At 47.1% G+C, this 52909-nt stretch carries 73 protein-coding genes, 3 tRNA genes and 10 pseudogenes (1 of these 86 cut by a window edge); 37 read left to right on the top strand and 49 right to left on the bottom strand.

Translation table 11 applies throughout. The features are described from left to right. On the bottom strand, positions 1–188 hold the 5' portion of the coding sequence (locus JCM14467_RS18590) for a hypothetical protein (RefSeq protein WP_252901596.1). Its footprint begins 61 nt before the window's first position; only the first 188 of its 249 coding nucleotides appear in the window; its start codon is at positions 186–188; its stop codon lies off the left edge, out of view. A gap of 272 nt (positions 189–460) precedes the next feature. Between JCM14467_RS18590 and JCM14467_RS12460 the strand changes: the two genes are divergently transcribed. After that, a tRNA-His gene (locus tag JCM14467_RS12460) sits at positions 461–538 on the top strand. A gap of 44 nt (positions 539–582) precedes the next feature. Here the strand turns inward: JCM14467_RS12460 and JCM14467_RS12455 are convergent. The 9 genes from JCM14467_RS12455 to JCM14467_RS12430 all read right to left on the bottom strand — a co-directional run bounded on the left by JCM14467_RS12455 (position 583) and on the right by JCM14467_RS12430 (position 3777). Next, positions 583–852, bottom strand: a complete 270-nt coding sequence (locus tag JCM14467_RS12455) for a hypothetical protein (RefSeq protein WP_252901595.1) — start codon at positions 850–852, stop codon at positions 583–585. Further along, the gene (locus tag JCM14467_RS12450) at positions 837–1229 is read right to left on the bottom strand and encodes a hypothetical protein (protein ID WP_054850371.1); all 393 of its coding nucleotides are present in this window, start codon (positions 1227–1229) and stop codon (positions 837–839) included. The genes JCM14467_RS12455 and JCM14467_RS12450 overlap by 16 nt, the downstream gene beginning before the upstream one ends. A 173-nt stretch (positions 1230–1402) precedes the next feature. After that, positions 1403–1780: a zinc ribbon domain-containing protein gene (locus JCM14467_RS12445; protein WP_054850370.1), complete on the bottom strand. Its 378-nt coding sequence runs from the start codon at positions 1778–1780 to the stop codon at positions 1403–1405. Next, the gene (locus tag JCM14467_RS12440) at positions 1750–2175 is read right to left on the bottom strand and encodes a hypothetical protein (RefSeq protein WP_252901594.1); all 426 of its coding nucleotides are present in this window, start codon (positions 2173–2175) and stop codon (positions 1750–1752) included. Before JCM14467_RS12440 ends, JCM14467_RS12445 begins: the two co-directional genes overlap by 31 nt. Positions 2176–2207: 32 nt before the next feature. After that, positions 2208–2378 (bottom strand): hypothetical protein, encoded by a 171-nt coding sequence (locus tag JCM14467_RS18585; protein ID WP_252901593.1) that lies wholly within the window; start codon positions 2376–2378, stop codon positions 2208–2210. A gap of 13 nt (positions 2379–2391) precedes the next feature. Beyond that, positions 2392–2526, bottom strand: coding sequence for a hypothetical protein (locus JCM14467_RS19555; protein ID WP_256359258.1), 135 nt, complete (start codon positions 2524–2526; stop codon positions 2392–2394). Then, on the bottom strand, positions 2507–2656 hold the full coding sequence (locus tag JCM14467_RS18580) for a hypothetical protein (protein ID WP_252901592.1): 150 nt from the start codon (positions 2654–2656) through the stop codon (positions 2507–2509). The genes JCM14467_RS19555 and JCM14467_RS18580 overlap by 20 nt, the downstream gene beginning before the upstream one ends. Positions 2657–2842: 186 nt before the next feature. Beyond that, positions 2843–3178 (bottom strand): hypothetical protein, encoded by a 336-nt coding sequence (locus JCM14467_RS12435; protein WP_054850368.1) that lies wholly within the window; start codon positions 3176–3178, stop codon positions 2843–2845. Continuing rightward, positions 3175–3777 (bottom strand): hypothetical protein, encoded by a 603-nt coding sequence (locus JCM14467_RS12430; protein ID WP_054850367.1) that lies wholly within the window; start codon positions 3775–3777, stop codon positions 3175–3177. The genes JCM14467_RS12435 and JCM14467_RS12430 overlap by 4 nt, the downstream gene beginning before the upstream one ends. Positions 3778–4050: 273 nt before the next feature. Here JCM14467_RS12430 and JCM14467_RS12425 point away from each other — a divergent pair, with 273 nt between their 5' ends. Next, complete coding sequence (locus JCM14467_RS12425; protein WP_054850366.1) at positions 4051–4284, top strand: LSm family protein; 234 nt, start codon at positions 4051–4053, stop codon at positions 4282–4284. Here JCM14467_RS12425 and JCM14467_RS20245 read toward each other — a convergent pair. From JCM14467_RS20245 to JCM14467_RS18525, 13 genes and pseudogenes are all read right to left on the bottom strand, one after another. After that, positions 4273–4491, bottom strand: coding sequence for a glycosyl hydrolase-related protein (locus JCM14467_RS20245; protein WP_342765554.1), 219 nt, complete (start codon positions 4489–4491; stop codon positions 4273–4275). The genes JCM14467_RS12425 and JCM14467_RS20245 overlap by 12 nt on opposite strands. 231 nt (positions 4492–4722) lie before the next feature. After that, positions 4723–5267 (bottom strand): annotated as a pseudogene (locus JCM14467_RS18570) (glycoside hydrolase family 38 C-terminal domain-containing protein); the annotation flags it as partial. 7 nt (positions 5268–5274) lie between these two features. Further along, positions 5275–5808, bottom strand: a complete 534-nt coding sequence (locus JCM14467_RS18565) for a hypothetical protein (RefSeq protein ID WP_252901611.1) — start codon at positions 5806–5808, stop codon at positions 5275–5277. Then, positions 5809–6896, bottom strand: a pseudogene (locus JCM14467_RS18560) (alpha-mannosidase); the annotation flags it as partial. Positions 6897–6978: 82 nt separating this feature from the next. Then, positions 6979–7197, bottom strand: a complete 219-nt coding sequence (locus tag JCM14467_RS18555; protein WP_252901589.1) for a hypothetical protein — start codon at positions 7195–7197, stop codon at positions 6979–6981. A gap of 316 nt (positions 7198–7513) precedes the next feature. Further along, a complete protein-coding gene (locus tag JCM14467_RS12415; protein WP_054850365.1) occupies positions 7514–7753 on the bottom strand; it encodes a PaaI family thioesterase in 240 nt (79 codons plus the stop codon). A gap of 112 nt (positions 7754–7865) precedes the next feature. Further along, positions 7866–8510 (bottom strand): ATP-binding protein, encoded by a 645-nt coding sequence (locus tag JCM14467_RS18550; protein WP_252901588.1) that lies wholly within the window; start codon positions 8508–8510, stop codon positions 7866–7868. Next, on the bottom strand, positions 8429–9133 hold the full coding sequence (locus JCM14467_RS18545; RefSeq protein ID WP_252901587.1) for an ATP-binding protein: 705 nt from the start codon (positions 9131–9133) through the stop codon (positions 8429–8431). The genes JCM14467_RS18550 and JCM14467_RS18545 overlap by 82 nt, the downstream gene beginning before the upstream one ends. Positions 9134–9423: 290 nt before the next feature. Continuing rightward, a complete protein-coding gene (locus tag JCM14467_RS12405) occupies positions 9424–9924 on the bottom strand; it encodes a hypothetical protein (protein ID WP_054850364.1) in 501 nt (166 codons plus the stop codon). 54 nt (positions 9925–9978) lie between these two features. Continuing rightward, a complete protein-coding gene (locus JCM14467_RS18540) occupies positions 9979–10629 on the bottom strand; it encodes an AMP-binding enzyme (protein WP_252901586.1) in 651 nt (216 codons plus the stop codon). Between the two features lie 114 nt (positions 10630–10743). Continuing rightward, positions 10744–11166 carry an AMP-binding protein gene (locus JCM14467_RS18535; RefSeq protein ID WP_252901585.1) on the bottom strand — a complete coding sequence of 141 codons (423 nt, stop codon included), beginning with the start codon at positions 11164–11166 and terminating at the stop codon, positions 10744–10746. Positions 11167–11384: 218 nt separating this feature from the next. Continuing rightward, positions 11385–11561: pseudogene (locus JCM14467_RS18530) on the bottom strand (AMP-binding protein); the annotation flags it as partial. A gap of 32 nt (positions 11562–11593) precedes the next feature. Then, positions 11594–11980 carry an acetyl-coenzyme A synthetase N-terminal domain-containing protein gene (locus JCM14467_RS18525; RefSeq protein WP_252901584.1) on the bottom strand — a complete coding sequence of 129 codons (387 nt, stop codon included), beginning with the start codon at positions 11978–11980 and terminating at the stop codon, positions 11594–11596. A 134-nt stretch (positions 11981–12114) separates the two neighbouring features. Here JCM14467_RS18525 and JCM14467_RS18520 point away from each other — a divergent pair, with 134 nt between their 5' ends. The 7 genes and pseudogenes from JCM14467_RS18520 (at position 12115) to JCM14467_RS20240 (ending at position 16006) form a co-directional block, all read left to right on the top strand. After that, positions 12115–12294: a hypothetical protein gene (locus tag JCM14467_RS18520; RefSeq protein WP_252901583.1), complete on the top strand. Its 180-nt coding sequence runs from the start codon at positions 12115–12117 to the stop codon at positions 12292–12294. 11 nt (positions 12295–12305) lie between these two features. Then, a complete protein-coding gene (locus JCM14467_RS12395; RefSeq protein ID WP_252901610.1) occupies positions 12306–12722 on the top strand; it encodes a 30S ribosomal protein S19 in 417 nt (138 codons plus the stop codon). A 59-nt stretch (positions 12723–12781) separates the two neighbouring features. Continuing rightward, the gene (rpl7ae, locus tag JCM14467_RS12390) at positions 12782–13303 is read left to right on the top strand and encodes a 50S ribosomal protein L7Ae (RefSeq protein WP_054850363.1); all 522 of its coding nucleotides are present in this window, start codon (positions 12782–12784) and stop codon (positions 13301–13303) included. Beyond that, positions 13300–13542 carry a 30S ribosomal protein S28e gene (locus JCM14467_RS12385; RefSeq protein WP_054850362.1) on the top strand — a complete coding sequence of 81 codons (243 nt, stop codon included), beginning with the start codon at positions 13300–13302 and terminating at the stop codon, positions 13540–13542. The genes rpl7ae and JCM14467_RS12385 overlap by 4 nt, the downstream gene beginning before the upstream one ends. Positions 13543–13637: 95 nt before the next feature. Beyond that, positions 13638–14048 carry a hypothetical protein gene (locus tag JCM14467_RS12380; protein WP_054850361.1) on the top strand — a complete coding sequence of 137 codons (411 nt, stop codon included), beginning with the start codon at positions 13638–13640 and terminating at the stop codon, positions 14046–14048. A gap of 43 nt (positions 14049–14091) precedes the next feature. Continuing rightward, positions 14092–14388: a hypothetical protein gene (locus JCM14467_RS18515; RefSeq protein WP_252901582.1), complete on the top strand. Its 297-nt coding sequence runs from the start codon at positions 14092–14094 to the stop codon at positions 14386–14388. A gap of 4 nt (positions 14389–14392) precedes the next feature. Beyond that, positions 14393–16006, top strand: a pseudogene (locus JCM14467_RS20240) (prolyl oligopeptidase family serine peptidase). 1 nt (position 16007) lies between these two features. On the opposite strand, the gene JCM14467_RS12370 reads toward JCM14467_RS20240, so the two are convergent. Together JCM14467_RS12370 and JCM14467_RS12365 are read right to left on the bottom strand one after the other, a co-directional pair. Then, positions 16008–16616 (bottom strand): 50S ribosomal protein L32e, encoded by a 609-nt coding sequence (locus tag JCM14467_RS12370; RefSeq protein WP_342765553.1) that lies wholly within the window; start codon positions 16614–16616, stop codon positions 16008–16010. 41 nt (positions 16617–16657) lie between these two features. After that, on the bottom strand, positions 16658–17050 hold the full coding sequence (locus JCM14467_RS12365; protein ID WP_054850360.1) for a 30S ribosomal protein S8: 393 nt from the start codon (positions 17048–17050) through the stop codon (positions 16658–16660). 364 nt (positions 17051–17414) lie between these two features. Here JCM14467_RS12365 and JCM14467_RS12360 point away from each other — a divergent pair, with 364 nt between their 5' ends. Then, entirely contained in the window at positions 17415–17660 is a 246-nt protein-coding gene (locus JCM14467_RS12360) for a TA0938 family protein (RefSeq protein ID WP_252901581.1), read from the top strand. A gap of 107 nt (positions 17661–17767) precedes the next feature. Here the strand turns inward: JCM14467_RS12360 and JCM14467_RS12355 are convergent. The 4 genes from JCM14467_RS12355 to JCM14467_RS18500 all read right to left on the bottom strand — a co-directional run bounded on the left by JCM14467_RS12355 (position 17768) and on the right by JCM14467_RS18500 (position 19592). After that, a tRNA-Pro gene (locus JCM14467_RS12355) sits at positions 17768–17863 on the bottom strand. Between the two features lie 80 nt (positions 17864–17943). After that, complete coding sequence (locus tag JCM14467_RS12350; protein ID WP_054850358.1) at positions 17944–18186, bottom strand: hypothetical protein; 243 nt, start codon at positions 18184–18186, stop codon at positions 17944–17946. Between the two features lie 72 nt (positions 18187–18258). Continuing rightward, entirely contained in the window at positions 18259–18807 is a 549-nt protein-coding gene (locus JCM14467_RS18505; protein WP_252901580.1) for a (Fe-S)-binding protein, read from the bottom strand. A 29-nt stretch (positions 18808–18836) separates the two neighbouring features. After that, positions 18837–19592: a (Fe-S)-binding protein gene (locus JCM14467_RS18500; protein WP_252901579.1), complete on the bottom strand. Its 756-nt coding sequence runs from the start codon at positions 19590–19592 to the stop codon at positions 18837–18839. Between the two features lie 167 nt (positions 19593–19759). On the opposite strand from JCM14467_RS18500, the gene JCM14467_RS12340 reads away from it, so the two are divergent. Both JCM14467_RS12340 and JCM14467_RS12335 read left to right on the top strand, forming a co-directional pair. Then, complete coding sequence (locus JCM14467_RS12340) at positions 19760–20161, top strand: 30S ribosomal protein S8e (protein WP_054850357.1); 402 nt, start codon at positions 19760–19762, stop codon at positions 20159–20161. A gap of 40 nt (positions 20162–20201) precedes the next feature. After that, positions 20202–20537: a signal recognition particle subunit SRP19/SEC65 family protein gene (locus JCM14467_RS12335; protein ID WP_054850356.1), complete on the top strand. Its 336-nt coding sequence runs from the start codon at positions 20202–20204 to the stop codon at positions 20535–20537. Here the strand turns inward: JCM14467_RS12335 and JCM14467_RS12330 are convergent. Further along, on the bottom strand, positions 20534–20830 hold the full coding sequence (locus JCM14467_RS12330; RefSeq protein WP_054850355.1) for a hypothetical protein: 297 nt from the start codon (positions 20828–20830) through the stop codon (positions 20534–20536). The two genes, JCM14467_RS12335 and JCM14467_RS12330, sit on opposite strands and share 4 nt — an antisense overlap. Positions 20831–20936: 106 nt before the next feature. Then, positions 20937–21263, bottom strand: a complete 327-nt coding sequence (locus JCM14467_RS12325; protein ID WP_252901578.1) for a hypothetical protein — start codon at positions 21261–21263, stop codon at positions 20937–20939. Positions 21264–21363: 100 nt separating this feature from the next. Between JCM14467_RS12325 and JCM14467_RS12320 the strand changes: the two are divergent. Next, positions 21364–22748 (top strand): annotated as a pseudogene (locus tag JCM14467_RS12320) (bifunctional hydroxymethylpyrimidine kinase/phosphomethylpyrimidine kinase). A gap of 86 nt (positions 22749–22834) precedes the next feature. On the opposite strand, the gene JCM14467_RS12315 reads toward JCM14467_RS12320, so the two are convergent. From JCM14467_RS12315 to JCM14467_RS12305, 3 genes are all read right to left on the bottom strand, one after another. After that, the gene (locus tag JCM14467_RS12315; RefSeq protein WP_252901577.1) at positions 22835–23083 is read right to left on the bottom strand and encodes a hypothetical protein; all 249 of its coding nucleotides are present in this window, start codon (positions 23081–23083) and stop codon (positions 22835–22837) included. A 113-nt stretch (positions 23084–23196) separates the two neighbouring features. Next, positions 23197–23352, bottom strand: a complete 156-nt coding sequence (locus tag JCM14467_RS12310) for a 50S ribosomal protein L40e (RefSeq protein ID WP_054850354.1) — start codon at positions 23350–23352, stop codon at positions 23197–23199. Between the two features lie 53 nt (positions 23353–23405). After that, on the bottom strand, positions 23406–23726 hold the full coding sequence (locus JCM14467_RS12305) for an AbrB/MazE/SpoVT family DNA-binding domain-containing protein (protein WP_054850353.1): 321 nt from the start codon (positions 23724–23726) through the stop codon (positions 23406–23408). 127 nt (positions 23727–23853) lie between these two features. Between JCM14467_RS12305 and JCM14467_RS18495 the strand changes: the two genes are divergently transcribed. Together JCM14467_RS18495 and JCM14467_RS18490 are read left to right on the top strand one after the other, a co-directional pair. Continuing rightward, positions 23854–24156: a MarC family protein gene (locus JCM14467_RS18495; protein ID WP_252901576.1), complete on the top strand. Its 303-nt coding sequence runs from the start codon at positions 23854–23856 to the stop codon at positions 24154–24156. Between the two features lie 38 nt (positions 24157–24194). Next, entirely contained in the window at positions 24195–24443 is a 249-nt protein-coding gene (locus tag JCM14467_RS18490) for a MarC family protein (protein WP_252901575.1), read from the top strand. A 54-nt stretch (positions 24444–24497) separates the two neighbouring features. On the opposite strand, the gene JCM14467_RS18485 is transcribed toward JCM14467_RS18490, so the two are convergent. After that, on the bottom strand, positions 24498–25211 hold the full coding sequence (locus tag JCM14467_RS18485; RefSeq protein WP_252901574.1) for a hypothetical protein: 714 nt from the start codon (positions 25209–25211) through the stop codon (positions 24498–24500). 8 nt (positions 25212–25219) lie between these two features. Then, positions 25220–26443, bottom strand: a complete 1224-nt coding sequence (locus JCM14467_RS18480) for a hypothetical protein (protein WP_252901573.1) — start codon at positions 26441–26443, stop codon at positions 25220–25222. Positions 26444–26594: 151 nt separating this feature from the next. Here JCM14467_RS18480 and JCM14467_RS18475 point away from each other — a divergent pair, with 151 nt between their 5' ends. From JCM14467_RS18475 to JCM14467_RS12270, 7 genes and pseudogenes are all read left to right on the top strand, one after another. Next, a complete protein-coding gene (locus JCM14467_RS18475; RefSeq protein ID WP_252901572.1) occupies positions 26595–27077 on the top strand; it encodes an MFS transporter in 483 nt (160 codons plus the stop codon). Between the two features lie 13 nt (positions 27078–27090). After that, positions 27091–27792 carry an MFS transporter gene (locus JCM14467_RS18470; RefSeq protein WP_252901571.1) on the top strand — a complete coding sequence of 234 codons (702 nt, stop codon included), beginning with the start codon at positions 27091–27093 and terminating at the stop codon, positions 27790–27792. A gap of 67 nt (positions 27793–27859) precedes the next feature. After that, positions 27860–28981, top strand: coding sequence for an NRAMP family divalent metal transporter (locus tag JCM14467_RS12285; RefSeq protein WP_252901570.1), 1122 nt, complete (start codon positions 27860–27862; stop codon positions 28979–28981). A 174-nt stretch (positions 28982–29155) separates the two neighbouring features. Then, positions 29156–29564, top strand: a pseudogene (locus JCM14467_RS12280) (metal-dependent transcriptional regulator). 76 nt (positions 29565–29640) lie between these two features. After that, positions 29641–30546 carry a branched-chain amino acid transaminase gene (locus JCM14467_RS12275; protein ID WP_054850352.1) on the top strand — a complete coding sequence of 302 codons (906 nt, stop codon included), beginning with the start codon at positions 29641–29643 and terminating at the stop codon, positions 30544–30546. A 68-nt stretch (positions 30547–30614) separates the two neighbouring features. Next, positions 30615–30785 carry a hypothetical protein gene (locus JCM14467_RS18465; RefSeq protein WP_252901568.1) on the top strand — a complete coding sequence of 57 codons (171 nt, stop codon included), beginning with the start codon at positions 30615–30617 and terminating at the stop codon, positions 30783–30785. Next, positions 30782–31804: an MFS transporter gene (locus tag JCM14467_RS12270; protein ID WP_054850351.1), complete on the top strand. Its 1023-nt coding sequence runs from the start codon at positions 30782–30784 to the stop codon at positions 31802–31804. The genes JCM14467_RS18465 and JCM14467_RS12270 overlap by 4 nt, the downstream gene beginning before the upstream one ends. Here JCM14467_RS12270 and JCM14467_RS12265 read toward each other — a convergent pair. Next, positions 31776–32792 carry a bifunctional phosphoglucose/phosphomannose isomerase gene (locus JCM14467_RS12265; protein ID WP_054850350.1) on the bottom strand — a complete coding sequence of 339 codons (1017 nt, stop codon included), beginning with the start codon at positions 32790–32792 and terminating at the stop codon, positions 31776–31778. The two genes, JCM14467_RS12270 and JCM14467_RS12265, sit on opposite strands and share 29 nt — an antisense overlap. 61 nt (positions 32793–32853) lie before the next feature. On the opposite strand from JCM14467_RS12265, the gene JCM14467_RS20555 reads away from it, so the two are divergent. From JCM14467_RS20555 to JCM14467_RS12240, 7 genes are all read left to right on the top strand, one after another. Beyond that, positions 32854–34389, top strand: coding sequence for a DEAD/DEAH box helicase family protein (locus JCM14467_RS20555; RefSeq protein ID WP_252901567.1), 1536 nt, complete (start codon positions 32854–32856; stop codon positions 34387–34389). Positions 34390–34507: 118 nt separating this feature from the next. Continuing rightward, on the top strand, positions 34508–35545 hold the full coding sequence (locus tag JCM14467_RS20550) for a helicase-related protein (RefSeq protein ID WP_444823194.1): 1038 nt from the start codon (positions 34508–34510) through the stop codon (positions 35543–35545). Between the two features lie 43 nt (positions 35546–35588). Next, positions 35589–35774 carry a hypothetical protein gene (locus JCM14467_RS12255; protein WP_054850349.1) on the top strand — a complete coding sequence of 62 codons (186 nt, stop codon included), beginning with the start codon at positions 35589–35591 and terminating at the stop codon, positions 35772–35774. Then, positions 35771–35932, top strand: a complete 162-nt coding sequence (locus JCM14467_RS18445) for a hypothetical protein (protein WP_252901566.1) — start codon at positions 35771–35773, stop codon at positions 35930–35932. Before JCM14467_RS12255 ends, JCM14467_RS18445 begins: the two co-directional genes overlap by 4 nt. Further along, positions 35901–36209 (top strand): hypothetical protein, encoded by a 309-nt coding sequence (locus JCM14467_RS12250; protein WP_054850348.1) that lies wholly within the window; start codon positions 35901–35903, stop codon positions 36207–36209. The genes JCM14467_RS18445 and JCM14467_RS12250 overlap by 32 nt, the downstream gene beginning before the upstream one ends. Positions 36210–36215: 6 nt before the next feature. Next, on the top strand, positions 36216–37022 hold the full coding sequence (locus tag JCM14467_RS12245) for a hypothetical protein (protein ID WP_054850389.1): 807 nt from the start codon (positions 36216–36218) through the stop codon (positions 37020–37022). 43 nt (positions 37023–37065) lie between these two features. Then, positions 37066–38079: a DUF1152 domain-containing protein gene (locus JCM14467_RS12240; RefSeq protein WP_252901565.1), complete on the top strand. Its 1014-nt coding sequence runs from the start codon at positions 37066–37068 to the stop codon at positions 38077–38079. A 118-nt stretch (positions 38080–38197) separates the two neighbouring features. Here JCM14467_RS12240 and JCM14467_RS18440 read toward each other — a convergent pair whose 3' ends face one another. Together JCM14467_RS18440 and JCM14467_RS18435 are read right to left on the bottom strand one after the other, a co-directional pair. After that, positions 38198–38485, bottom strand: a complete 288-nt coding sequence (locus JCM14467_RS18440; protein ID WP_252901564.1) for a hypothetical protein — start codon at positions 38483–38485, stop codon at positions 38198–38200. Beyond that, complete coding sequence (locus tag JCM14467_RS18435; protein ID WP_252901563.1) at positions 38445–38675, bottom strand: hypothetical protein; 231 nt, start codon at positions 38673–38675, stop codon at positions 38445–38447. Before JCM14467_RS18435 ends, JCM14467_RS18440 begins: the two co-directional genes overlap by 41 nt. 104 nt (positions 38676–38779) lie before the next feature. On the opposite strand from JCM14467_RS18435, the gene JCM14467_RS12230 reads away from it, so the two are divergent. Then, on the top strand, positions 38780–39103 hold the full coding sequence (locus JCM14467_RS12230; RefSeq protein WP_054850347.1) for a hypothetical protein: 324 nt from the start codon (positions 38780–38782) through the stop codon (positions 39101–39103). 65 nt (positions 39104–39168) lie between these two features. On the opposite strand, the pseudogene htpX reads toward JCM14467_RS12230, so the two are convergent. From htpX to JCM14467_RS12215, 3 genes and pseudogenes are all read right to left on the bottom strand, one after another. Further along, positions 39169–40142 (bottom strand): annotated as a pseudogene (htpX, locus tag JCM14467_RS12225) (zinc metalloprotease HtpX). A 45-nt stretch (positions 40143–40187) separates the two neighbouring features. Continuing rightward, positions 40188–40886, bottom strand: a complete 699-nt coding sequence (locus JCM14467_RS12220; protein WP_054850388.1) for an acetate--CoA ligase family protein — start codon at positions 40884–40886, stop codon at positions 40188–40190. 5 nt (positions 40887–40891) lie between these two features. After that, positions 40892–42288: pseudogene (locus tag JCM14467_RS12215) on the bottom strand (acetate--CoA ligase family protein). A 259-nt stretch (positions 42289–42547) separates the two neighbouring features. Here JCM14467_RS12215 and JCM14467_RS12210 point away from each other — a divergent pair. Beyond that, positions 42548–43867, top strand: coding sequence for an aspartate aminotransferase family protein (locus JCM14467_RS12210; protein ID WP_054850346.1), 1320 nt, complete (start codon positions 42548–42550; stop codon positions 43865–43867). 32 nt (positions 43868–43899) lie between these two features. On the opposite strand, the gene JCM14467_RS18425 is transcribed toward JCM14467_RS12210, so the two are convergent. Together JCM14467_RS18425 and JCM14467_RS18420 are read right to left on the bottom strand one after the other, a co-directional pair. After that, positions 43900–44148, bottom strand: coding sequence for a thioredoxin family protein (locus JCM14467_RS18425; protein WP_252901560.1), 249 nt, complete (start codon positions 44146–44148; stop codon positions 43900–43902). Continuing rightward, positions 44103–44324: a hypothetical protein gene (locus JCM14467_RS18420; RefSeq protein WP_252901559.1), complete on the bottom strand. Its 222-nt coding sequence runs from the start codon at positions 44322–44324 to the stop codon at positions 44103–44105. Before JCM14467_RS18420 ends, JCM14467_RS18425 begins: the two co-directional genes overlap by 46 nt. Positions 44325–45107: 783 nt before the next feature. Between JCM14467_RS18420 and JCM14467_RS12200 the strand changes: the two genes are divergently transcribed. The 5 genes and pseudogenes from JCM14467_RS12200 to JCM14467_RS12180 all read left to right on the top strand — a co-directional run bounded on the left by JCM14467_RS12200 (position 45108) and on the right by JCM14467_RS12180 (position 49442). After that, entirely contained in the window at positions 45108–46598 is a 1491-nt protein-coding gene (locus tag JCM14467_RS12200; RefSeq protein ID WP_054850345.1) for a hypothetical protein, read from the top strand. A 7-nt stretch (positions 46599–46605) separates the two neighbouring features. Beyond that, positions 46606–46682 (top strand) — tRNA-Asp (locus tag JCM14467_RS12195). Between the two features lie 300 nt (positions 46683–46982). Next, on the top strand, positions 46983–47456 hold the full coding sequence (locus JCM14467_RS12190; protein ID WP_054850344.1) for a hemerythrin domain-containing protein: 474 nt from the start codon (positions 46983–46985) through the stop codon (positions 47454–47456). 258 nt (positions 47457–47714) lie between these two features. Beyond that, a pseudogene (locus tag JCM14467_RS12185) lies at positions 47715–48502 on the top strand (sulfide-dependent adenosine diphosphate thiazole synthase). 40 nt (positions 48503–48542) lie between these two features. Continuing rightward, complete coding sequence (locus tag JCM14467_RS12180; protein ID WP_252901558.1) at positions 48543–49442, top strand: inorganic phosphate transporter; 900 nt, start codon at positions 48543–48545, stop codon at positions 49440–49442. 51 nt (positions 49443–49493) lie between these two features. On the opposite strand, the gene JCM14467_RS12175 is transcribed toward JCM14467_RS12180, so the two are convergent. The 5 genes and pseudogenes from JCM14467_RS12175 to JCM14467_RS12155 form a co-directional block, all read right to left on the bottom strand. Beyond that, positions 49494–49796, bottom strand: a complete 303-nt coding sequence (locus JCM14467_RS12175; protein ID WP_054850343.1) for a hypothetical protein — start codon at positions 49794–49796, stop codon at positions 49494–49496. 35 nt (positions 49797–49831) lie between these two features. Then, the gene (locus JCM14467_RS12170) at positions 49832–50017 is read right to left on the bottom strand and encodes a hypothetical protein (RefSeq protein ID WP_054850342.1); all 186 of its coding nucleotides are present in this window, start codon (positions 50015–50017) and stop codon (positions 49832–49834) included. 28 nt (positions 50018–50045) lie between these two features. Then, positions 50046–50183, bottom strand: a pseudogene (locus JCM14467_RS12165) (AbrB/MazE/SpoVT family DNA-binding domain-containing protein); the annotation flags it as partial. 159 nt (positions 50184–50342) lie between these two features. Continuing rightward, on the bottom strand, positions 50343–51413 hold the full coding sequence (locus tag JCM14467_RS12160) for a sn-glycerol-1-phosphate dehydrogenase (protein ID WP_054850341.1): 1071 nt from the start codon (positions 51411–51413) through the stop codon (positions 50343–50345). 103 nt (positions 51414–51516) lie between these two features. Next, positions 51517–52041 (bottom strand): DJ-1/PfpI family protein, encoded by a 525-nt coding sequence (locus JCM14467_RS12155; protein WP_054850340.1) that lies wholly within the window; start codon positions 52039–52041, stop codon positions 51517–51519. A gap of 189 nt (positions 52042–52230) precedes the next feature. Here JCM14467_RS12155 and JCM14467_RS12150 point away from each other — a divergent pair, with 189 nt between their 5' ends. Beyond that, a complete protein-coding gene (locus tag JCM14467_RS12150) occupies positions 52231–52758 on the top strand; it encodes a hypothetical protein (RefSeq protein ID WP_054850339.1) in 528 nt (175 codons plus the stop codon). Positions 52759–52909: the final 151 nt, after the last annotated feature.

Raw genomic sequence — 52909 nt, 5'->3', positions numbered from 1 at the left:
AATACCCAGGGACCACGCCTAGTAATTAACGTGTAGAGCAGCACGAGCCAGGCGGCCGCAGCCACTCCAATTGTGATTAGGGAATTACTGAATAGTAGTATTAATTGAAAGGCTAGTGAGTAGATGGTAGTCATTACCACAAATACGAGGTCTGCAAAAATCATGCTTTCCTGAATTTCCTCATTCATACAGCAAACGATGGGGAGGGCTGGGTATTTAAACCATTCTACAAAAGCAAAATGAGAAAATAACCATCTACCCAGCAGCTATGGGGTGATGATCCTTCACGTATTAAGGAAGGTGGACGCATGGTGATGGGCATGGACTAAGTTAAGCGATGCGTCGAGGTAGGCAATGATGCATTGATATGTGTTTGTAGGGCGTGATATCGTGAGGTAAGGGCATTTAGTGCAGGGTTAAGAAACAAAAATTTAAAAGGTATGGAGAGTAAGGAATTCACGCCGGGGTGGTGCAGCCTGGAAAGCATGCGGGCCTGTGGAGCCCGTGAACCCGGGTTCAAATCCCGGCCCCGGCCCCATTCCTTCAGACCCACTTTCATCATTATTAATAACAGTATTACAATCACATTGATGATATTGCCTGCCTGAGACGTGCCTTAAACTCGTCATAATTTAGGGCAATTACCTTATCTTTACAGGGACATTTGGTGCATGATAAATCATTCTCAACGAAGCTTCTAAGTTCCTTATCATTAGTGATGAAGACCAACCTACCAGTCGTTATACCAGGACCGCCCCTCCTCGGTACCGTAGCTAATAAATCATAAGCATAAAGTAGTGAATTCACCACGTCAATATCCTCACTTGGACAGCTACTCAGTAATTGATCCATAACCTCGCCCCCAGGGCGGAGATACTTTTTAAAATGGTTTTCTGACTATTGAGACTCGACGTCACTAGGAATAGTTCAATGTCGTTCTCGCTCACCGAGTTCACTTCCTGACCACGGACTGGCACCTTCAACACAACAACGAGTAGGGCATCGCCAGGTGAGTATTGGTACAAACCAATGCTCGGCGTTAGGCTTAGGCTGATGTACATGTTGAGAAGTTGTATTGTTGCCTGGTGCCTTACGTAGTGAATCGCACCGTCGTACTTGGCAGCCAAGCCGGGCAACTCCGCGAAGGACACCCTCCTAATCCTTAGCGTGTACTTATTTCCGCTGAAGGCATTCAAAGAGTGTGCGTTAAGGACTACCAGTCTCGCCATAGTCAAGTGAGCGTTGAGCCCCACGCATTATAATAGGCCACATGACTCAACGGTTTCCTGGCACTGCTTTGTTCAGTTTTATTTTTGTTGCGTCTTCAATCGCCTTCTCTGCCCTTGCCTTCCTGAGTAATGCGTCGTGCACCATGTCCACCGCGGCATTTAAGTCCGCATTACTATAGGCTAGGAGCTTCGCTCTTTAAGGCGGAGAGAGACTTGATTGCCCAGTGTAGTGGTACTGTGTCCCTGTCTGCGTTGAACCCGCACTTTGGGCACTCCATTATCCTCGTATTCTTAGTCCTCATTTTTAGCCTAAGCTCAGTACCGCAAACTGGGCAGAGCGTACTGTAGAGCCTCCTTTCCTCCCAGTATATCCCATACCATGATAATATGTTCTCCAGGTATTTTGCGAAGGACCTTAGAGTCCTCTGTAAGCTAGAGTTCCTCAAGCTCTCATCACTCGGCGTGTCAATCATGACGAGCGGTTCCTTCCCACGTCTCCTCGCAATCCTCCTAATCCTCCTCACAACCCTATCAACACCTGCTGGATCCATGGCTTGGCACTACCACGTAGTGTGGTCCTAATGAGTGAGGAGTAGATATTAATCTGCCTCTGGGTTATGGTGCCCAGGTTGTAGAGCCTATCCCTAAGCATCATCAACCTCCTCACCTGCCTCCACCTCCAACCCCTATTCGGTGGCCTATACTTCTTCGTCTTAATCAACTTACCATCCCAGTAATGCACAACAATCCCATGAGAACTATTCAAATCAACCACGACCAGGAGTGGGTTGCCTGGCCTCTCCACAACATTCCTCTTATGAAGCACGATTTGGACGACGAGCCTACCGTCCCTCTCAAACACCCTCACGGTCTTCCTATCCGGGTTCTCGGCAAGCCTCTTGTTCAACCACTCCAGTGCACGTTTCGGAATCTCAACCTCAACCACCCTATTCAACCTCAGGACTAACCTACCATCCTTTAAGTAAGCACCCTTGCTAGGTGGAGTGCATCAACCAGCGGTAGCTTAAGGATAACGGAGTAAGGCCTAGGAGTCTCTTTAACTCCTTTAAACAGGTACATTGGGTCTCTCTCGTCTATTACGTGCCACCTCCAGTAAGCCTTAACCTCACTACGCAGCTCCTCCAACACACTTGGTCGGGGCTTATCCCGAGCTCCTAGCCCAATAAATGTGGCTCGCCAACACCTGGTACCTCCTGATGAAGTCCAGCACATCCTCATCAACATCCGCCGTCAGCGTTAACACCCTGAACCCCTCCTCAATCCTCCGTTGCGACAATGACAATCACCTCCCTACCCTCCTCATAAAGCCTCCTAGCCTTTTCCTGAACCTCCCTTGGTATGTAGATTATGAACCTACCACCACCATGGCTAGACACCCTACCCCTAAAGATGAACTCCACAGGCATCAAGAAACAATAGAGCAAAAACTTTATAAATCTTTTGCTCTTTTAGGTACATAGAGTTGGGTTGTAGGCGAGCCTAGCAGGCAATGAGCCCCGACCTGCCCGAGGCTGGCGGCGGGCACTGAACAGTGATGCCGGTCCCATGGGGGTTATGGAACAATGACGGCAAACCCAACGGGACCAGAACCCTCACCACCCACAGCGAGGAACCGCCAGCCTTACATATCCTTTACTTAATAGGTAACTTAACTCATCAATGCTGTATTGCTCCATTTGGTTAATCTCAATGTCGTTCCAACCATGCTTTACCTTATCGACGGTCATTAATAAGTTACGTAAAGCTCCACCTTTAAGTTCATTTATCACGGCGTTATCGGTGTACAGTACTAATTTCTCGCTCTCTAGAAGTCCTAGAATCATTGGCTTAGGCTTGTTTAATCTATGATGCAGGGTTATTGAGTACACGATGTTAACAAGCACATTGGTGTCGACAAATGCACGTAACGACTTAAATACCATGATCACTCACTCGACTTAAACAGGTCTGGGTAAAGCTCCGTTTCGTCAATGAATTCCCCACTTTCCACAATTTTCCTAAGCCTGGTTATAGCGTCTATGTATGCGTCCAGGCTCATGTTGAATGCCATTGCCTTAATGACCTCATCCTCGAGACCCAGGACCTTTAGCGAGCGTCTTATTAATTCGTCCTCACTCAACCCACCGTAGGCATCCACGATCTTCAATGCATAATCAACTAAGTCCTTCAAGCCCCTCTCCTCAAGCGCTCTACGTGCCTCCTCCAGAGTCTTATTCACGCCCTTAACGTAGTAGCTATCACCGGTCTTGACAATACCGTACATACCCATTTCGGTCTCGCCGCCGAGTAATCTATCGATTGGTATGAATGGACCCTTGAGGTAAATCCTAAACTCCTCGGGTAACCTAACCCTCGGTGTCTCGAGGAGTTTTGTGCCGTCCAAATCCGTGTATAATGTGAAAAATAGTAATTTAACGAGTACCTCAGCCCTAATACCCCTGCCGTACCTCTTCATATAATGCGCAATGATCAGCCTCACCAGGTTTATTGCGGGTTCCTTCCCTAATTCCCTAATAATGAGCGCCATAACTTCTCAAATAAACATTATCATGGTGGTTTTTAACCCTGTCTTCCCGAAAGGGAAGTGAGTAATTATAGTTCGTGGTCACTGCCTCAGATTCGTGGGTTATTTTCGTGGGAAGGTTTTGAAAGTGGTTTTCCAGTATCGGTACGTGGCAAAATTTTGCCATGTGTCGATTAGTTGGATTTTGTTTTGTGGTCTTGTTTTTGTTTGTTTTGGTGGTTTTGTTGGTTTTTGTGGAGATTAATCTTTAAAAGATTGTTTTGAGGGTTAGTCCCGATGCCTCGCTGTATGGAGATTGTTAATGAGGAGCTGCAGAGGAATTTGAATAAGGTTATTCTCGTGAAGCTTAGGAATGGTGCTGAGATTAGGGGTGTGCTTGTTGGTTATGACCAGCACTTGAACCTGCTCCTCACGAACACTGAGGAGATTAATCCCAAGGGTAGCGTTAAGGGTGGGTTGATGATTATTAGGGGTGACACCGTGCTTTTCATTAGCCCGTCAACCACGTGACCTGATGAGTATTGTCTTTATCTCGTAGGGCTTGAGACAGAGGTTCCTAAGGTCCACACTACCGTAGTTATTGAGCTCTAGTATGTCCGTCTCAATCGCCTCACCGCCCATGGAGGTCCTGACCTCCGTGCATGCACTTACTCCATAGGTCTCGTAGAGTCTCAGCACTATGCCCGAGTCCTCGCCCCACTTTAGGGCTTCGAGCATTATCGCTGGGTTTGTGATTTCTAGGAATGACTCCTCACCGCCGCTGGTTCCCTCAACGATGATTAGTGGCTGGTTGAATTCGTAGGCTCTCCTGGGTACTTGGGCGTTTCTCCAGTCGCCGGTGTGTGGGTATATGGCGTAGGTGAACTTGTTGCGGCCGTAGTCCAGGAATGGGTTTGGGTATATTGGCGACCTGAGTAGGGTTATTGAGACCGTATTCTCCTCAACCGAGTAACCCTGCCTACCGTCGTTAATTATCGCCACCCCATAGTCCGGGTCCCAAACATCTACCCAACGCAGGCTGGGACCTCGAACTTAGCCACCTCCCAGGTATTGCTAGGTCTCGTGGGCCTATTAATCACGCCGTAGGGTATCTCGAAGGATGCGTTATGCCCGAACACACCGAGTTTATAAACGGCCTTGAGGAGCGTCAACCTCTCCTTCCAATCAACCTCACTCTCCACATCAACACGCCTACTGAAGGCGCCCACGCAAATCCTCTGCCTAATGCTCGACTCCCTAAACCCGTAATTAACCTCGATGCAACCCCTCAACGGCCCCCTCTCAACAATGCTAAAGCCCATCGGCTCCAACCTCCTGCAAACCCTCCTGTAGTAAGCCTCTATGTCCCAACCATCCCACTTACTGGGCATGTCCTCACAAGCCATTAGGTAGCCATCCTCCACAGCCCACCTATTGGCCTCCTTATCGTATATCCTCAATGAGCCATCAAAAACAACCCTGACCAGGGAATTCTCAATATAATTATCACCCACAACCACATCACCCGAGGCAACACTGCCCAGTCTCGAAGGACCTCCAGCCCAGGGCAGGGATCTCAACAAGGGCTAGGTAGCCACCATCAACCTTCTGGGTTGGTACTCCCTTCAGCTCCCCCTTAACCATGACCAACTCCCTCCTCGGCCACGGCAGTGGGTTAACCACGGTAATCAACGGGCCCGTGCCCAGGGCCTTCCTGAGGACCGCCATGAACTCCTCATTAACCCTTTTCAAGTCCTCCTCAAGCTCATTAACAACCTCCTCATAGACGGCCTTGGTTGAAGTGGCGCCCATTGGGTCGTGGTACTCAGCCTCGAGTAGTGGGTGCCAAAGCTCCTCATAATTCCTCCTAGCGCCGGTAACCACGCTGAAGGCCTCCAACTCCCTGAGCCTGTTCTCGAGTGCCCTAACCAACTGCTTAAGCCTGATGCCATTCGTGTACACGCCCCTATGAATCTCGAGGTAAAGCTCACCCCTCCACCTGGGTAGTGAGTCGTCCTTCACAACCTCGTTTATCAAATCCCTCAGGTTGCCCATTATTAGTCTCGGCATGCCAGGCAGGTCCTTATACACCCTGTACCTCTCGAGCATTAGCCACGTGGGCCCACCACCACCGTCACCCTTACCGAAGGGTAGGAAGGCGGGTATCTCGGGGCTCGTGTGGTCCGACCAGGCCCTGGCTATCTGCCTAGGCGTTAAGTCCGCGCCGTAGGTTGCGTAGTTTATTGTGGGTATCACGGACCCGTCAATTCCCTCCCACAGGAAGACGGAGTACGGGAACCTATTGATCGTGTTCCAATACATCTTATGCTCGAAGAACACCTTGATACCCGCCTTCCTGAGTATCTGCGGTAGTGATGCTGGGAACCGAAGGTGTCCGGTAGCCAGCCAATCTCCGTTATCTCACCAAACTCCCTCAGCAGGAACCTCTGGCCATAGAGGAATTGCCTAGCCAGGGACTCACCGCCTGGTAGGTTTGTGTCGCTTTCAACCCACATACCGCCCACTGGCACTATTTTTCCTGCTTTAACGGCCTCCTTAACCCTAAGCCACAGGTCCCTGTCCTCACTGAGCCACCTTAGGTAGGCCACGTTGGATATTAGGAAGGTGAGCTCTGGGTAGGACTGGAGTAGTGACAGTACGTTGATTACCGTCCTCCTAACCTTCTCCCTGGTCACATCCCTACTCCACAACCAACCAAGGTCAATATGCGCGTGACCAGCCACGTATACGACGCCTCTACGACCCCTCCTACCCCTCAACTCCTCAACACCCTCCTCAAGGACCCTAAGGCCCTCCCTCGCCGCCCTGTCAAGCTCGTCGAAGTCAGGCGGTCTGAGGTGCGTGAGCTCCTTCACGTCGTAGTAATTGAATAACGCCCTAACGAAGCTGGGCGGATCAACGATGTGCGCCCTAACCGCGAACTCCAACTGCCAATTGGCCACCGAGTCCAGGGGAACAACGTCGAGTGCATCATTAAGCACCTTCAGGTAGTCAAGCCTCAGGTCCTCAAAAGCCTCAGCAACATCAAGCAGTAGCCTTGCCCTCAATACGAAGTTGAATAGAGATGGCTCCCTATAGACCACGTACACCCCGTTGAAGCTGACCCTACGCTCACCAAACATCCTAACCGGCGACAACACCAGGGACAACGAGTGCCTACCAGGCGATGCCCTAACCCACCTACTCTCACCCTCATCACCATAGTTAAAAAACTGCGAACTGAAGATCATCAACCCTCAGGGTACCCTCACCAACAACATCAACAAAGAACCAGGGCTCACCAAAATCCCTAACCACCACGGACCCACACAACGCACCACCACAGGCCTCAAGATTAACGGCATCAAAACCCATTATAGACGCAGCCTCCAAATAAAACAACTTAGTCCTAACACCACCAACATCCCTCAAACTAATACCCACAAACACAACCCAAGGAACAGGAAACACGCATTAAAAACAAACGCCCAAACCAACAAAACCCCAAAACCACGAAAAACAACCAAAGACAATCCCATAAGTCGACACATGGCAAAATTTTGCCACGGCCCAACCCAGGAAAATAACCTTCAAGATTTTCCTACGATACCCCCACTCTTCTCGTTTATTATTTCACGTATTGTTTTGTTCGTGGGCGTGACCCAGTAAGTAGTCGTTGATATTGCCACTAGTTCGTTGTTTTCGTTTCTCAATTCTACTTCTATTAACGCGGTGGGTTCCTTTATGTATGTTATCATGGCTATTGCCTTAGTACTCCTTGGTTTATTGGTTTTAGGTACTTAATGGTTAGGTCCGTGGTTACTGCCGTGACGTACTGTGGGTAGTAATGGCTCAGTATAGCCACCCAAGCCATTGCGTCAGCCAGGGCTGCGTGGACTCCACCGTGTACCGTGCCCAGTATTTGTAGGTGCTTATCCTCGATGTTTATTACTCCGACTGCGCAGTCCCTACCCACGGTTTCGACCTTAATCCCAATCAATTCCCAGTAGGGCTTAGTCCCTCAATATCCTTCATTAGCTTCGTCAACTCATTATTCGCTGGCTCACAGGATAGCATTGTCCTTGTTTTAGGTTCATGATGCCCTTTAAGTGTTAGCCCTCGAGTAGCCACTTCCATAGTGGTGTCATTGTTATCTTGACGCCGTTTATCGTTGTCTCGCCCTCCAGGTCCCAGGTTATTACCCTGGCTATCCCGCGGCCCAGGGCCTCACTCACCCTGGCCAATGCCCTGAACTCCCTCCTGTCTATCTCGTCCATTGCCGATGCGTAGGTTACCTGCACGTACTCTCTGGGCTCCCTGTTAATCACGAAGTCGACCTCGTAATCATTAATCCTCAAGTATCCGTAGTTGAGGCCCCTCCTCATCAACTCCACGGCGACGGCGCTCTCCATCATTGGGCCTATGGCCTTCCTCCTGAAGTATGCCGTGTCTATTGGGTAGACCTTCCTGGGCTGCTGGAGGACTTCCCTGGTGGTGAACCCAAACTTACGGACTAGGATCACGTAGTATGCCTCCTCGAGGTACCTTAGGTAATTGCTCAGTGTCCTCTTACTCTTGTTGATGCCGAGGCTCCTGAAGTAATTGTTTAGCTTCGTTATTGACACGTAACCGCCGAAGCTATTCTCGACTAGTTCGAGGAATGTTTCGAAGAATGTCACGTCTCTAATCCTGTACCTATCAACCACGTCCCTATAAACAATGGTCTCCCTATACGTCCTAACCAGGTCACTGGCCAACTCTGGCTTAGCACGATCTCAGGCAGGGCGCCATTTAGCACATAATCCCTTAAGTGACCTAGCAGCCTACCACGTCTCTCGGGTACGTTTAGGAAGTCAAGCCCAAAGCCCCTCGCCCTGAGGAACTCCCTGAATGAGAAGGGCAGGACGAGCCTATCCACGTACCTACCCCTCAACTCCGTAGCCACCTCACCAGCCCTAACTCTCGATGATGAGCCGCTAACGATTATGTAGTATCTACCCCTATCGAGTAGTGTCCTGACCCAACGACCCCACTCGGGCAGGTTCTGGACCTCATCAAGCATGAGTAGGACCCTGCCATTGTACTCACGGGACTCCTCACTAATCACCTTAAGGAAGGCTCCAAAGTCCGTGGGTCTAAGGACGCTCAACCTAACGTCCTCAAGGTTCATGTAAACAATAGCCTCTCTGGGCCAACCCCTGCTCATTAGGTCCTGGACAATCCAATACATGAAATACGTCTTACCAGCCCTACGCGGACCAACCAGTGCCAGGGCCGAACCCTCGATGAGCGAGTACGGGATATCCCTCGGAATAACCCTGGGTAACTCAAAGGTGAACCACTCCTCAACGACCTCCCTAAGCACGCCCTCTGCACTCATGCATTAATTACTTAAGGAAACATATTACTTATAAATCTGTTTCCTAAAGGAAACAGATTTAGTAAGTCATAAGTCAATATTTATATTGAGATAATCCTAATAAATATTACAAATATTATCACTAATTATTTTGATGTAAACTAGGTATTATCTAGCATTTTTATAATGATTTGTGTACCTTTGTGCACATCACTGATGAGAGAGCTAGCGTTATGATTACAGGGCTAGGATTATCATTAAGATTAGGTAGGCTATGACTGTAGGGCCTAGGAAGTAATGCGGTAAGCGAATTATGTTGTTTTATCCTCGTTTAAGTACTTGTTTACGCATTCCCTGTTTATGGTTATTCTCCTATTTATCCAAGCCCTCTCGGTTATTTTTATTGGTTGTATCATTTCGCTCATTATTATTAGTGGGTCGTAGTCTCGGCTGAGTACGATGCACCTTGGCTTGTTGAGGCATTCCTTTGCGGCTTTGATTTCAGCTGGCTCGTCCTTGGCGAAGATGAAGTCCAAGCTCAAATCCCTGAGCCACTTGACCCTGGACTCGGCAACCGCCCTATGCTCCGGTTTCGAGTAATCAACCACGAAGACAACACTTGGCTTCAAGTAGCCGTAGTCAATTGCGAGCCTAACATTCACGAGGAAAGCCCTAGGGTCCTTGAGACCATACGTGATACTCGCCAGGTCAATCATTAGGTAGTCGTAAAGGTCATTCACGAGGTCAGGGAGTGTACCACGTGCGATCTCAGTAATGCACTTGGAGTAAACCTTCCTTAGTCTTGGGTCCATTTGATTGTTTAGTCGTTTTTATTAGATAAATACCTAATAATTAATTAAGTGCGCTTACTCCCTCATTATTTCGTCCATGTAGGGCTTCAGGGCCTCGATCACTGCGTAGAAGGCCTCTGGGTTTAGGACCGCGTTTATGTTAACGGCCTTATCAATGGGCCAGCCCATTAGGACCTTCTTTATTGGTACCTCGAGCTTCTTGTAATTCCTAGTCATTGGTATGTCGGGCACCTGTATTATGTAGTCGGCGATGTAATACGGCCCCAACTGACTCCTCAATGCATCATTTATCTTCCTCTTCATTTCATCGGTTAGTTGTAGGCCTGGTTTTAGGGCCACGAATAGTATTAACTTGTTCTTGACCTCAACGGCTAGGCTACCCACGACCTCCGGTAGGGACTCAACGACCTTGTAGATGTCGAGGGTCCCGATCCTAATCCCCTTCCTCTTTATTGTCGAGTCCGAGCGCCCGCTTATTATTACCGTGCCCCTATCCGTTATCAAAGCCCAATCACCGTGCCTCCAAACACCTGGGAACATGTTGAAGTAGGACTCCCTGTACCAGTTGTAGTCAGGGTCGTTCCAGAAGTAAATGGGCATTGAGGGCATTGGCTTCTCCAGCACCAACTCACCGACCTCATTGACCACAGGCTTACCCTCCTCATTATACACATTCACGGCAGCCCCCAACCACCTACACTGCATCTCACCCTCCAAACAGGGAGTATTGGGCAGCCACCGACGAATGCCGAGACCACGTCAGTGCCGCCACTGATCGGCGCCAACCACACGTCCTCCTTAACCTTCTCATAAACCCACTCAAAGCCCTGAGGCGATAGCGGCGCCGCCGTTGAGCCAATCTCCCTGAGCGTTTTTTAGGTTGAATTGCCTGCCTGGCTCTATGGTCGACTTCATGGCTGCGTGGATGTAGGGCGCGCTGAGCCCGAGTATTGTCAATCCCTCCTTCTCCGTGATCTCCCAATACGGCTCGAAATTCCTGGCCGTTGGGTCGCCGTCATAGAATAGTATTGTTGTGCCGAAGAGTAGGGCATCGACTGTGAAGTTCCACATCATCCATGACGGCGTTGTGTACCAGGTGAATTTATCGCTCGGTTTATAATCCATGTGGAGACCAACCTTGTAAGCCTCGAGTAGTACGCCACCGTGGCTGTGAACCACGGGCTTGGGTATACCCGTAGTCCCGGACGTGAATAATACCCAGAGCGGTTCGTTGAATTCCATAGGCTCGTATGAAAGCCCAACACCCCTCCTGCCAGTGACCTCCCTCCAGTCATGCACGGGCTTGCCAAGCTTAGCTCCACCGAATCCCTCATGTTTGGTATTACGACAACCCTCTCAATACTCGGTACCGAATCCACGATCTGCTTGATATCGCCATACTTATCAAAGACCTTGCCCCTGTATGGATAGCCATCAACCGCTATCAACGCCTTAGGTTGAAGCAGATTAAACCTATCTATGGCAGCCTTGGGAGCCAGCTCGGCACCGACACCAACCCAAATAGCCCCAATGCTCGCAATGGCTAATAAGGCAACCACGGCCTCGGGGACTTGACTAACGTATGCCGCAACCCTATCGCCCTTACCAACGCCGACACTCCTAAGCCAATCAGCCAACGCCGCGGTCTCCCTATACAATTGATCCCAGGTTAGGCTCCTCCTAAGTCCGTCCTCCCTAACGTAGTCACCGCCTCCTCGCCCCAGCGGGCAGCCCTAAACACGTGCTCTGCATAGTTAAGCCTAGAACCAATGAACCAGCGGGCCCCTGGCATTGTCTTTGGCTCAAGAACCTTCGTGTATAGCGAGTGGGAAGTAACGTTGAAGTAGTGCCAAATACTGACCCAGAAACTCTCGAGATCATTAACACTCCACCTCCAAAGCCTGTCATAATTACCCACATTCCTTAGGGGATCATCGATGGAAACCTCGAAGTTTAGGCCGTAAACCTCATCAAGCCAATTAACGAACCTCATTATGTTAGAATTCCTAATCATGTCTTGACTGGGCTGCCAAAGTATCCTTACCTTCTCCGCCATATTAATTATTGCATATTAAGTACTTTTTTAAAATTAATTCATTTATGCAACGCTTTATGTAGGTAAAACGAGGTACAACGCCCCATCTACATAACGAGTAAAAGTTATAAACAAGGCAGCTACTGCGGTTTTGAATGTCGAAGAAGCCTGAGACTAAGGCGGCGGGAAAGGCTGAGGAGAAGGCTGGTGCAAAGGCGGCAGGTAAGGCAGCTGAGAAGGCGGCGGAGAAGGCTGCTGAGAAGCCGGCGCTGCGCCGGCCGCGGCTACTAAGGAGGAAGAGGAGGGTGCGGAGGCTGGTAGGAAGGGCTGGTTAACGGCTGCTGTAATTCCGCAGGAGGAGTGGAAGGGATTTAGGTACAGGGGATTCACCTTCGAGGAGATTTCTAAAATGTCCATGGAGGAGTTCATTAAGTTGTTACCGGCTAGGCAGAGGAGGTCGTTAATGAGGGGTTTAAAGCCGGAGCATAGGAAGTTCCTTGAGAAGGTTAGGAAGGCGAAGAAGCTCATGGCCGAGGGCAAGAAGGTGACGTTAAAGACCCACGCCAGGGACATGATAATACTACCCGAGATGGTTGGCTTAACAATAGCCGTCTACAACGGCATCACGTACCTACCAGTCACTATAAGCCCATGGCACATCGGTCACTACCTAGGCGAATTCGCAATAACAGCCAAGATAGTTCAGCACGGTGAGCCCGGTCTCAAGGCTACGAGGAGCACGCTACACATAGCCTCAAAGTAATCCTCCATTTTCGTATTGAAAAAATACTTATAAATGCCAGCTTCACGGTTTAGTCGAGTATGGCAACTGTGAGCATAGACCCAAAGACGTTTTACGCAAACCCACCGCAGGGGAAGCCATTCTACGTTAGATTCGCAGTGCCGCAGGAAATAGCTGAGAAGGCCTATGAGGTATTATCAGCCGCCAGGGAGACTGGTAAGATTAGGAAGGGAACTAACGAAGTTACCAAGGCCGTTGAGAGGGGACTAGCCAAGCTCGTCCTCATAGCTGAGGACGTAGACCCACCTGAGATCGTAGCCCACTTACCAATACTATGCGAGGAGAAGGGCGTGCCCTACGTCTACGTACCGAGCAAGGAAAGACTCGGCAAGGCTGCTGGGTTACAGAACACGTCAGCCGCCTCAGCCGTGATAGTCGATCCAGGCCAGGCAGCTGCTGAATTAGAGAACCTCGTTAGGCAGATAAATGATGTTAGGGTTAAGGCCGGTCTCAACCCAATACAGTTACCGCAGCCGCAAGCCGCGCCGCCGGCTGAGAAGGCGCCTGCCAAGAGAGCTGCCAGGAAGGGTGAATCCAAGTGAGTGAGGAGGCTAAGGTTGAGAGGTTTAGTCCGTATGAGGATGCGGTAGCGGCATTGGTAGTTCAGATACTTGGTAGGACTGGTATCGCTGGCGAGGTTAGTATTGTTAGGGTTAGGATACTCGAGGGCAGGGATAAGGGCAGGGTAATAACGAGGAACATTAAGGGCCCAGTCAGGGTTGGAGACATTGTAATGCTTAGGGAGACCGAGAGGGAGGCTAGGAAGTTAACTGTCAAATAAGAATCATACCTTATTACCATCATTTATTAAATCACGAATTTAATCTTCCACTTATTCCTTAACAAGTTCTTGGTACTAGTCACGGTAGTAATGCCGTGTGTAATCACGTAAATAAGAAATTTATTACCGCAGTATTCGTAGTACATGTGTCGTTCACGGACCTAGTGCTTATTCTCTCAATACCCATGGTCGCCATACACGCAGCGGTGGCGTTCATTAGCCTAAGGTACCTAACCGTGCCAAGGCCCATTGGTCTACCAATAGCCATTTACGAGAGCGCTTACTACATACTACTCCTAACCTACACCCTACTTAACCACTACAGCGCGGTGTTAATTGGCGCGACCGCATTGTTCCTGGCGATTCACGTTGGTGGGGCATACCTATACATGAGTGGTGCGTTGAGTTATTTATCACGTAATCGCAGTAATATTAGGCGTTATGGTTATTATGAGGCAGTGGAGCTCATGTTCATAATCGCTGTAATAGGCATACTCATACGCTGACCTGGGTGAAATCTTAATAGCTCAATGGTTCTCTGAATTATTAATGGTTAGGAGGTTGGTCCTCGAGGACTTGAGGTTGGTGAGGATGATTCATGACTTAAACGCGAATGTTGATAGTAATGTCCTGGCATTCACGGTTTCGAAGATTGCGGATTCCCTGGAGGATTATGAGAAGAATATTTGGATCTATGATGGCAGGTCCCTGAGGCAGGTCACGAGAGGTAATAGTGACTTCTCACCAAGGATTTTAGGTGGTAAGGGTCTGGTGTTCCTATCGAGGAGGGGGCTTGGTAAGGATAAGCCAGGTGTTGAGGTTTGGTACCTGCTTCGATGGCGGTGAGCCAATGAGGGTAGCTCACATTAGTGGTGGTGTTAATGATTTACGCATTGTTAATGGCGTGATGTACTTCATGAGTAATGTCGGTCCTGTCCAAGAGGATGTCAAATTCGTTGGGGATTGGCCCCTTTGGTTTAATGGCAGGGGATTCGTGCATACGTTTAAGTCCCACCTATTCTCGCTGGATTTAAGCGGCGCCATTAGGCAGTTAACCAGTGGGGACTTTGATGTTGTTGCCTATGACGCTGAGCCTGGCGGTAAGAGGGCGGTTATCGCCGTGAGCACCAATAGGTTTAAGCCGTATAGGAACGAGGTTTGGGTAATAAACCTGGAAAGCGGGGAGAGGTACACTGTCCTTAGTAATTATAGTGTATCGGCTATTAGGTGGTCGCCTGATGGGAAGTACCTGGCTTTGGTGGGTAATGACCTACATAGGGGCCTTGTAACCCATGACCACGTGCTACTAGTTAGGCCCGATGGTGGTGAGGTCATTGATTTAATGAGGGGTGTTGATAGGAACGTTGGCAATAGCCTCAACAGTGATGCCAGAGGTTCACCACCGCCAATGAAGCTTCAGTGGGTTGGTGATTGGGTTTACTTCATGATGATGGATGGCGGATCATCAAGGCTCGTCAGGGCAAGCATCAATGGCGGTGTTGAGGTGGTGATTGGTGGCGAGAGGAGTGTTGAGGATTTCGTGGTTATGAGGGACGGCACCATATACTTCATATCCATGGACCCGCTGAGGCCCACGGAATTATACAGGTGGTTTAATGGCAATGAGGAAAGGATAACGAACTTTAATGATTGGGTCAATTTCATAGAACTCTCAAAACCCGAACCATTCAGGTTCCGCGCCAGCGATGGTAGGGAGGTCGAGGGTTGGTTAATGAGACCGCCCGGTTTTAGGCAGGGCATTAGGTATCCGGCTATCCTGGAAATCCACGGTGGGCCGAAGACGGCATATGGTTACTCATTCATGTTCGAGTTTCAATTACTGGTTAATGAGGGTTTCGTGGTCATATTCATGAATCCGCGAGGTAGTGATGGGTATGATGAGGAGTTTGCGGATATACGTGGGCATTATGGTGAGAGGGATTATGAGGATTTGATGGAGGTCTTGACTACGTGCTTAGGAGTTACGACTTCATAGACGGGTAGGCTTGGCGTCATTGGTGGCTCGTATGGTGGGTTCATGACTAATTGGATAGTTACGCATACGGATAGGTTTAGGGCCGCGGTCACTGATAGGTCAATATCCAATTGGGTTAGCTTCTTCGGTGCCAGTGACATAGGGCCTTACTTCGCGAATGACCAGATTGGTGGTGGTGAGGATAGGGATTTCTGGGCTTATTTGGAGAGTTACATGGCTAAGTCACCGATTATGTATGTGAAGAATGTTAGGACTCCATTGCTGATAATACATTCGCTTGAGGATTACCGCTGTTGGTTCGAGCAGGCGGTACAGTTGTACACAGCGCTTAAGTACCTGGGTAAGGAGGTAAGGATGGTTGTGTTCCCTGGGGAGAATCATGACTTGTCAAGGTTTGGTAAGCCTAACCATAGGCTGGTTAGGTTGAGGGCTATTGTTGATTGGTTCAATGAGAAGCTGAAGGCATGAATCACTGGACTCTCCTTAACTCCTCAATTACGTCCTTAGTCACGTTGATAACCCTCACGCCCTTCTCAATCGCCCTCTTGACAATCTCAACCCTCTTCTTCAGCCCAACGGTTCTACCAATAATTATCGCCTCCTTGGTTGGGTCGACCTTATCAACATCCTCAGGCCTATGAACAATCACAAGCTTGAAACCACTTGGGTGTAGGTTCCTGACGAGCCTCGGCTTTCCATAACCAACCTTAACCCTCTTCGGGTATCCCTTAATCTCGAGCCTAATCTTATTATCATCGCCCCTGGGCCTACGCCAATGCTCACCATGGGCAACCCTAAGGTACCTCCATTCATCCATCCTCATCCAACGTGGCTCCCTCCTCTTCATCAACAACCTAAGTCTCAACAACTGCCTTAACTTACCACTCAGCGAGACCCTAGGTCTCGGCAACTTCACCTCCTTAACCTCAGGCTTCGCCACTGCCTGCTCAGGAATTTGCTGAGCTTGTTGAGTGGGCTGTGTCTGAGTCTCTACTTGTTGGGTAGTAGCCTGCGCCGCCTGCTCACTGCTTGGCTGCTGGGTCTCCTGCCCTGTGGGCTTGCCCTCTTCCGTAGACATCGCAGAAGCACCTGTTAATGCCCTTTTTAAATTTACCACCATTAATAAACGTACGCTATTAACACACCACCAACGTTCATCTGCCTAGCCTCTAAATGCGATAGAACGCCCTTCGACGTACTAAGAATTATTATCCCAACGTTCCTCGCCGGTAGGTATTTCTCCTCCCACTTCATTAACTCGGAAACCTTAACACTGAACCTGGGCCTTATGGCGCCAACATCGTTTATTTTGCCGAGGAGTTGAACCTTAAACTTACCACCCCTACCATCCTCAATAAACTCAATCTCACCAACATAACCATACCTCTGCATAACCCTGAGCACATTACCAACGAGCTTAGAAGACGGCCAAATAACCACCTCCCTATGGCCCCTCACCTCCGCATTCTTAATCATAGTCAACGCATTCCCCAGCACATCAAGCAAGACCATACAACCAACGTGCAAACCCACAAGATTAAAAACTTTACTAAGCCATCAGCGAAGGACCACATCATCAACCTCAGTCGTACTCCCTAACATCACACGCCGGTTAATGCCAAATGCTGTGGTTTAAGTTCTTATCCTAAAATGGCGCTAGAATGTATTTATATTGAAATAAATATTAGTAAATACAACTGTTCATAAATGATTAGAAGCCGCAAACACAATAAATTATTAGGAAATTAACAACTAAATTAATGAGGGTTTTGTAAATGGTAATGAGGTTGGTAGCGAATACACAGGGTGTGCCCTATGTGGTGATAATAGGAGGACTGGCACGTACTTAAGCATTGACGGAACACTTAGGTGTAAGGTGTGTGGTAGGCCGTGGAGGGGATTTTACGGGGAAGTGGCTGGTTCCAAGCTTTACTTCTGCTGTGGGGATCATTATAGGGAGTTCAGGAGAATAGTGCAGAGGGTGATTATGGAGAGTAATGTGGCGAGGATAAAGGCTATATTCATATTGGTACATGGTGGTGAGAGGGTCATAAGGATCGAGGGTGAGGATGGTAAGGAAGTAACCTTGAGTGAACCAATGCTCAACTTAGTCCATGTATGACTATTAAATTTATATCATCATGGAATTATTAAGAGCGGCTCACTATTTCAAATTAATGCTTCTGAATGGTAAGGTAAGGCAATGCATAGTTATTTAAGGACTGTAAGTGGTGGGGCCGCCGGGATTTGAACCCGGGTTCACCGGCGTGCTGGACGGGGATTATTCCCCAGGCCGGCATCCTAGCCAGGCTAGACTACGGCCCCTGGTAAATGTCACTTCATGGGCAATTTTAAGCTTTTCAGTGCGGTGCTCTGTACGTACATGATGCTCCACGCTTGGCCTATTAAGTCATTTCCTCATACACCCTACTACACGTTGGTTCTGCCCTACCCATCGCATTGTCGAACTTCACCGCGCAATACGCAACCACCTCATTAGTACCCACCTGGTAAACTGCAACAAGGACCTTTACACCATTTAATACCTCATCATAGCGGAGGACGTTCATGAATAATAACCTGTCCTTAAGACCAAGGTAATTAACTATGAACTCCATGACACGTTTATAGAATGTATAATCAATCATTGAGTTGAAAATGAGCGGGAGACCCTATTAAGGTCATTGCTCAGGTTACTCGTTAGGACTTGAAACGAGGGCTTAATCAATCCTTCTCGGTACCATGGCTCGATATACTAGGTCCATCAACCCTGTGAATGTTAATTCCTGGTTATACATCTTATTCAATTTCGGCAACACCCTATCCATCTGCAGCTTACAGGCTGCGCAGGGCACGACAATGCAATCACCACCTTTACTAATCGCCCTTTGGTACCATAGCTCGGCATACTTAATTGATAGTTCCTCCATTTCCTTAGCCAACATACCACTTGTCCCACCACAGCATATGGCTAGTTCAGGTTTTTCATTCAATTCCACGTAATGAACCACCACATGCCCCATCACGAGCCTCGGCTCCCTGACAAGGTCCCCACCCCTGGCATAGTGGCATGGGTCCATGTATACGTAAGTTAGATCACCATTAGCCATTGGATTTAGCTTAATTAAGCCCCTCCTTACGGCGCCCGCGGCTATGTAAAGTATGTGCGTCCCCTCAATGCCGAACTCCCTTAGCCTCGGTATTACGTAATTCTTAAACACCCTCCAGCCATGACCACACTCACCGGCAATTACCAACCTTACACCCAACCTACGCGCCTCCTCGACTATCCTCTCGGCTATAAGCTCATGTGCCTCTCATCCATGAACAAGCCATAATTCGTTATGTCAGGGGCCCTCGTGCTCAGGGTAAAGTCAATACCCAACTCATTAAGCAGTAGTATGTATCCCTTCAATGTGTTTATAGCCACCGTGTAGTCGGCGCAGGCTGACGGTAGTAATAATGCGTGGGCAGGCTCATCAATCTTAACCCTAACGTTAACCCCCTTCTCACGCCTTATCTCATTGGCCACATTCAGTATTATTTCCCTAATTACGTCCTCAGGTAGGCCGAGGAAATTCCCCGTGGATTCAAGGTTATTAATAACCCCAGCCACGTAATTAGGGGCTAGGCCAACCTCATAGAGTAGTGACCTGGTGGTTCTCGACACATCACCCACGTCAATACCGAAGGGGCAGGCCCAAGCACACCTCCTGCACGTTAGGCATTGCCAGAAGTACGTGTATGCCTCATTAATGATGCGCTCATCAACGTGACCACGCATTAATAATTTGGCCAGGGCTATCCTACCAAGCGGTGAATTCTTAATATTACGTGTTGCTAGGTATGCTAGGCATACTGTTAGGCATGCACCACAGCCCATGCATAGGCTCAGTGACAATAATACATTTTTATTCCCACGCACTTTCTCCCTCAGTAATCTATTAAACTCATTAGTACTGCGCCTTTTAAGGCCGATCCTGCCGTGGAGCTTCTCGATCAATTCCTGAGGGGCCCTATCATGCCTATACTCATTAAGTGTGGCCTTGCTCATTACTCATTACCATTATTTTTATCAATACCTTAATACATTATTGATATGTGCAAAATCTGCACATCAGTGAGGAGTTAGGCTCGTCACTTGCTCGGCAACGGGACGCCTCATCACTTAGTAATTTCCACGAGGCAAAATATTTTAAAGGCAATGCAGCGTGGGTCCTCGTGGTTAAGCTACTGAGTTTCTACCAGGGTAGGGACGCGAAGAAGCCAAGTGGTGGTTATAGGGCTAGGCCGTATAAGGTTAAGAGGAAGGCACTCGGCGGTGGTCCGCCAACCAACACCACGTTGTCGGATAATGATGTTAGGAGGGTGATTAGGGTCTTTGGTGGTAATGTTAAGGTTAAGGTAGTCAGTGTGCAGTATGCCAACCTATACATTCCCAAGGAGGGTAAGGCCGTTAAGGTGAAGATTCTCAGGGTGCTCGAGACGCCGGCGAATAGGGAATTGGCCAAGAGGGATATCATTGTTAAGGGTACGATAATTGAGACCGAGAGGGGTAGGGCCGTGGTCACATCGAGGCCTGGGCAGGACGGCGTGGTTAATGCCGTACTCCTGGAGAAGTAGTGGGTTAAGCATTATTAATCAGTGATCTCATTGAATAATCGTGGACAAGAGGGATTACTGGATTATTTGGACCGTCTACTTCGACTCAAGTAAGAGCAGGGGCTTTGGTAGGAAGGTCCCAAGCAGCATGGCGATAAAGTCACCAACAATAGAGGAGTTGATAAAGGCAGTTAGTAACCTGAGCCTCGAGTTCGAGGTTTACAGCGATAAGAAACACCCAAGTAATTGGTTTGAGGGACCCTACGGCTATGTTGCCGTGAGGAAGGACTCAGCCATCAGGAGGTTTAGCCAGGTGAATAAGAGGAGACTTCTACTGATGATCGCTAAGGAATTAATTAGGATTAGGCAATCCACGGCACCGGCAAAGGGCTCCTAATTGCTCATGCTTATTATCAACCTTAACCTCATCATATCCATTAACGCATTACTTAATGAACGCAATAAATCACGACTAATTGGCAGGTTTACCAATAACCTAACCACATCCTCTGGGCTATTTAATTGGGACGAGTTTACATTGGTTGGTATTGGCATGTTGAGCTCTATCTCTAACTCATTGGGGCTTGGCGACGTGACCTTAAGCACCACGTTATTTCCATAATCCTTAAACCACGAGTTATCCCTATCATTTTTCCTGAAGCCCATTCTTTCGAGAATGTCCGTGAACATCCGCATTACCTGGTTATTCTTACTTTTAATAAATGATTTACTCACTCCCTATATAGGCTATATGTGGCTATTATAATGGCTAACAGGGCGAGTAGTATTGCCGATATCACGAGCTACGCCCACGATAAGGACTAATGCCGGAGAGCCATAGGAAGCCGCCAATAATCCCGAAGAGTATTGCGAGTACTGTTGATGTGTTGTATAGCACGTTCTTGAGGAAGTTGGTGAAGGATACTAGGTTTGCAAGTGCCGTGTTTATTACGCTCTCCGTACTATTGGTTATTGAGTTCATGAAGTCATTTATGGTTTCAGTCACGTTGCTTGCCGCATTATTAATATCGTTAACACCCTGCGATGCATGCACCACAAGTGGTGTTACTACGGTGATTAGTATTACGAGGAATACCTCCAGGGCCTTCCTCATTTCCATCACCAATACATTAATCATCAGTCGATTAATTAATTACTTTCAGTCTACCCTCCCGTGAACATCGTCAATAATAAAAGCTTTATATAATCATAATAAGTGGATTATTTCGTATGAAGATACCCAGGCACTAACAATAGCCGGGCTTGACTCAGGCGGTGGCGCAGGCATTACGGCTGACCTAAAGACCTTCCACGCCCTTGGTGTTTACGGGATGGTCTCATTGACCGCAGTAACGGCGCAAAACACACTCGGTGTTAGGGCTGTTCAGGAGATTGACCCATCAATAGTTGAGGCCCAGATAAACGCTGTCGCCGAGGATATCGGCGTTGACGCGGCTAAGACGGGCATGCTCAGTAGCTCGCCAATAATGGAGGCCGTAGCCCGCACGGTCAGGAAGTGGGGATTCCCACTGGTTGTTGACCCAGTCATGTACGCCAAGAGTGGTGATCCGCTCATTAGGCCTGAGGCAATGGAAACACTAAAGCGAGTAATAATACCAATTGCCAAGGTCGTGACACCAAACGCGCCTGAGGCATCACACCTTGCCGGCTTCCACGTCGAGACCCTTGATGATGCTAAGAGAGCTGCCAAGGTCATTGCCGAGGAACTTCATCCTGAGATTGTCATTGTTAAGGGTGGGCACCTAACGGGTAATGAGAGTATTGATGTTGTGTACTTCAGGGATTCAGGCGAGTATAGGGAGTTGAGGGCTCCGAGGATTGATACTAAGAATACCCACGGCACGGGATGCTCATTCTCGGCAGCCATAGCCGCGGGATTGGCTAGGGGGTTGAACCCGTGGGAAGCCATTAAACTGGCTAAGGAGTTGATCACGACGGCGATTAAGTACTCACTGCCCCTTGGTCATGGTCACGGCCCTGTAAACCCAATGGCCTGGCTTGAGCTTAGGCCTATAGGGCGGACGTTATTGAGGAGATGAATAGGGCATTGAGACTGATTGAGGAGAATGCAGACCTAATTGGGAACTACATACCCGAGGTTCAATCAAACCTTGGATATGCATTACCAGCCTTTTACGCCAGGGACCTAAATGACGTAGCCGCCATACCCGGCAGGATTATTAAGTACATGGGCAAGGCCAAGCCAAGTGGCCCGCCCACCTTCGGCGTTAGTTCCCACGTGGCTAGTTATATACTCACGGCAATGAAGTACGACCCGGAGGTTAGGTCTGCAATGAATATTAAGTATGATGATAGGGTGATAGAGGCCGCTAAGGAGCTTGGCTACGTGGTTACTAGTTACGATAGGAGGCAGGAACCACCCGAGGTTAAGGCTAGGGAGGGCGCGTCAATACCCTGGGGTACGGAGCAGGCAATAAAGAGTGTCGGTAGGGTTCCCGACATTATTTACCACCTTGGTGATTGGGGTAAGGAACCTGAGATAGTGATACTCGGTAGAAGCCCAACCGATGTCATTAATAAGTTGTTGGCGATCTTGAGGCGCGTCAATGAGGGGTCTCGGTTTTAATTATTAATGCCGTGATGGTGATTCATTAAATCAGGATGACTTGCAGGTACTTATCCCCACGCCTACTTATCTTGTACTTACTCACCTTACCATCTAAGGACCACGACCTCACCACTCACATTCTTAGCCACAGGTCTCCAACTCGGTGAGAAGTAATACTCACTCCTCTTAAACTTGGACTTAGCCAGTGGGTAGGCGTTACCGTTATATAGAATCACGCCGACACTCCACTCAGGCGCCTTATCGATGAGCGACATGTAGTCCTCACCACCCGTGGACTCCTCGTTTCCCTCCTCGTTTTCAGGTCCCTCCTCGTACTTATCCTCGTCCTCCATTGCATAAAGCCTAAACCACCTATTTATATATCTATCTAAGGCATCGATAGCGCCAACGATAAGTATGCATAGTTAGGTAATACGCTAAGAATAAGAGGTAGATGCCGGATGATTTACCTCTTGAATCTCTTTGGCCTCAAATTCTTACTCTTACACCTCCTGCATTTCTCGGCTCCTGGCGGGTTCCTGGCTCCGCACTCCCTGCAGATCCAGTAATTGAACCTATGCTCAATAGCCACCTTCAATTTCTCAGGGTCGGTAATTGGCATACGTGCCTATGGGTATTAAGGCCCTTTTTATATTTTTACCTATTTAGCAGCAATCATTCAATGGGTATTATTGATTCAATCTTAATTTCATCTAGGGGCTTTATCCCGTACTTCTCCCTGACCTCCCTCGGTATCGTGAATTGCCTACTGGCCGTGTTCCTAGTTCTCAATAGCTTAACCCTCTCGAGCATTATCTTCTGCCCGAAGTACTCAATGGTTATGCTTGCGTAAGTAGCATTCTCAATATTAAGGGCCTTAACCAAACTAGCCGGTATGAGGACTTGGTAGTTTATGTATATTTTCGTTACATATGGTAATTTCGTGATTACCATACTTCTCCTAACCCTCCTTACCCTAGATATTCCAGACGCCATACTAAAACTGATTGCTAAAGTTAATTTATTAAAGTTTCTAATTAAGGCTAGAAAAATAGGATGTAAGCATTCTGCAATAACGTACATAGTGAACTCTTTTAAAGAGTGTAAGCCTTACCATTGGATAATGAGTATTATAATTGACGTATTGGTAATGACCGCCCAGTTAATTGCAATAGTGGACCCGGTTGGCGCACTGCCAATAATGGTTAGTATGCCTGGGATTGATAAGCCCGAGGTCTTTAGGAGGGCCCTCAGGATAATAGCGATTGCCGTACCATCACTACTAATAATCTTCGCAGTGGTTGGACCATACATACTAAGTGCCTTCAACATAAGCATTGCTGATTTCAGGATAGCCGGAGGCATAGTACTCTTGGTAATAGGCATCGACACACTAAGGGAGGGTGCCCCAAGGACAATGGCTTAACCCCGGAGGAATTCATTTTCACGCCAATAGTCACGCCAATGCTCGTGGGGCCTGGCGCAATAACCTCGGTAATGCTCTTCACGACATACTACGGAATGCCTGAGGTCATAATGAGCATATTAATAACGTCCCTAGTGACCTACCTAATAATTAGGTTCAGCTTCACAATAATTAGGTTAATAGGCAGTAACATGCTCAGGTTCATTGGCAGGTTCATGAGTCTAATAATAATGGCGTGGGCAGTATCACTGATAATACAGGGAGTCAAGGAAACATTGTTGATTTAAAGAATAGAAATACTAACTATGAGTTTTAAGCGGATTACCTCAATTTTGCTTATCTTATCCGTATTGATTGTATACAAAGTACCTAGGTATTATATACGGAAGCAGGTGGGCTAATCCATAAACGTTTATCTGGCCAAGACCATCTACTGGGTTCCACTGGCCCGGTATTACCCAGTAGAGCCCATTCTGGCCGCCAAGTGTCATGAATATGGCTCCCGGTATGCCGGTGTAGAACATGTTGGTTGGGTAGGCACCACCTATTACGTAGAATTGGCTTGGGTAGTAGTGATACAGTAGGTATAGGTTTGGTGCTAGGTCGCCAATCGTGTAATCAACGCCAGTACCGTATATGTAACTCTGTATTGTCGCTGTCATGCCTGCGGATAGTGGCGTTGCAAGGCTAGTACCACCAATTAGGATGGGTTGTATGGTACCATTCATGACAATAAGTACGCCAGTGAATGGGTCGGCATCAGCCGCAATGTCCGGAACACCCCGATGACCAATAGTGTGGAAGTAAATACCTAGGTCGGGCTCATAGACGTAGGGTAGCTCGTAAATAATGTGTATGAGCCTTTGACCAGGCGTTTCATCAAAGGCAAAGGAGTAACCACCACCACTACCCCACATGTAGGTACTATTCCAATTCCACGCATACTCGATGCGATAAGTTAACACATTGGTTATGTTACCGATTAATGTCGTACCACCGACACCGGTTACCCATGGGTCGCTGGCTGGGTATAACGTGCTTGGCTCCATGGACATGTTATAGCTTAGCCACCCTGTGTCAAAGGCACCACTATCACCCGACGCGGCGAATACACCAATGCCCTCGCTGCCGCCTGCATGAATACCTCATCATAACCATAGAGTAGGTTATAACTTGGTGGCGGGTAGTAGAATGCGTCCTCATAAGCACCCCAGCTAAGGCTTATGAAGTTGGCAAGGCTCTTATTAACCACGTACTCAACATCAACGAATAAGTCATCACCTGACGTGGGCGAGATCACGAGGAGTATCTTGGCGCCAGGAGCCATGGTGTGGGCATACTCAACGTCGAGGGCTGTTTCGTAGGACCAACCCTCAGCGGTGCCGAGGTTATACGGAGTGAGTACTGGCGTACCTGTTGGGTAGATGACCTGGCATGAGGCTGGTGGCAGACCAAACATTGAATCAAAGGTTGCCAGGTCTTGGCAGGCAATGTTCTGATAAACATAATTACTGGCCAATGTGAAGTTAATGTCACCAAAGGCATCAACAATAGCTATCGTCAAGCCCTGGCCAGTATAACCGCTGGAAAACAGCGGTAACTCATCATAGATGAATTCTAAGCCCTTCGGTAACCATATTTCCACATTATTATAAAATATCTGCATCGGTACTTTATTCAATACCTTAGCATCCTTATTCAACATGGCGTTGACACCTGTTGTATTTAGGTATATAGCCATGTACTGTGGTTTATACGTTGGGACAACCTTACTAACGGTGAAGTAACCCAGCGGTATGCACTCGCCAGCCAATATCCATTGCTGGATATTGCTTGGTGCCGTTTGTAGGGCTGTTAGGAAGTTGTCTACTGCCGATGCATTGCCCGTTGCCTCTATGAGCATTGGGAATGTGTAATTAACAATGAGACCGTACTTAGCGGCTAATTTTGTTATGTAGTTGAAAACATAGCTGGGTGGTGAATACCACTCGGCAAACTCCTGAGGAGTAATGAACTCATGGTAGTAAGGACTGAATGGACTATAATACAACTGGTTAAGGAGGTAGAGTAAACCATTAGGCGTGGTCACGTTACTCAACCTAAGCCAAACAATGACATGGCTAAAGTTAGAACCAGAAACACCAGGAATGACCTCAGTACACGTTAAGTATTGAAGAGTTGATGATGGACCCAACGGTTGAGATACTTGGGCATGGACCGTTATGACCATAGTCATGATAAGTATTAGCACTGCTATTATCAGTATTGTCCTTATTAAGTTTGTCATCGTTTAATTGCCTTATTCTTCAATTTTTAAATATTTCCCTCTAGATCGGCATTCCCTTTGACTAACTGCATTATTTATTACGTTGTTCATTTAATTTTCTATTTCAAAATGAGGAATACGCCTTATTAACCCAGACCCTAATCAATGCCTAATGTCATTTAGCCGTATCGGCCGTGTTGGTTTCCTCCTGGTAACCGCCAATTCCCTAAGCGGCATTATTTGGGGTGCTAATTCTGTCATCCTCTCAATCTACATGTTGAGTATTGGTATGTCGGCAACGCTCATAGGGGTTGTCCTAGGCCTCTTCTCGTTAATGAATGCCCTTGGCTCGTTAATTGTTGGTTATTTGACGGATTTCATGGATAGGGTTAGGCTGTTCATGGTATTGTCCCTAATTAGTGGTTCCTTAATACTACTGATGATCACTGGAGTGCCCGCCATAGTCTCGATTGCCTACCTAATGACCGCGTTGTTCAATAGGTACGTTGTGTTAACCGCAATAGTTGGTGAATTTGCTAAGCAGAGGAATGTTTCTGATGAGATGTTTAGTCTATCGTCATCCTTCAACATAATCTTCAGTGTCGTCGGTTCGGTAATGGCGGTACTACAGTTACCTTGGGCGTCTTGGTTATGAACTCATATTCATAGTGGAGGCGTTGGCCGTTTATCTAACAATACCATTAATCCTAAACGCAATTAGGCATTTGGACCCCGCTATCGTTAATGTCAGGATTGAGAGGGTGAGCCTTAGGGACTTGGGTAGACTACGCTCATCGTGGCTATTAAAGAGACTGCTGCCCGAGGCGTTGATTGGGCTTGGAGCCGGTGTTATAATACCGTTATTTAGCCTGTGGTTCTATTTGAAGTTCCACGTAAACATAGCGAGCCTCGGTGTCGTATACGCCATTTCTAACGCCACGCTGGCCCTGGGCACGTTAATGGCACCATCAATATCGAGACTAATGCGCAGTAGGGTAGCCTCCGTGGTCATGCTCGAGGGCTTGGCCACCGGCGTCCTGGCGATAATGCCGTCGATTTACGACCTACCACTACTTCTGGCCCTATTCATAGTTAGGAACACACTCATGAACATGGCAAACCCACTACTGACATCACTCATCAACGAGTTGGTACCCAGGGAGGAGAGGGGTAGGGTTTTCGGTATTTGGAATATGATATCCTCAATACCGCGAGCCGTCGGTCCAGGCATTGGTGGTTACCTAATGGATATTGGTTACCTGGATCTGCCCCTATACATCACCTCAGCCCTATACGCCACCGCCGTGGTACTATTCTATGCCCTACTCAGGGGTGTTGAGAATAGGGTTAGGGTTGTTCACGGTACTTAGCAAGTGACTTCCTACTTCACTTGTCACAGGAAAAATGTTAATTAAGTAGGTTCTTTGTGACTCTGGCGTGAATTTTCAGGAGAGAGTATCGAGAGGTATTAAGGAGGTTGGTGATTCATTTAGGGTATTGCTTGGGCCTGGCTGGTTGACGATGCTTGCTGATGTAGATGCGCCGAGCATACTCACGGCTATGCAGAGCGGTTACTACACTGGGTTGGCCATGGTTCCCTGGCTAATACTCCTCACGGTGCCTCTATACTTCATTCAGGAATTGACTATAAGGGCTGCGCTGGGTAGTGGTAAGGGCATGGGGGCATTACTTAAGGAGGTTTACGGGGGTAGAATTGCGGCCATATCGTTAATCGCCATGCTCATGATAGATGGGGCTGCCTACGTTGGTGAGTATGCCGCCATATCGGCCATAGGCCTACTCTTTGGGGTACCCGTGGTAATATCCGTGACCCTAGTCCTCATATTCCACACTGCAATAATACTGATGGGCGGCTCGTATAAGAGGGTTGAGAATGTACTACTCGCAATATCTGCGTTCATACTCGTCTACCTAATGGCCTTCGCAGTAATACCAATTAGGGCGCAGGACATCTACGGCGCATTACTATCGGCATTCCAACCAAGCTCCTACTCCAACTCCCTATACGTGACCTTACTCGCGGCTAACATCGGTGCCGTGATAATGCCCTGGATGCTCTATTACCAGCAGTCCGCAATAGTCGATAAGGGGTTAAGGAGAGAGCACTACATCCATGAGAGGTTTGAGACAGTTATGGGGGCAATCATAAGCGAGATACTGATGATCGGTAGCTTACTGGTTGGTTATTGGCTCAGGATTAGGGGTGGGATTGTTGATGGATTCCAATCAGCGCTCCTCTCGATTAGTAGGGTAATTAGCCCATACTGGTTCGTCGTGGCTGCAGTCGGCATGGTGGCAGCTGCCCTACTGGCCATATTCGTGATAAGCCTGGGCTTCGCCTACGGGCTTAGTGAGTACTTTGGCTGGCCCTCAGGGCTCAGTAGGAGGATGTGCGAGGCCAAGGGCTTCTATGCATTCTACGTGGTTGAGATAGTGCCCGCAGCCTTAATAGTACTCCTGTGGAGGGACCTCGCCAACTTAATACTTGGCATAATGGTATTCAACGCCATAGCCTGGCCATACCGACATACCTACTGATAAACCTGACCTCGAGGAGGGATGTGGTTGGGGACTACGCAATAAGTAGGGCTAGGGCGGTAGCGCTATACGTGGTAACCACGGCGCTCATCACCGCTGGCATCTACACAATCCTGATCACGGTCTAGGCTATGCCTTGGGAATAAGATTTATTAGATTTTTACTGGGTGTAGTATGGGGCTGGGTGTGAGGATATCTAGTAGGGAGTTTCTGTACCTATTGGTGATTAAGGGGATGAATGATAAGGGCTCGGGTGCCACAATATTCGGTGTTGCAAAGGCTCTCGGAGTATCAACGGCGAGTGCTTACGAGGAGATAAACCACCTAATTAAGAAGGGGCTCGTTGAGAGAAGGGATGATGGCATCTTCGTGACTGACGATGGCGTTAAGGAAATGAATTCCCTAATTAGGGCTCATAGGGTTGTGGAGACTTTGCTCGTTAAGGCGGGCATTGACCCAGACAAGGCTTGTGAATTGGCTAAGATGTTTGACTATGCCTGCCCGAGGAGGTTGTGGACAAGCTTTACGAATACCTAGCAAGCCAAGTAAGTGCCCGCACGGTAAGGATATCCCTCAACCATGATTCATTGCTAGGGCAAACTTAGATATACACTATATATGCAATAATACTTAATAAGAAGTTTATTGTGGGTTAGGCAATGAAGTATGTATGGGTGGATGGTAAGTTAATACCCGAGAGGGAAGCTGTAATACCAATACTAACCCACGCACTTCATTACGGAACCTCGGTCTTCGAGGGAATAAGGGCGTATTACAACCCTGAACGCAGGAACTTATACATATTCAGGGCTAGGGAGCATTACGTTAGGTTCCATAACTCGGCTAAGATACTGGGCATAAGGATTAATTACAGTGTTGATGAGTTGATAAACGCCACGGTGGAACTGCTGAAGGTCAATGAGGTGCATGAGAACGTGTATATAAGGCCGATAACCTTCGTATCCGCATCCACGGTGAACCTAGACATTAGGGACTTGGAGACCAAGACGGCAATAATAGCGATACCCTTTGGGCATTACCTAGAGCCCAGGGGAGTCAGGGCTAAGGTTGTTAGTTGGTTGAGGGTTCACAACTCCATGTTCCCAATGAAGGCAAAGGTCGGTGGTATCTACGTGAACTCCGTAATCGCATTGCTTGATGCTAAGGTTTCAGGGTTTGATGAGGCTATCCTACTTAATCGTGATGGCTACGTGGCTGAGGGCAGTGGGGAGAATATATTCATCGTTAAGGACGGCATTCTCCATACGCCGCCAACCTACGACTCAATACTTGAGGGTATCACCAGGGATACCGTAATGACCATAGCCAGGGACCTGGGGTTTACAGTCATTGAGAGGAGGATAACCAGGGAAGAGCTTTACACGGCTGATGAGGTCTTCTTCGTGGGCACGGCTGCCGAGGTCACGCCAGTTATTAATGTCGATGGTAGGGTCATTGGTAATGGTGAACCCGGCCCAATAACCCTAAAGCTAAGGAATTACTACATGGACGTGGTCTACGGAAGGGTCGATAAGTATAAGGGCTGGCTCACACCGGTTTATTGAGTATCGTGCCGTTTTAAATCAGCATCACGGGAATGGTTTTTAAACGCAAACCCCTCCGCTGATGAACTGTGAGGATTAATCGGGAAATAACCTATTACGCAATCACGATATTCCTAATAACCTTCGCAACGAGAGCGACGAACAACATGGTTGGAACAACAACACCGTTATTAGCCAGGTACGACCTATCATTCCCTAATTACCTAGTTGGTTTCCTGCGTCGGCTGTTACTGCAGTGAACCTTACATCCATAGTATTCATTAATGCCAGATTACCTGGATCAATCAGGAGACTACTCTTCATTGTTTCAAACGCATTAATAGTGGCTTTACTACCCATGTACTTCCTAGCCAATTCGCTCAGTATTTGGGTAGTCTCAATACTCACTGGATTCGCCTACGGTTTGATAATGCCCAACATATTGACGGCTGCCAGCATAGTTGGTGACCAATTCACGGCTGAGAGAATACTCGTACTTTACACCCTAGCCCTAAGCACAAGCCTTGTCGCAGGTCCGCTACTCGAAACATACCTACTAATGCGTTTTGGATATAGATACGTGTTTCTATTATTCATACCGTTATCGCTAACATCATTCGCCTTATCATTCAAGGTACGATTCCCGCCGGACCCCAAGGGACACAGGAGGAGTATTAATACTAGGCGTGTGCTTAGGAATAGGGGCTTAATATCCGCATTGCTCGCCAACTCCACCTACAGTATACCATTTACCGTATTTACCGCATTCATAGCCATATATGCACAGAGTATTTACCACGTTAGTAGGTACCTCGCATACTTCTCATTTGTCCCATTCTTCACGACCTCGTTCTTAACTAGGCTTTACTTAACGATTAGGGTACCGAGGGGATTATTCAAGCCAATGCTTATCTCCATAGTGTTGACTGTGATCGGCATTGCACTGCTTTACATATCGTCAAGTTACGCCGTATTCATCGTCTCAATGGCAATACTTGGCATACCGCACGGCTCTGTATATCCACTCTCGACATTAATGATTAGTAGGGGAACGAGTATTGAGGAAAGAAACACTGCGAATTCCTACTTCTCAGCTTTCCAAGGTGTCCTGGGCATAGTGGTCCCTGCGTTGTTTGGAATTTCGGCAGAATTAATTGGACTTAGGTTATCAATGATTTTACTCATAATTCCTGTGATTACTGTGGCTGCTATATTCACGAGGTTTTATTTAGGCTCGGGCTTAGAAGCACCTAGACCTGAAACACCCTCCTCTCGCTAAGTAGATTCTTTAGCCTATCAATTGGTTCCGTGGATACCGGCTCAACACCAAGTAATTCCGCCAATGCAAGTGTAACCATGCCCAGGAATGTCACGCCATACATCTCGGTCTCCAGGGGCGTATTACCCTCGAGCTTAATTATTATCGGCCTTGCCCCAAACGAGGATATCACGTCAATAAGCACCTCCTCATACAAGCCCTCATAATCATTTAGCCCCATTATTGCCACGTGCTTTAAGCCGACCTGCTTCGTCGTAACAGCGGCTATGTCGTTGTGAGCGCCCTCGGGTATCACGGAGACCACCGAGTAGTACTTGGCATTTTCGTTTAGGTCGTTCTTAAACCTAATACCAACACCGCGCCTGCTCTCCGTAACCCAAACCACGGGTACTGAATTAACCAGCTGTTTAGCTAGGTTTACCGCATCATCAATGCGCTTAAGGGCGTTCTCAATCCCAGAAATACCACTCTCTAATTCATTAGTCACTGATGCAACGCCAAACCTCTCAAGCACCACCAGCGCTGGGTATAGTAGGGCTGGTAATCCATACCTTGGGGCTGAGGCCTTTGGAACTAGGATAACGGGAACACCCTTACTCCCAAGTACCGTGCTTAATTTACCGCCTGTGGTAATACCAATCACTGGGTATCCCCTGGACAGCGCCTCATTAGTGCTCATTATCGTCTCAGCAGTATTACCTGAATAACTAATGGCTATGACTAATGGCCTTGATAACCTCTTCGGTAACCTCATGTTCTTACTCACGATTATGGGTACCCTACAGTCCCAGAACCAGCATAGGTCATTTATTATGTCACCAACAACGCCACTACCACCCATCCCAGTAATAACCACTGAGTCGATCTCACCACCGTAATCAATGACCTTACCCTCAACGCTTAACTTAATGCTCCTCAGGTCTGTGGGTACATTGAGTATTGATTCCCTCGCCAGTGAGGGCCACCTTGGGTAGTCAATTAGGTTCATTGGGGATTATGGAATTAAGGTCTTTGTAAGCTTTAAGTACTGCGTAGGTAATACATGGTTAGTGCTCTTTAGGGTTGTTATTAATGGCGATGTTGAGATTAGGAGAGAGTGGCCGTGGGATAGGGTATCGAGGGTTAAGGATAGGTTGAAGGAGTTGGGCTTTAGGTGGAATAGTGAGTATTGGTCTGGTAAGGTTTATTCAGTTTCATTAATTAGGGAGTTGAAGGACTTACTCGAATTAACGAGCGAAGAAACCGAGAGGTTAATGAGGACCATACTCGTGAACTCATCAGGCGGTGTAATCGGTGTTGAGGACCTGAGCAGTCTCGGCTCCATACCGAGCGATTGTGTGCTGGGTGAGGAGGGCGGCCTATTCATTATATCATTATCCTGCCTGATCAGGGACTTCATAAAGAATGATAGGAATTACATAGGCAGTGCATCATCGTTTGAGGAGTATGTTGATAGGGCTGTGGATGGCATTAGGCAATTACTCGCTGGTAAGGCTGTAGTGGGTGATTTGGAGCTTGCGTTGAAGAGGGCTCGGGAGTTTGCCCTGGCCAATAGTAAGTTGAGGGATTTATACAGTAGGAGGGTTGAGTGGTGGACTGCGAGGCTGGGTCTCGACAGCGCCGAACTGCACTTCCTATCTAAGGAATTGTATGAGAAGCTGAGGGGCTTAACCGTCCCATATTACATCACCGATAAGGAGGGTAACCTAAACAAGCGTGATCTGAGGCTAATACGTAAGGACGATATTGTGAGGAGTGGCGATAAAGTCATGGTTAGATTCCCCGTATTCCTTAGGGATACCGTGAGGGAATTGCTGGTAAAGAGTGGTTATAGGGTTGTTGACCTGCCATGGAGTCCAAGGCAGATACAGGTTCCGAAGGATGATGTGAAACTCCTACCCTTCCAGGAAAGGGCCCTCGAAGCCTGGTTAAGGGCTGGTAAGAGGGGTACGATTGTCGTACCGACAGGCGGCGGTAAGACGTTCATAGCCCTCAAGGCGTTAGCCTCGGTGAGGGTACCGACGATAATACTCGTCATAACCGAGGAGTTGATGAACCAATGGTATGAAAGAATAATGAAAAACCTAGGAGTCAGGGCTGGCAGACTCGGTGGTGGTTACGATGATGTGAGGGAGGTCACCGTGGCGATCTATAACTCTGCGGTGAATAGAATTGCGGAGATAAGCGATAAATTCGACATGGCGGTATTTGATGAGTGCTTACCGTACGACGCATTAGTCGTTACTGACATGGGGCTAATGCCCATTGGTGAAATAGTAGAGAGAAGACTACCAGTGAGGGTGCTTACCCATAAGGGCAGGTTTATGCGGGTAACGAACTACTTCAAAATACCGCTCATTAAGAGGATTGTGAGGATAATCCATGAGAAGGGTGAATTAGTTGTGACGGAGGATCACCTAATCCTAACCCAGGGTGGTTGGAAACCAGCAATCGCCCTGAGGAGTGGTGATACGGTGTATTTCTATGGTAAGCAGGTACCGAGCCTACGTGTAGGAAGCTCGAGCACCCCTGGCCCTAAGGAATCGTTAAGCTACAATACGCAATTACGTTTTTTTCGAACGTGAAAAGCATTGAAGAGGTGGGTGCCGCGCAGGGATGGGTAAGCATAACGGGTATGAGCAGGAATGTTAATGAGGTGGGGGAATTGATAGATTAAGCAATATGACTGGAGCTAATGGAGAGGTGGAGGAAGGTGGTATTAGACGTGGTAGCCCAAGACCTGTGCTCTTCAACCTAGTTACCAGAGAAGGAGCGGGTGAATTGAGCGATGACACGCTCTTTAGACCAGTGCGGGTACTTAATGTGGAGGCGGTAAGGAATGAGGAAGTCCCTAGGGAATGGAATTTTGTCTATGACCTTGAGGTGGAGGAGGACCATAGTTTCGTGGCTGACGGTATCGTGGTGCATAATTGCCATCATGTTCCTGCCGACACATTTAAGGAGGTTGCATTCAAGCTTAGGGCACCCTTCAGGCTAGCCCTGTCTGCCACGCCAAAGAGGAGTGATAATAATGAGCACCTAATCTTCCTGAGCGCCGGTGATGTTGTTTATCAAGCCGATTATAGGGATATGGTTGAGGCTAGGCTTGTCGTGCCTGTTAGGCATTTTAGGATTTACGTTGACCTCACGCCTGAGGAGAGGAGGAGTTATGAGAGGGCTGGTGATAATGCCATTATCCTTAGGAACATAGCGAGCATGGCCAGTGCTAAGGTTGATGTTGCCAGGGAGGTTGTAAAGGCCGAAGTTAACATTGGTAGTAAGATCATCGTCTTCACGCAATTCATAAAGCAGGCCGAGGAATTGTACAAGGTTCTCAGGGATGAATTGGGGCCAATCGTCGCCTTAATAACCTCTAAGACGAGCGATAGGGACTCAATATTCAAGGCCTTCGCGAGGGGTGTGTATAAGGTGATTGTGGCCACCACGGTCCTTGATGAAGGCATTGACGTGCCTGATGCAGATGTTGCAGTAATACTCTCCGGGACCGGTTCGCAGAGACAGATGATTCAGAGGGTTGGTCGTGTGGTTAGGGCTAGTGATGGTAAGGTTGAGGCGAGGGTTTATGAGGTGGTGGCTAGGAACACCATTGAGGAGGCGTTGAGTGAGGAGAGGCATGTTAAGGGTGAGGTTCTCGAGGTTGAGTGCAGGAGATACCTGGCTGATGAGCTAAGGCGATTAATAAGCCATGTAATCAGCAGTACGCGCCTATTCTCGCAGTGATTCTACGGTAGTGGCTTATATATCGAGTTGATAATAACTAATTGTGAAGTTCCTCGAGGAGTTAATGAACATTCTATTTCAGGAGTACGGATCATTAATACTCACGGTAATTTCTGTAATACTCTCAATTACCATGACCGCCTTTTACGCTGAGCTACTAAGGAATAATATTGAGTTAATTAAAGAATTGAATGCAATCATTCAATGGATTAATACGGTGATTAGATGATTAGGTATCTACTCACGTCAATACTAATGATAATGATATTCATCATGATAATTATTATTGAGGGCTTCCTATTAAAACTCCTTTACCTAACTAACTCCATCAGCAATTACGCAGTGGTGATTGTCAATGGCTCTCGCAGACTCCTTGGTATTCCCTGACCTACTAGTTTCAATTATCCTAATAATCATAATACTCATACTCACAATATACCTAACAAACCTACTATTAAGGTTGTCAGTAATTGATTATAGGGCATCTATTGGGACTTACCTATTCACCGAGTGTCTACTGGGTAATTTAACGAGCATTACCGACCTAAACCATGTTATAATAACAAGTGAGGTAACGGCTAATAATTACCTAATCATTTGCCCAAGGATTGCAGTTAATAATTCTAGGTTAAGTGTCGAGGTGTACGTGGTCTATGTCAGGTGATTGAGGATGATTTATAAGTCGTTACTGCCCATAATCATAGCACTATTAGTGATGATTTCATTAACCACATACTTAATAAACTACGTGAGCAACGACACATCAAAAGCATTAAACCTAGAAAACACCTACCTACTATCTATCAACGTCATTAAGCAGTTAAATAGCACATTGCCGCAAATACTACGAAACGAAGCATGCATAGTCATTATGAAACCGATGAACTACTCCTGTGGCGTAATCGCTAGTAACCTGACGGAAGCCATGGACGGGGTTCTCAACACCATCAGTAATAAGACAGGGGGTATTGTGAGGTATAGGGTGATTGATTATGGAGTTTACGGCAAAGGCAATGCAACTATTTACCGCGCGGTTATTCAGGTAATTACTCAATTCAGTAATGTCAATGGCGTTGTCGTTGCTACGTATCCATTCAATCTATGTTATTACTCACAGGTAATTAGTGGTATTGTTAATGGATTGAGCATGAATGTGACGATACGCGCCAATAACATAACCGAGGCCGTGCGGGATATAAGTGATTACTTAATGAGTAGGGTTGGTGGTGTTGATCATGGTATAGATATAACGCTTAGGTACATCGGTGTTTTCAGGATGATTGAACGAACACGTAATTACACGATTTATTGGGGCGCCATAGACTATGCACTACGTGCCTCACCAGGAGAAGACATGTGTAACAGTGGCTCGGAGCTTGGCGGTGTTTTTTACGTTACGGTAATAATTAATGCATATGTAAATAATACGTATTACTTTGCAGTCAGCGGGGTGATTAATAATGATAGGTTAGGTTAGTTTTAGTTTAATGCATTTAAATTATTTAAAATGAGACCTTACTGTGATTGATGAGATTGTAGGATTTAATGTTAGGAATGTGCTAGTGATTGGTATTGGCGGTGGAGGTGATGTCGTTGGCTCGACAATTACCTATAGCCTAGCAATTAATGAGGGTAAGGAAGCAGTATTGGGTGCGGTTCTTTGGGAGAGGTATGTGAATGATATTGTGCCTGGACCCATTAGAATTCAGGAGCTTAGGAATGCCGAGGTAATTGGTGATTACCTGGCAATTGTTAATGGCGACACGTACGCCATTAGGGAGGGTAAGCGCGTTGTCCCTCAGATAGCTAATGTACTGAGTATTATTAAGGATGATGGATTAGGAATAAGCATTTCAGGCCCTGTACGTGATGCCGCTAAGGAGCTTAGCGATTATGTGAGTAAGTATGGGGTTGACGCCGTAATAGGCATTGACGTTGGAGGTGACGTATTAGCCCTGGGTAATGAGGAGGGCCTCTACAGCCCACTCACTGATAGCTACTCCGTAGCCATCCTGAGCAGGGTGCAGGAGGTCACGGGCGTGCCTGTGATACTTGGTATTACGGGCCCTGGCGTGGATGGCGAGTTGGATGGGGACTACGTGCTCATGAGGATTAGCCAATTAGCGAGTAAGGGCGCGTTCCTAGGCGCCTACGGCCCAACGCGGGATGACCTGACAATTCTCGAGGACATACTTAGTAAGGCAATAACCGAGGCCAGCGCCCTAGTCTTTAGGGCTGCCAGGGGTTATCACGGAAATGCCAGTATAAGGGGAAGTACTAGGTATGTGAAGCTTGACATATCATCATCAATCACCTACTACCTAGACCTTAGGAAGGCCATGAACGATTTACCATTGGCTAGCTTGGTAATTGATGCGAGGGATCCCTGGGATGCTATGAGGGTGTTGAATAGTAGGGGTGTAATGACCGAGTTGAACTTTGAGGAGGAGGTTTATAGGTATTATAAGGCTAAGTCCAGGGTGCCAAGCCCTGAGGAGGCATACTCAATAATTAAGGAGATAAAGAGTAGCTGAAGGCCCAGGTTCAATTAACGAGCGGTAATCCGCCCAGCAGTACTCATCACCCATTCAGATAAGGGCGTGCTCTTCACATATTTAACCGTAATAATTAAGGAATGCCAGCTTAAAGCTCTTAATCACCGGCCTCCTCATAAAAGAGCGCATAGTCCTTCTCGGCCTCACGTAGTAATTGAAGCTGTGATATCCTCTCCTCAGCCTTCCTATACATGTTTGCGAACTCCATAATCCTAGCCGCCACATCCTCAGCCCTGTTAAAGGTTGCCGGGCTATACAGAAGCTTCTTCCTGTCATTACCCTTAACACTCACTACGTAACCCTCGACAACGCCTGACGTCGGTATTTTACCAAGCTCACCACCCTCACCCCTTATTAGGAAGACGTAGCTTACGGGAACCATCATTAAACGTTATCCTAACCAGGACAAGCGCTATGTGGAACTCCCTAAGTATGTTTGTGATAACATCCCTATACCTCTCATACTCACGCACGTAGGGCAACCTCTCAATTAGGGATAGGTCATCCCTATTAAGGTCGTTGAAGAGCTCATTGAGCATGTCCATGACATTCTTACCGGTATTAACGACCTCCATCACATAAGTGAGCGCTCAAGTTAAAAATAAGCATTACCTAAGACCCACGATAACCAACCCCTAAATTAGTAAGGTATATTTAGTAGCACAACTACGGTAACTGGATGAGCGAATTAGATAGGAGGGTTTATGAACTGCATAGTAAGGTAATGAACGAGTTCATGGGCGGTAAGTGCTACGATGTTGATGAATCCCTGGTAATTGACTGCATCAGGGATGCATTAACGAGTATTGGTTTAAGCATTAATGATGTAACGTTATTTGACCTGGATGGTAACGTGACTAATAACATTAGTAACGCCAAGTACGTGAGGGTTACAACCACGAGCAATTACGTTAGTGGTGAGCAAATATTCACCTTCGCATTAATTAAGTTGAGGAATAAGTATAGGGTTCTATATCTTCAATCAGCGGTTAAGGAGAGTTGAGTGGGATTATAAGGAAGGTTAGCTAATAATTTTTATTGGGGTTTCTTTCTATTTTGATTTGAGGATCACGGCGAGGACCCAGCAAGCCTATCAAGCATTTGTATCCTCTTGGCAGGATGCGGATGCGTCATGAATAACTCCTCCCAAATTGACGGCTTATAATGTCTCCAATACTCTATTAAGTCATCAACGTTACTCTCAAGATACTCAGTACTAACGGGCGGTGCGAAGAAGAGCATCCTCAGCGTACCATTCGTAGTCCTCTTCACGATGTTCGGGTCCATATACAGCGTTATCTTGGCAAGGGCCCTTTGCAGGTTACGGGCGCCATTCTCAACTGTTAACGCGCCATTAATGTCAGCGTAGGCCTCCCTCAACCTATTGATGTACAGCACAAATAGGTTGAATAGGAAGCTGACGGCAATGAGCACAAGGCCTATTAGGAGTAGTAGTCCACCACCATTATTCCTACCCTCAGACCAACCTCCCCACCAACCGCCCCACCAAAGTGACCAACCGAGCCAGTAAATAACCGTTGGTAATAAGCCAACAGCCATTAGGACCTCCACATCCCTATGCCTAAGGTGGCCAATCTCATGTCCAAGAACAGCCTTTAACTCGCTGGGCTTTAATATCCTGAGTAGAGGCAGTGTTATCGCAACTCTCTTACCAGCTATTGGGCTTCCGTAGGCGAAGGCGTTGGGAAATGGAACATCGGCTACGTAGACCTTAGGCACATCCTTAAAACCATTGGCCCTTGCAACGTCGGCAACCATTTCATATACCCAGCCGTAGGTTGGGTCATCCGGCTTAATCTCATGAGCCTATACATGGCGTTGATTAGGAATGGGCTAAATAACCATTGGAATAGCGTCAATACGAAGGCCATAACCACGAGACTCGTTACCAGGGCAACACCACTTATCGAGCCTCTTGTTAACCACCACATAATGCCGTAGGTAAATGCGGCGCCTAGCAGTAATATTGCTATTATTGCGAGTGCCATCTTAAGCCTAAACACCAGTAGTGCCTTATTCATACAAGGGGCGAAACCACGGTATTAATTTTAAACCTAACTCACGAATCACACAGACCCAATTATGAACCTTGCATCAGCCGCGTAGGCGCCCTTACCTCTCTCGAGAACAATGACTGGATTCAGATCTGCCTCAACAATGTTTGGGTTATCGGATAGTAGCTCTGAGAACTTCGTTATTACGTAAATGATGGCTTCCTCATCCCTCGCAGGCATGTTCCTATAACCATTGAATAGCCTATAGCCCTTTATCTCCCTAACCATTGCCCTGGCATCCTCCTCCGTTATCGGCACAATCCTGAAACTAACGTCCTGTAACACCTCAACCATAACCCCACCAAGGCCAAAGGCTATTACGTGACCAAAGATCGGATCCCTAGTGGCGCCGATTATTGTCTCAAGGCCCTCAGGAATCATCTTCTGGATTAGGAAGCCCGTGACCCTGGCGTATGGCGCCCTCTCCCTAATGTTATTCCTTATACTCTCGCAAGCGCTTCTGAGTTCGTCATCACTATTTATATTGAGTATCACGCCACCAACGTCTGACTTATGGATTATGTCTGGGGAAACTACCTTAAGCACCACTGGGTAGCCGATGTCCTTGACGATCTTTAGCGCCTCATTAACGTCCTGAACCAACGCAAAGTCTGGAACTGGTATGTTATACTGCCTAAGCAGCTCGAAGGACTCATGCTCAAGTAGTTTATACCTACCCTCCTCAAGGGCCTTTGCGATTATTGGGTTCATACCCCTCACCACTCCCTAGCCACACCCTTTATTTTTGCATACTCATACAAAGCCCATAATGCCTTAGCGGCCCTATGAGGCGCGTGATAGACGGGTATTCCATTCTCCTCGAGGTGGCTCTCGAACTTAACCACATACTCATTACCACCGAAGCTAACGACGATTATCGGCTTACCAAACCTCTTAGCCTCAATTATGTAATTGCCCAGGTTTATAGTTAAGCCCGGTATCTGCATTAGTGCTATTATTAACGCCATGTCCACGTAGCTTGTGGGTAATACGGTGTCTAGGACAAACTTGTACATGGCATCCGTGGCACTACCCGTCAAGTCGATCGGGTTACGGGTGACTGCCAGTGGTGGTAATTGCTTCCTCAGTATTTCCTGCAGGCTCTCGGATAATTCAGGAACCTGCAGTCCACGCATGTCCAGGGCATCCACAGATTGTATACCCATACCGCCACTATCCGTTATGACAAGTACCCTGTTACCCCTCGGTAATGGTTGCGTCGCCAGGGCCTTGGCCATGTCAAAGGCATCCGTTAGATTATCTGCTTCAATTACGTTCGCCTGCTTAAGCATTGCGTGGTAGATCTCGTAATTACCCGCCAAAGCCGCCGTGTGGGACTTAACGGCGCCCGTGGCCGCCTTCGTCCTACCAGCCTTATAAACGACCACTGGTTTAACGTTCGATACCTCCTTCATAACCTCAAGCAACTTCTTTCCCTCTCCTGGGTATTTCAATCCCTCCATATACATCACAATGACCTTAACCCTATTATCCCTAGCAAAGTACTCAAGGAGCTCGGACTCATTAATGTCCAGCTTGTTTCCGTAGTTCACGGCCAAACCAACACCAATATTCCTCCTAGCGGCCCAATCAAGTATGGCACCTGCAACAGCACCACTCTGGCTAATTAAGGCCACGGGACCAGGCCTCGGCCTACCCATCCTATCCTCGGGCAAAAAGAATGTGTCGAGGCCGTTAAATGCGTTGTAAACGCCAATGCAGTTTGGGCCGAGAACCCTAATACGGTTTTGAGCAACCCTCCTCAACTCCTCCTCAAGCTTCGCACCCTCCTCACCAACCTCACTAAAACCACCACTAATGATAATCGTAACCCTAACACCCTTCCTGACACACTCATCCGTTACCTTAGGCACGGCTGGCGCCGGAACCACTATAACGGCCAGATCAACATCATCCTGAATGTCCAGCACTGACTTATAGTACTTAATACCATTAACCTCATCATACCTGGGATTAACCAGATAAACCTTACCCTTAAATTTAGTGAGCAAGTTCTTGGTGATTACTCCACCAACACTATTCTCCCTAGCGTAGCCCCAATAATCGCAACAGACCTTGGGTTAAATAATAAATCGAGAGGTGATGGAACCATTAATGATGTCTCAGAGACAACCTTACCCTCCTCCGGCTTTTGCTCCTGCTCCTCCATGGAGATCGAAGCTCCATCTTAGGTTGATTCTTAAAAACCTTTCTAAATGAGTAAATAATCTATGTATTCTTATAGATTATACCTTAATTAAGAGAAAATTTCCAAAAATATCGAGGATCATTATGGAATAAATATTACATATTCTATGGAGTAAAATAACTAATAGATTAAGCTTAAAAGGAGCGGGCATTTAATTAACTTAATGGGGAGGACGGAGGAGATTCTTAAGGAGCTCGACGAGTACTTAATGAGCAATTTATATCCAACGCATAGACTTGTTGTTAGGGAGGCCCGCGATATCTATGTTTATGACGTTGATGGGAATACATACCTGGACTTCATGACCGTGGTAACCACGGCATTACTAGGTCACAACCCACCGGGGCTTGCGGATGCCATTGCAGAGACTGCCAAGCGCTTGATCGCTGGTAATGGCTATAATTGGTACACGGAGGAATTACTCAACGCCGCAAAGGCCGTACTGAGTCTATTCTCTGACAGGAACATGTACAATAAGGTCCACTTTAAGTTGTCAGGTTCCGAGGGTATTGAGTTAGCGCTTAAGATTGCGAAGAGGTACACGAAGAATACGTATGTAATGTACCTAATGGGTGGTTACCACGGTAGGACATACCTAACTGGCTCGTACCATGGAATGAGGAGGAAGGAGTACGGACCATTACCGCCAGGCACGTTAATAGCACCATTTCCATACCCATACAGGTGCCCGTTCGGTGAAATGCCACCTGAGGAGTGTGGTAAGGCAGCTGTCGAGACCATTGAGTACTACATTAATTATGTGGCCATTAAGGACGTGTGTTGCCTAATTACTGAACCAATACAGGGCGTCGGCGGCATAGTGGTGCCCCCAATGGACTTCTTCGAGAGGTTAAAGAAGGTCCTTGATACCTACGGAATACTGCTAGTGTTTGATGAAGTTCAGACTGGCATGGGTAGGACTGGCACCACCTGGGCCTTCGAACAATTCAACGTTAAACCTGACATAGTGGTCGCGGCTAAGGGAATGACGGGTGGATTACCTGCGTCTGCCGTGGTCACTAGGAAGGAAATTGCCTCAGTAATGCAGTTGAATGATGAGCACTCAACCTTCGGAGCATCAGCATTAATAATGGCGGCTGTCAAGGCTACTGTTGATTACTATAACATGCATAAGGAGGAGCTATTGAGTAACGCTAAGAGAATGGGTGAATACGCAATGAAGAGGTTAATGGAGCTATACGACAAGCACCTGCTCATTGGTGAGGTGAGGGGTCTCGGGCTCATGATTGGTATTGAACTCGTTAAGAATAGGAAGACCAAGGAACCAGCGACGAAGGAGACAAGCGACATATGCCTTAACAGGGCATTGAAGAGGGGCGTACTCTTCGTGACCAGCGGTTGGAATGGCAATGTCATTAGGTTTGCACCGCCATTAACCGTTAAGCAGGAGCACATTGATAAGGCGATTGACGCCCTAGACAAGTCATTAGGCGAGATAGAGAGGGAGGAAAACATTAAGTAAGTTAATTACCTGGTAAAATTCATCAAATAATTTCAATTCTCACTAAGAACCCTCCTTATCTTATCAGCAATTATCTTCTTAGGCACGGCGCCAACCACGAAATCCACGGGCTCACCATCCTTAAATATTATCACAGTCGGCAAGCTCATCACATCGTACTTAGCCGCAACGTCAGGCCACTCCTGGGTATTCAACCTGCCAAAGCCAACGCAGGGCATCTCCCTAGCCAGGGCCTTTAGGATCGGCTCAAGTAGGAAGCACGGCGCACACCAGGCGCCCAAAAGTCCACAACCACAACCCTCCTACTCCTTATGAATTCATCAAAATTATCCTCACTCAACTCAACAGGCTCATTACCTACAGCCTTAGCAAACTCCCTCGCCTTCCTCTCCAATAACCTGCTCAACTCCTCATCCTCCTTATCACCTGTATTATTACCCATGGTATTCACCGCCATACCAAAGACAGGAAAATGCCAATTTAAAGCGTTTACTCAGTCAATAATTAGACAAGAAACAGAGGAAACATAGAATAGGGGACGCTCTTCATACTTTAACAATCCCTGCCCGTCGTTGGCTTAGTGGATATGGCGCTTGCGTTTAGTGACGTGAGGTGGTTTCCGAAAGTGCGATAATGTACGTGCTCGGTCTAGCACCTAATACATAGATTAATCACACGACTCACCATACTTACCCAACCGCCGGACAACCCCCACGGATAACTAAATCAATGGCACCGCTCCACATAACCCAACATTAAAGCACACCTAATAATTCCGACATCTATAGCTCCTGCGGAGTCTTCGAATATTGATGATTCTGTTGTATTGTAGATATTGTATTTGCCTTAAAGGATTAGCAAAGTAATCCTAATTATGAATACTTTGGTGTGTTTTATGCTTATTATTGGTTTGCCCATGATTAACAGAATTCAAGTGATTTGGTTGTTTATTTCCTCGTTAATGGGAATATTTATAATCAAGCATTACCCAAGGATCGATTCAATGGAATAAACACAATAATACCAGAACCACCCTCCACATACATAGCAAAAAGCTACCAAAACGCATATAAAATAGCATTTAAGGCAGAACAAAGCCGTGCAATGCATGGCTTATGGCTATTACGTCCGTGAATTGTGAACGATGTTTTATGACTTATCATCATGCAGTACGTCACTTCATGGTTCTCTATTCCGATTTCGATATTGGTATATAAGTTGGTTTGGTAATTTAGGGGTGATGGGTCAGGTAATCCTCGGCAATACGTCAAGTAGGGCGATGAATGATCAAATACCACAAATCATTGATGAGGAGACGAAGAGGTTGCTTGATGAGGTTAGGTTGAGAGTAACGAGTAGATTGGGTGAGGTGGATGATACGTTTAATAGGGCGATTGAGGATTTAACGAGGTTTAGAGGTTTCCTTAATGAACTGGCGGAGAAGTACGCGGAGAATGCCGATAATATCAGGGCGTTCGCTGAGACGGTTGGGAGGATAATCGAATATACCGATAAAGTTAGGCAATGGTATAGGGAGAGGGTTTATCCTGAGGTTATGGAGTTAATAAATGGAAAATATGAAGTCATAAGGAGGGGAAAAGTCTCTTTAAGTATTGTGGGTGATTATGCGACGATATATTATACCAGGGCATCGACGAAGATATTGATTAAAGGTATTGGCGGGTTAAACATCGAGGTACCTCCCTTAATTTCCGAATGGGCGAGAAAGATACTTGGTATGGGGTTAATGAGAACTGATGGGTATGTTCAGAGGGGCCACCCAGCAATGACAACGGCATTTCTATGGCAAACACTACTTTGGTTAATGATACACCCAGGGAAACAATATGTATATCTAAAGGGCATTAATGTAAGCAAGAAAGGGATGAGACTTGTATGGCACTTGGTTGCATACGATGGTGAGAAATTAGATCAAGTAAATCAAGTAAATAATGTAGATGATTTGGCGGTAATGCTGTTCGCAGGCGTGCTGGGTGATGGCTCGGCTAACCCACCTTCAGGAAATAAAAAAGCAAGAATAGAATTAGTGGGTGCGGATGAGGAAGAGATGAATATGTGGGAAGATATATTGAAGGTGTTAGGGTTGAAGTATTATAGAAGAAATAGAAGACTCATAACATTAGAGATATCCGGTGAGAACGCCGCCAAACTCTCTAAAACGGCACTTAACGCAATCACCACTAAAGATCCCTTGTTATTCGATGTAATGATGTTCCTAGCTTCTTTCCACGATGGGGAAAAGCTGAGACATATGTTCTTCATGAAAAGGAGGGGAAGATATAGCGTAGAGTTGTTAGGGAAGGCGTTTACAGTAGATGTTGTTAGGTCGTTTTCACTGCGTTGCAATGCGGCAAGCGAGGAAGCGGAGCAGATTGTTAATGCGTTGAAGAATAAGTACGGCAACATCACTGTTTATACCCATACCTACACCCGTAGGCGAGATGGCTATATCTACGTTTCTATAGAGGTGCCGCGGCACTCATTAACGAGGATGGTAATGCTGGATGATGATTTGAGGAGGAGTATCACGGCAGTGCTCTGTTTAAGGTATAAGGATGCCGAGGATGAAGAGACAAGGCAAAGAATCCTCAGGCACTTAAACGAGACCACACCCACAAAGGGGGCGACCGCGGCGGATTGCCCCGAGGACTTCACCCAGGCCCAGGTTAAGAACCATAGGCAAAAGTTTAAAACTCCACAGGAAAAATGAGACAACAGCCCCGGTCGTTCAGCCCGGTCTAGGATGCGGCCTGTCGAGCCGCAGACCCGGGTTCAAATCCCGGCCGGGGCGCCAGTCCTGCGCTCAATCCCACAATGACAATCGCTGTGATCGTTTTTAACACCATTACTGTTAATACTATATATCGCTACTTCCGCGTACATTTCCACCATCGAGGGCCTTTTCCTCAATGCTGAGGTTATTCATTTTACATACTGCAATGACATGCTTAAGGGATATACGTGATGAACCCATTAATTCTTAGGAGGTACTCGATATTTTTAACCAGCTCTTTACGATACTAATTATGAGTATCGGTACCTAGCTGGTTATGTAAGGTATGTATTTAGTTATTGCTTTGTGGGTTTATGTAGTATGGTGATTAGGGTTAATGTTGCTGAGGTTGTTGATAACCTGGTTAAGGATCATGACGTCATACTAAGCTCGTTGAAGGTTCTCTATAAGGTTATTAATACTGATCGGCCCGACCCGAATGACGTTAAGTTATTGATTGAATTCTTCGATGCGTTTATCGATAAGTGCCACCATGCTAAGGAGGAGTTCATACTATTCCCCACGCTTAACCTGAGGCTCTTCCCATTCGAGGGTAGTCCCGTATACGTAATGGTCAGTGAGCACGGCATAGCCAGGTACCTAATTAGGATGAGCAGTGAGCTGCTTAGGGCCTGGGTTGAGGGTGGTGATGAGGGTGCTGGGCAGGCATTGATTAATTACCTGAGGTTACTTGCTGATCACTTGACTCAGCATATTAAGAAGGAGAATGATGTACTGTTCCAAGCTCCTTGGCGTTGGATTACGTGGTTAGTAGTAAGTCGGTTAATGGCATAGAGAGGGAGGCTGATCATGAGGGGTGGGTTATGAGGATTAATGAGTTGATTAGGAAATATGGAATTCAATGATTACTTTAGGTATAAGTAGGGGATAGATGATGCACTTGTTAAATGCCTTCTGTAATGCACATTTTATTAATTGATGCGTGGCTTTATTTCGTGATTTATCGTGACCGTGGCCCATTAAGAACATAATGCTTAGCCTTGGCATAATGTTTATAATGTACTTATTAATGATTAATAACCTGGTGATTATATGGCTGGCGTCTCAATCTCGGAGTCAAGTATTACCCGTGCAATAGTGAGGAGCGCCCTGAAGATACTTGATGATTACTCGAGCGTCGACGTGGCTATTGTTGGTGCGGGACCATCAGGCATGACGGCAGCTTATTACCTGGCTAAGGCGGGCCTTAAAACCGTGGTGTTGGAGAGAAGGTTCTCATTTGGTGGTGGTATTGGTGGTGCAGCCAGTCACCTGCCCAGCATAGTGGTTGAGTACCCAGTTTCTGACATACTTAGTAAGGACTTTGGGGTTAGGCTTCAGGACATGGGTGATGGGTTGTTTGTCGTGGATCCTGCCGAGATGATGGCTAAACTCGCGACTAAGGCCATTGATGCCGGTGCGAAGTTCCTGCTTGGAATTAATGTTGAGGATGTCATAATTAGGGATAATCCTCCCAGGATAGCTGGTCTCGCTGTTTACTGGTCATCAATACAAATGGCCAATATACATACGGACCATTCTTCATTGAATCTAGGGCTGTGGTTGATGCCACGGGGCATGATGCGGAGGTCGTGATGGTTGCCGCAAGGAAGAACCCAGACCTAGGTCTAAAGGTGCCTGGTGAAAAGTCCGCATATGCCTCAGTGGCTGAGGACTTAGTTATTAAGTACACTGGCAGGGTCATGGAGGGCCTTTACGTAACCGGCATGGCCGTTGCCGCGGTTTATGGGTTGCCTAGGATGGGACCAATATTCGGCTCAATGATAATGAGCGGTAAGAGGGTTGCTGAACTAATAATTAATGACTTGAGGAACAGGTAATTAACATAGGTTGGATTTAAAAGGAATTATGTAATTATTCATGCTTAACATGGTGTATACCCTGGTCATTGATTACATACTGGCCTTTTCACTGTCATTCCTGGTCTCTGGGAATAACTTATCAGCTAATGCAGGTGCTGCGGTTGGTTCTAGATCCATTGATTATAAGTACGCCCTATTAATTGCATTGCTTGGTTACATACTTGGTCTGTGGTTGCAGGGCACTTACATGAGAGCTAATGTGGTGAGTGGCAATGTTGCGTTAGTGGCGATGGCCGTTACCATAGTGATATTCATAATTGGTGAGGGCATGAGAGTTCCAATGTCATTAACAGGCTCCTTATATGCAAGTTTGGTGGGCGCGACATTGGCGTTAGGGCATATTATGAGTAATGCGGTCTTCGTACTTAGTTATTGGTTGTCCTTACCCATAATAGTGATGATGCTATCATACATACTTTATAAATCACTGGGCGCCTTTTCAAGGATGTCCTTTAGGTACGTGGGTGCCTACCGCGCATTATCCATAATCACGGTATTCTTACTCTCGTTCTCCTTCGGCGCAAACAACCTTGGATTGTTATGGGCACTACTAAGTTTCAGCTATAGGGGCTTATTGCTAATAATCGTTGGCTCAGTACTCGGCGTATTATTAATTGGCTGGAGAACACTGTATAAGCTAAGCACAAGCCTATTCACGATAGGCCCATTGACCAGCTTCACAGTTCAGTTATTCTCATTCGTGGCAATGGAGACTGGGACCATATACTCGGTTCCCATGCCCGTCACCGTGACCACGTCCTTCGGCTTAGTTGGCGTTGGTGCAGCTCATAGGTTTAGGATAATAAACCTGAGGTACTTCAACGAGTTAATACTGGGCTTTATAACGTCAATAATCATTGGTCTCGTGTTTGGTTACATATTGATAAAAATCATTTAGACTTAAGCTATTGCCGTGACGATAGCCGGTAGCTCGGGCGCTGCATTAGGATCATAATTTACACGCCGCGGCCACCTCCTCTGTGGGTGCGAGACGCCTTAAGTGTTTGGTGATTATTCGTCTCTTCCTCTCGTCCTTAGTTTTCTCGAGCCTCCTACACAGCACCTCGATGACTTGCCCCTTAATGTCGCTATACCTCTCAAACACGTGCATAGGTATTACGACATCTAAGCACTCGCCGCTTTTATTGACATTAACGGCGAATCCATCACCATACACAGCTCTCAACATATCAACAACCCTCCCAGCCTTAACATAATCCCTAACTTTACGTTTTAACACAACAGCGCCCACATGAATAGAAACGGTAAATCCGTAACCAGCAATAACTATTTGCCGTAGTCAATAGCCAGCCTAACATTCACGAGGAAAGCCCTAGGGTCTCCAAGCCCATACGTAATACTCGCCAAATTAACCATGAGGTAGTCATAAACGCCGTTAACCAAGTCAGGGAGTAGGCCACGGGCAACCTCGGTAATGCACCTCGAATAAACCCTCCTTAACTTAGGATCCACAGTGATAATAGTAATGCCGAAGCCGAATTTAAGGGCTCACTGGATTTATACCAATTACCTCAATCTCGTCAAGGGGCTTTATCCCGTACTTCTCCCTGACCTCCCTCGGTATCGTGAACTGCCTACTAGCCGTGTTCCTAGTTCTCAATAGCTTAACCCTCTCGAGCATTATCTCCTGACCTGGGAAGAACGGACTTATTAAGGACCTGAGGGACGAGGTAAAACCAACGTGAAGCAGGCAATGAAACACCTCACCCTTTAAATCAAAAACACCCACCTTTACCCTAAATCTTATTAGAGTCTCAATATCGCCGGCAATGCCCGTCTACGCCACACCCGTAATTTCGACTAGGTTCTCAGCAGCCTTACGCGTTAAGCCAGCCCCAAGTATTGTGAACCTATCGGGCCTTACATTATGCGCCATGGTCAATGCATCAATTATCACGTCCCTATCAAGGCCGAGCTCCTTGGCAGTGACTGGTATGTTTAGGCTCTGCAGAAATGACTTAATCCTCCTCCATTTCATCCCATGTAGGTAAGCCATCATTATCGCGCCAAGCGCCACCTGCTCACCATGCAGCGCCGGCCTAAACCCCCTCTCCCTAGCCAGTAGGTCTATTGCATGGCTGAATAGGTGCTCGGAGCCGCTGCATGGCCTTGAGCTACCGGCGATTGCCATGGCAACCCCGCAACCGAGTAATGCCTTAACCACTATCCTCACACTCTCCTCATTATGAACCTTCAACCTGTCCCTATTCCTAAGAACCATTAACGCACTATCCCTGGCAAGGGTCGCGGCATACTCACTGAATTCCTCGCCTCTAACCTTAACAGCAAGTTCCCAATCCTTAACGGCGATTAACTTACCGACTAATTCACCAATGCCAGCCAGTAGGTACCTCCTTGGTGCCTCGAGTATTATTGAGGTATCGGCAATGATCGCTATTGGTGACTTCTGCACCTTACCAATTCCATGCTTATTAAGGTCGAGTTGAAGCACATGCGATACGTAGGGACTCGCTATACCATCGTGGGACGCTATCGTCGGTATCGACACGTAGGGTACATTCATTATGTATGCCATAGCCTTACCAAAATCAATTATCCTACCACCACCCAGGGCAATTATATAATCAGTAACGTGGGCATACCTACTTGATAACTCAATAATCCTCTCGGGACCTATCTCATCAATCTCCTCCATGTCGCACATCCTGCACTCAAGCTTATCAATCAGGTGCTTGCCAAAGTGAGGACCTATGAGGATTAGGCCCCTTAATCCATTAAGCCCTATCTTACTTAATATCTCGGGTACTTTACCAATGGCGTTGGGCCCGAACACCACGATCCGCGGTATCTCATACATCTCCAATGACTTACGCTGTACTGAAGCCATTACCGGTTTAGGCAAGGTGTATGGGTAATTTAAACTATTTCTTTACCCTCAATGATGCATCGCTCATTTTACTAAATTATTTACTTCAAAGAAAAGGGATTATTTACTTACTAAGGGCCTTGGTAAGGAATTCGACGGACATCTTCTTGAGGGTTATGACATTGCCGTCAGCCACGAAATCCTCATTTACATAATCAACGCCATTACTCCTAAGGATGCTTATTAAGTCCGTGGTTGGGTACACAGTCGCCTTCCTACCCTTTAATAACCCGAGCTTAGCCGCATAGGCTGGGGTCGCCAGCGGTAGTATTGTCTTCTTACCACTACCTATTGATTGGGTGAGCAGTTTCTCGAAGGCCTCTCTATTAACCATGGGCTTAATCCTACCCGGCATTTCCTTACCAGTGGCGGCGTAGTAAGCCCAGTAACCACCTATGAAGGCGACTACGTCATAGCCATTAAGCACGTCCTCGCTTAATTTATCCGTTAAGTCAATGTTGAAGTTTACATTCGCGATCTTACTTACCAACCCCGTACTAACTTCCATACCTAACTGCCTAAGTGCCTGTACCGTCATTGAGTACTCCCCCTCATATGACGTATCAGCAACTATGATTAAGGCCTTCATACAACCCTTCGAAGATCCATGTTAATTTTAAAGCATTATCCTCATTTTTGTTAATTCGGCACAGAGCTTTATGTGCGAGTTGGCGTTCAAGATTGCTAAATGCGGCGTTCTAGTCTCGGTGTGGTGGTCTTGACTGATGTTGAGGCGCGTGTAGTGTCTCATTAATTCTGTTGAGATTTCCGCATTGGTATGTCCAGTGCTCTGGGTGAGTTTGGTGAATTAAACGTGGATTCATTGAGGAGGAATAGGTTCTGCATGGGTGTTAAACGCGGTAATGAGTATCAATGTGGTGACGAAGCTAATAAAAACACCATAGACAAAGCCGTTGAATTACTGGGTGAGGCTGTTAGGCGAATTCTGAGGTGGAGGGTTTGGGACTCATGGTGGGTTGTGAAATGGATGGATGAGAGGTTAATGGCCAGAGACAGGTTGGAAACGCAATTACGAGAAAAGTACAGCGATGATGTTGTTAATGACCTCCTAGGGATGGTCGACAAGTTCATAAGTTACAACGAAGACTTTTGGCGATACTGGCAAACCGTTGATAGTGATGTCAAGGAGCTAATCAGGGATATAGTAGATGGCAAGGCTGAGATCATTACTTGGAGTAATGAGGGCGGAGTAAGCGTGTATCGTGAACGCATAACGCTGGAGACGCATAGAACAAGCACCGGCGGTATAACGGTTCAACTGAAGCCAAAGGGCCTTGAGGCATAACCATCAAAGTCCCCGACGTGTTTAGGAGGACGATGAGTGAGGAAGAGTACGAGAAGTTCATTAATGATGTACTCAAGGCGTTGAAGGGCGGCTTTGAAGAAGCTGATGGAACTATAGTGAAGGGTAGGGCAGCCATGGGCACTAGCCAGAC

Origin of the sequence: Vulcanisaeta sp. JCM 14467, from assembly GCF_001316245.1 — an archaeon.
Taxonomy (GTDB): Archaea; Thermoproteota; Thermoprotei; order Thermoproteales; family Thermocladiaceae; genus Vulcanisaeta.
The sequence above is the reverse complement of the archived record's forward strand: the minus strand, read 5'-3'. Positions and strand labels throughout refer to the sequence as shown.

Bases quoted from the DNA above. Each gene is read 5' to 3' on its own strand.
- JCM14467_RS20245 (WP_342765554.1), bottom strand. From the start codon at position 4,491: ATGCTCGAAGCCCTAAAGTGGGGCGAGGACTCGGGCATAGTGCTGAGA.
- JCM14467_RS18440 (WP_252901564.1), bottom strand. From the start codon at position 38,485: ATGATGGTTCCCGTAAGCTACGTCTTCCTAATAAGGGGTGAGGGTGGT.
- JCM14467_RS18535 (WP_252901585.1), bottom strand. From the start codon at position 11,166: ATGGAATTCAACGAACCGCTCTGGGTATTATTCACGTCCGGGACTACG.
- JCM14467_RS12160 (WP_054850341.1), bottom strand. From the start codon at position 51,413: ATGGCTTCAGTACAGCGTAAGTCATTGGAGATGTATGAGATACCGCGG.
- JCM14467_RS18520 (WP_252901583.1), top strand. From the start codon at position 12,115: ATGTCGAAGAAGCCTGAGACTAAGGCGGCGGGAAAGGCTGAGGAGAAG.
- JCM14467_RS18565 (WP_252901611.1), bottom strand. From the start codon at position 5,808: ATGGGCAACCTGAGGGATTTGATAAACGAGGTTGTGAAGGACGACTCA.
- JCM14467_RS18445 (WP_252901566.1), top strand. From the start codon at position 35,771: ATGATTAGGTATCTACTCACGTCAATACTAATGATAATGATATTCATC.
- JCM14467_RS12330 (WP_054850355.1), bottom strand. From the start codon at position 20,830: ATGTTCACGGACATTCTCGAAAGAATGGGCTTCAGGAAAAATGATAGG.
- JCM14467_RS12305 (WP_054850353.1), bottom strand. From the start codon at position 23,726: ATGGCGTCTGGAATATCTAGGGTAAGGAGGGTTAGGAGAAGTATGGTA.
- JCM14467_RS18500 (WP_252901579.1), bottom strand. From the start codon at position 19,592: ATGAGCAAGGCCACACTTAATGAGTATAGGCATGATAGGGCCCCTCAG.
- JCM14467_RS12230 (WP_054850347.1), top strand. From the start codon at position 38,780: ATGAGCGAATTAGATAGGAGGGTTTATGAACTGCATAGTAAGGTAATG.
- JCM14467_RS18525 (WP_252901584.1), bottom strand. From the start codon at position 11,980: ATGGCGGAGAAGGTAAGGATACTTTGGCAGCCCAGTCAAGACATGATT.
- JCM14467_RS12155 (WP_054850340.1), bottom strand. From the start codon at position 52,041: ATGAAGGCCTTAATCATAGTTGCTGATACGTCATATGAGGGGGAGTAC.
- JCM14467_RS18580 (WP_252901592.1), bottom strand. From the start codon at position 2,656: ATGCCTGTGGAGTTCATCTTTAGGGGTAGGGTGTCTAGCCATGGTGGT.
- JCM14467_RS12450 (WP_054850371.1), bottom strand. From the start codon at position 1,229: ATGGCGAGACTGGTAGTCCTTAACGCACACTCTTTGAATGCCTTCAGC.
- JCM14467_RS18545 (WP_252901587.1), bottom strand. From the start codon at position 9,133: ATGAGTGCAGAGGGCGTGCTTAGGGAGGTCGTTGAGGAGTGGTTCACC.
- JCM14467_RS12315 (WP_252901577.1), bottom strand. From the start codon at position 23,083: ATGGAGGACGAGGATAAGTACGAGGAGGGACCTGAAAACGAGGAGGGA.
- JCM14467_RS12190 (WP_054850344.1), top strand. From the start codon at position 46,983: ATGGTGATTAGGGTTAATGTTGCTGAGGTTGTTGATAACCTGGTTAAG.
- JCM14467_RS12430 (WP_054850367.1), bottom strand. From the start codon at position 3,777: ATGGCGCTCATTATTAGGGAATTAGGGAAGGAACCCGCAATAAACCTG.
- JCM14467_RS12370 (WP_342765553.1), bottom strand. From the start codon at position 16,616: ATGTCTACGGAAGAGGGCAAGCCCACAGGGCAGGAGACCCAGCAGCCA.
- JCM14467_RS18515 (WP_252901582.1), top strand. From the start codon at position 14,092: ATGGTTAGGAGGTTGGTCCTCGAGGACTTGAGGTTGGTGAGGATGATT.
- JCM14467_RS12250 (WP_054850348.1), top strand. From the start codon at position 35,901: ATGGCTCTCGCAGACTCCTTGGTATTCCCTGACCTACTAGTTTCAATT.
- JCM14467_RS12365 (WP_054850360.1), bottom strand. From the start codon at position 17,050: ATGGTCTTGCTTGATGTGCTGGGGAATGCGTTGACTATGATTAAGAAT.
- JCM14467_RS12265 (WP_054850350.1), bottom strand. From the start codon at position 32,792: ATGAACCTAATTGACTACCCAAGGTGGCCCTCACTGGCGAGGGAATCA.
- JCM14467_RS12425 (WP_054850366.1), top strand. From the start codon at position 4,051: ATGCCTCGCTGTATGGAGATTGTTAATGAGGAGCTGCAGAGGAATTTG.
- JCM14467_RS12445 (WP_054850370.1), bottom strand. From the start codon at position 1,780: ATGGATCCAGCAGGTGTTGATAGGGTTGTGAGGAGGATTAGGAGGATT.
- JCM14467_RS18480 (WP_252901573.1), bottom strand. From the start codon at position 26,443: ATGACAAACTTAATAAGGACAATACTGATAATAGCAGTGCTAATACTT.
- JCM14467_RS18420 (WP_252901559.1), bottom strand. From the start codon at position 44,324: ATGGCGGTGAATACCATGGGTAATAATACAGGTGATAAGGAGGATGAG.
- JCM14467_RS18435 (WP_252901563.1), bottom strand. From the start codon at position 38,675: ATGGAGGTCGTTAATACCGGTAAGAATGTCATGGACATGCTCAATGAG.
- JCM14467_RS12455 (WP_252901595.1), bottom strand. From the start codon at position 852: ATGGATCAATTACTGAGTAGCTGTCCAAGTGAGGATATTGACGTGGTG.
- JCM14467_RS12200 (WP_054850345.1), top strand. From the start codon at position 45,108: ATGGGTCAGGTAATCCTCGGCAATACGTCAAGTAGGGCGATGAATGAT.
- rpl7ae (WP_054850363.1), top strand. From the start codon at position 12,782: ATGGCAACTGTGAGCATAGACCCAAAGACGTTTTACGCAAACCCACCG.
- JCM14467_RS12220 (WP_054850388.1), bottom strand. From the start codon at position 40,886: ATGAACCCAATAATCGCAAAGGCCCTTGAGGAGGGTAGGTATAAACTA.
- JCM14467_RS18485 (WP_252901574.1), bottom strand. From the start codon at position 25,211: ATGTCCATGGAGCCAAGCACGTTATACCCAGCCAGCGACCCATGGGTA.
- JCM14467_RS12180 (WP_252901558.1), top strand. From the start codon at position 48,543: ATGCTTAACATGGTGTATACCCTGGTCATTGATTACATACTGGCCTTT.
- JCM14467_RS18490 (WP_252901575.1), top strand. From the start codon at position 24,195: ATGCTCGTGGGGCCTGGCGCAATAACCTCGGTAATGCTCTTCACGACA.
- JCM14467_RS12275 (WP_054850352.1), top strand. From the start codon at position 29,641: ATGAAGTATGTATGGGTGGATGGTAAGTTAATACCCGAGAGGGAAGCT.
- JCM14467_RS12150 (WP_054850339.1), top strand. From the start codon at position 52,231: ATGTCCAGTGCTCTGGGTGAGTTTGGTGAATTAAACGTGGATTCATTG.
- JCM14467_RS12350 (WP_054850358.1), bottom strand. From the start codon at position 18,186: ATGATTGATTATACATTCTATAAACGTGTCATGGAGTTCATAGTTAAT.
- JCM14467_RS12245 (WP_054850389.1), top strand. From the start codon at position 36,216: ATGATTTATAAGTCGTTACTGCCCATAATCATAGCACTATTAGTGATG.
- JCM14467_RS12405 (WP_054850364.1), bottom strand. From the start codon at position 9,924: ATGGACCCAAGACTAAGGAAGGTTTACTCCAAGTGCATTACTGAGATC.
- JCM14467_RS18540 (WP_252901586.1), bottom strand. From the start codon at position 10,629: ATGCAGTGTAGGTGGTTGGGGGCTGCCGTGAATGTGTATAATGAGGAG.
- JCM14467_RS12210 (WP_054850346.1), top strand. From the start codon at position 42,548: ATGGGGAGGACGGAGGAGATTCTTAAGGAGCTCGACGAGTACTTAATG.
- JCM14467_RS12310 (WP_054850354.1), bottom strand. From the start codon at position 23,352: ATGCCAATTACCGACCCTGAGAAATTGAAGGTGGCTATTGAGCATAGG.
- JCM14467_RS18495 (WP_252901576.1), top strand. From the start codon at position 23,854: ATGAGTATTATAATTGACGTATTGGTAATGACCGCCCAGTTAATTGCA.
- JCM14467_RS18475 (WP_252901572.1), top strand. From the start codon at position 26,595: ATGTCATTTAGCCGTATCGGCCGTGTTGGTTTCCTCCTGGTAACCGCC.